Raw genomic sequence first — 45460 nt, 5'->3', positions numbered from 1 at the left:
TGACTATTTCATGCTTGTCAGCGGCACCAACCAGAAGCAGACGCAGGCCATTGCCGATGAAATCGAGGAGAAGCTTGCAAAGCATGAGGTGTTTCCGCGCCAGAAGGAGGGATATTCCGGCGGCACCTGGATTCTTCTCGATTACCAGGACGTTGTGATTCACATCTTCAACGGTGAAGATCGTCGCTTCTATAATCTGGAGCGCATCTGGGCAGACGGCATCACCGTGGATCCGAAGACATTCCGCATTTCTGAGGAGTAACGAGGGAAAGATTACATAATTTAATTCTGTAAATGAATAGGGGGAGCTTGCATATGGAACAGTTTTTTCACCTGAAAGAAAACCGCACGACTGTGCGGACAGAAGTGATCGCAGGTATCACAACCTTCATGACCATGGCCTATATCCTCGCCGTAAACCCGAATCTGCTGGGAAAAACCGGCATGGACAGCGGTTCTGTTTTCACGGCGACCGCACTCGCTTCGGCCATTGCATCCTTCGCAATGGCTTTGCTCGCGAATCTGCCCTTTGCACTGTCAGCCGGTATGGGATTGAACGCCTACTTTACCTATACAGTCTGCATGGGCATGGGGTACAGCTGGGAAGTTGCGCTTGCCGCCGTCTGCGTGGAAGGCCTCATCTTTATTGTCCTCTCGCTGACCAATGTGCGTGAAGCCATCTTCAATGCAATCCCAGGCGAGCTGAAACTTGCGGTCTCGGTCGGCATCGGTCTTTTCATCACATTCATCGGTCTTCAGAATGCCCACATTGTGGTCGACGGCGCGACGCTGGTCACTCTGTTTTCCTTCAAGGGTTCGGTCACAAGCGGCACATTTTCCTCGGAGGGTATCACCGTGCTGCTCGCACTGATCGGCATGCTGATTACTGCGCTTCTCGTCATCAAAAATGTGAAGGGCAACATTCTCCTCGGAATTCTGATTACCTGGGGCCTCGGGATTCTCTGCCAGCTGTTCGGTCTCTATGTGCCGAATCCCGACGCCGGCTTTTACAGTCTGATTCCGTCTTCTCTCATTGCAATGCCCGCATCGGTGACGCCGACTCTGTTTAAGATGGATTTCAGTGACCTTTTGTCGCTGAACTTTGTGGTCGTTGTGTTTTCCTTCCTCTTTGTCGATATCTTTGATACGCTCGGCACCCTGATCGGTTGTGCTTCGAAGGCAGATATGCTCGACAAAAACGGCAAGCTGCCGCGCATCAAGGGCGCGCTGCTCGCAGATGCAATCGGAACTACGGTCGGCGCTGTACTCGGTACTTCGACCATTACCACCTTCGTGGAATCCTCCTCCGGCATCGCAGAGGGCGGGCGCACGGGACTCACCTCGATTGTCGTAGGTTTCCTGTTCCTGCTGAGCCTCTTTTTCTCACCGATATTCCTCGCGATTCCTTCCTTTGCAACGGCTCCCGCGCTGATTATCGTCGGCTTCTTCATGATGCAGCAGGTCAGCAAAATTGATTGGAGCAATATGCTGACTGCCATTCCTTCGTTTATCTGCATCTTTGCAATGCCGTTCGCATACTCGATTTCCGAAGGCATCGCATTCGGCATCATCAGCTACACCGTACTGCACCTCGCAGCCGGTAAGGGTAAAAAGGTCACGGTGCTCATGTATGTGCTGAGTTTCATTTTCATCCTGAAATATATTTTCCTGTAAGACAGGAGATACCTGTCTGCTGCCTAACCTGTTTTCCGGGCCGCAAAATTTTCGCTCCAAAAAAACGGATGCCATCCTGCATCATGCAGGATGGCATCCGTTTTTGACTTTATAGCAGACAGCCGACACTTGTTGTCAGAGATTCCGGTAGAGCGCCACAACCTTGCCGAGTACTGTGACATCTTTGACGATAATCGGTTCCATCGCGTCATTCTCCGGCTGCAGGCGATAATGGCCGTTCTCCTTGTAGAAGCGCTTGACAGTCGCCCCGTCTTCGACAAGCGCCACAACGATTTCACCGTTTCGCGCTGTGGACTGGCGCGCGACAATGACCAGATCCCCGTTCAGAATTCCGACCTTGACCATAGAATTTCCCTGTACCTTCAGTATGAAGGTCTCCTGGTTCGGAAGATTCTCTGCGGGAATGGGGAAGTAGTCGCTGATATTCTGTTCCGCAAAAATGGGGAGTCCCGCCGCAACACTTCCGAGGATTGGCACATTGACGACCTCACGACGCGACAAATTAAAGGCCTCATCCACAATTTCAATGGTGCGAGGCTTTGCCGGATCGCGGCGAATGTAGCCTGCCTCCTCCAGAGCCCCGAGGTGCGCATGTACCGACGAGGTGGAGCGAAGCTTCACGGCACTGCAAATTTCGCGCACGGATGGCGGATAGCCCTTCTGCAAAATACAATCCTTGATGAATTCAAGAATTTCTCTCTGTTTCTCTGATATGGTATCACGGCTCATAACTTTTCCTCCGAGACTTCCAGCTTTCTCGTTAAAAGTGTAGCACGAAGCGCCCCAAAAAGCAAACGATTGTTCGCGAAATTTTGTTCGCTTTTTTGCTTGCCGAACTTCCGTTCGCGTGGTAAGATGCAAACAGATGTTCAAGAACAAAGTTTCGAAGGAGGATAACCCATGCGACAGGCAAACAATAATAGGAATCACCGGGTATCAGAACTGCAGAGGAGCTATGGTCACCGTGTGCGTCCGCGCAGACAGAACAAACGCGGCCTGCTCGGCTTCCTGCTTCCTTTTATCCTTCTGCTCGCCTTTTTTGCAGGTCGCGCCTCCGTGGCACGCGCCGGAGAACTCCCCGATCACAGCGAAGCATATCGCTACCGCGCGGTTAAAATTCAGGTAGGAGATAAGCTGGACGATTTCGCGACACGCTATAACCGAGGACTGTATCGCTCCGATGATTCCTATCTGGAGGAGTTGTGCCGCGTCAATCACATTGACCGGAATACCCGTCTGTATCCGGGCTGCTTTCTGACCGTCCTCGAAGCAGTGGAAGAGTAAGTTTACTCTTCCTCGCGCAGCCGCACCTTATTGCGTGCGCTGCGCCGGTGATCTTCCTGAATCGCCGCATAGTGCTTTTTGGTGGTATTGACATCGCTGTGCCCCAGAACATCGGCAACCAGATAAATGTCTCCGGTTTCGCGGTACAGCGTTGTGCCGTAGGTACTGCGCAATTTATGCGGCGTGATATGCTTGAGAGGTGCTGCGGCAAGCGCATATTTTTTGACCAGTTTTTCGACGCTTCGCACAGAGAGCCGCTTTTGCTGCAATGACAGGAAGAGCGCCTGCTCCTGAAACCCCTCTGTGAGCAAGGCTTCCCGTTCCTCCATGAAGTTTAGCAGTGCCTCCTCAACTTCATCTCCGAAATAGACAATCTGTTCCTTGCCGCCTTTCCGGTGTACCCGGATTCCGTCATTTTTAAAATCCACATCATTGAGATTCAAGCCGACACACTCGGAGACACGAATGCCTGTGCCAAGCAAGAGTGTGATCAGCGCCAAATCCCGAAGCTTGGTTTTTTCATGGTAGCGACGCTGGCGTTCGCTCAGCTTTTCTCCGGATTCGATCTGATCCAGCAGCTCCGCAATTTCGTCGACATCGAGACGGATAATTTCTTTTTCGTGCAGCTTTGGCAGGAGCACACGGTCTGCCGGATTGCTCTCAATCATTTCTTTTTGATAGAGATATTTATAGAAACTGCGCAGGGAGGAGAGTTTCCGCTTGATACCCGTTTCCTGGTTCAATTTGCCTTCCCCTTGCTCTGTGGGTCTATACTTCAAATACTCCATATATTCCTCGAGATCGGTCGCACGGAGCTTTTCCAGAAGAGAAAGCGGAATTTCCTTGGCTGTGCCACAGCGGGCAGCCACAGGATTTTCGCGCATCAGATATTGAAAGAATACGCGCAAATCATAGGCATACGCAATTCGTGTGCGGGATTGTGTTCTCGGTTCAATGCCGCGGAGATACGTTCTGCAGTAGTCCGGAAGCTCTGCGAGCAATTCCCGAAGATGTAAAATATTCGCGCGGTCAAGTTCCGCAAAATAGTTGTTATTTTTTTGTGTTGTGTCAGCCATACGAAAACCTCCGAAATGCCTCAATTTTCCCGTTCAGCAATAGTATACGACATAACTATTCGTTAAACAAGCATTTCGCGAACAGTTATAGTGCGGAGTTTTACTGCTCTCAAGACCCGTTTTTGTTCCCGCCTCACGATTTCATGTGCCGATTGAACAGTCATCTCAAGTTGCAACGATTTCTCTTCTGAATTCATTCATATCACCGGACTGCCTGCCGCATTTTAATTTTTAATGCTGAATTGCTCATCTGGCCTAAGAACCCATGGCTGGATTCTCGTTATGTCAGCTCTTGTGCATTGACTCATTTATCCTTTCATTTTCGGATGTATCTGCGCCGCACAGCCATCCCATGGCCTAAGGACCTATGGCTGGATTCTCGTTATGTCAGTTCATGTGCATCAACTTATTCTTTCTTTTCTGTATGTATATCTGCGTCGCAAGGCTATCCCTATGACTCAAGGCTGCGTCAGCTGCTTATCCTTTCATTCTCCGTATGTATTGTTGCCACGAAGCGATTCCATGATCCAAGGACCTGTCAGGCTGAATTTCCGTCATTTCCTTATTTTAATATTGTACAGCTGGAAAGCTTGGTCAATCGGTTCATCTGTCATCCGGATGTAACTCCCATTTATTTTATGTAAGTGTTACGATTACAAAAAATCTTCCATCACATTTTCATTCAAATCCGCTTGCCCGTAACAGGCAGCTTATCAATGGATTGCTTTGCAACCGCCCATAAGGTTACATAATATTATTTCGTAAACTTGTGATATCCCTACGAATTTGCGTGTCTCACGACAGATAAAAACAAAGTCCGGATTTTCTCCGGACTCCGCAGCTAGTATCTCTGATTTTATAAATGTACGGGGTTCTTCAATACCCAAGTTCTTTAATCAGAGCGGGCACTGTGGTCATTTTCTTCATTCTGCCGACATTCTCGCCGGTAAAGAAAAGTCCTGTCTCCAGATTGCCTTTGACCGCCTCAATCAATGCATGCGTAATACAAAACGGCACCTGTGCGGGATTGCATTTCTTGATGCAACGAGAGCAGTGGACCGGAGGAATGCGGCCCGCGAGGCTTAGCTTCTTTAACAGCGGGGTCTGCACAGCGCGTCCCGGCATACCGACCGGACTGTGGATGATAGAGACATCTTCCCGATTTGCGCCGAGCAGCACATCCTTATAGGCCTGAGAGGCATCACATTCCTCGGTCGCAATAAAGCGGGTTGCCATCTGCACGCCGGCAGCCCCCTGTTCCGTGAGTGTCTGTATGTCCTCCCGATTCCAGACACCGCCTGCACAGAAGACCGGGATATTGCGTTTTGCCGCATCGACAAAGGGACGAATATTCTCCAGCACATCTTTCAGAATGGCCGCGAGAGAGGGGGCTTCACCGGCCAGCAATTCATCCTCCTTGAATCCGAGATGGCCGCCGGCCTTGGCGCCCTCAACGACGATGAAATCCGGAAAGCGATTGTACTTCTTCATCCAAGACTGCAGAATCAGCTTTGCCGCACGCCCGCCCGACACAATGGGCGCAATCAGTGCGCTGCCTTCCGGCACCAACTCCGGCAACTGCAAGGGTAAACCGGCACCCGAGATTACCGCATCGATGCCCGAAGCGACTGCCGTCCGGATGGCCTCGGCAAATTGCTGCGTGGCGACCATCGCATTGATGGCGAGCAGACCGCGTCCGCCTGAGATGTCCCGTGCATCCGAGATTTCCTGCCGCAGCGCGCGGAGATTTGCCTCTTCCGGGTTCTTATAAAAATCAGGCTCGCGATAGCCGCAGTCAGCTGTGCTGATACAGCCCATGGCACCGCAGGCCGCCACACTTCCCGCGAGACGCTCCAGCGATACACCGACCCCCATGCCGCCTTGAAGCAGCGGAATTTCCAGTTCTCTATGGTTGACAGACAAGTGAAGTTCTTCCGACATGGCTGACCTCCTCAATAGCAGTAGCGTGCTTAGACAATATCAAAATTCCAATTCCGGCGATTCACCGAAACCGACTCTATCCTAAGTCATTTTTAGAGTTAGGTCAACCAGTATTTAAAACTAGATGCGATTGACGCAGGCTGTTACAACGGCAAGCCGCCGGTCGGCTGATTATATTAGCGCATATTGATGCATTGAATTCATTTTTAGTGCATACTCATTAATTCTGTATATATTTATATTCTATGCATTGCTTTTCTCTTCCGCTCACTTCCACACTCTCCCGCCGTCCGATGACTTTTTCCTGTGAGCTTCCCCTCTCATGCTCTCCCTTTTACCGGGCGTTCATGAACTCTGCCGGACTCTCCCGCGAAACCGTACCCGCCATATCGAAATCTCTTCTGCCTTTCAGCGGGAAAACGGAGTTGGTATTGAAAAATCCCCCTCTGCCGGAATTACCGGAAAAGGGGGATTGATACCGTCAAAACGGTCTTGCAATTTAGTTGGCCGGCAAACCTGCGCCGGGCCCGACAAGCTCGGTATCGGCAGCGGTTGTCGCACTGTGCTTGTTTTCCTGGACACCGGATCCCGGACCGCGCTCGGCCTCACTGTTCTCACTGTCATTGGAATTGTTTTTGCCGCCGTTCGGTTGCACGCGGCCGCTGCGGCTCTCCGCTGTCTCAACAGCCGTAGCGGTCGTGCTCTCCGTGCGACGCTTTTTGCGGCTCTCGGTCTCGGCAGCTGTTGTCGTCTCCGCAGCGGTCGTTTCCGTCAAGGCAGTCTCTGTTGCGGCACTTTCTGCCGCGCTGCTGCTCTGCTTGTTGCTTTTCTTCTCTTCGCGCGCAGTCTCGACTTCCGTGTTTTTCTTTGTCTTCTCTTTGACCGGCCCGGTGTTGCCGACGGCACCCGGTTTGTCTGTCTGAATATCGACCTTTTCGCCTTTGCCTTTCATACCGGTCCGCTTAACGATGTAAGCGCTCACCTCTTTCACAGAGGCGCTCGGCTGATAGTCTTCCTGCTGATACAGGAACTGGTGCAGGCTCACAACATTGCTCTCAAGCGTAATCGGCACCACACAGTCCTTTTTCTCAACCCAGGCTGTGTCGCGCTCAAACGGAAAGCCGGAGCTCTCCGCGATATGGTACTTCTTGATATCCTTCGCGTAAGCCAGAACATCATCGATTCCCATGCTGGTCTTGGTCTCCGGCAACACGGAAGTCACAAGCTCCATGCGCTTTGCCGTATCGGCCGCGTGAATTTTATCCATCAGAAGTGACACGACCTTGCGCTGGCGCTCGGTGCGGTTGTAGTCGCTGTCCATAAGGCGGAGTCTCGCATAAGCAACAGCCTGTACACCATCCAGATGATTCATCCCTGCGTGCGTGAGCTGCACCGATCCGACTCCCGTGGACTTCACCGTCTCCGTGATGAAGGAATTGATATATTTGAATTCCGCGGGTGTAACCTCAAGATCCACCCCGCCCATAATGTTCACGGCATCGACCACAGCCTTCCAGTTGAAGGTCACATAGTCATCCGGCTGAATGTCGAGATTATAACGCATCATCCAGAGGGACTGCTCGGGCCCGCCCTGAAAATAGGCTTCATTGAATTTATGGTGCTTACCCTTTTTATCAATCTGTACAAAGGTATCTCGGAAAATGCTGCAGATACGGATATCCCCTGTCTCTTTATTGAGGCTCACCAGCATGTTGACATCGGAGAGCGCACCTTTTCCGAGGTTACCGTTCCGGGAGTCCACGCCAAACACCGCGACTGTATAGAAGCCGGTCTCGTGCGTCTTCTGACCGAGCAAGAGTGTCTTGCCTCCCCAAACAACCAGAAAAGCACAGAGGAGGCCGATCAGGACCAGAAGAGGATTTCTTTTTTTTCGCTTGACGGTCGCGGCTTTACTTTCCTTTGCCTGCCGCCGCGGTCGGCGTGCCGTTTTCCCCGCCATCTCTTCCTCCTCGTGGTGCGCTTCACGCACCCCTTCTCTTTCTGCGAATCTTCCCGCCGGAATCTCTTCCGGCGCTTCTTCGACTTCCTCCTCCGCTGCTTCCTGCGCTTCCGCTGACTGCTGTTCCGCCTGTCTGCGGGAAGCCGCCTCCTGTCTTCGCATGTTTTCAAGAACGCGTCTTAATCTGCGTTTCTCCTGCTCCTCCGCAGAAAACTGCGGCTTCTCGAAAGCGCTCTCGGCTTTCTCTGTCACAGGCTCCCCAATTTCTCTTTCCGTTTCTCGGTCCGTTCGCTTTGCGGTCTCCCTGTGAACAGGAAGAGACGCGGCGTCCTCCACCGCGTCTTTCTTCTCCGTTCTATGTTGGTTTCGAAGTGATTTGAGACGAGCGAGCTCCTTCAGATATTGCTCGCGCTCGTTCTTGTCATCTGTTGCCATTCCGGAATTCCTCTTCCCTCTTTAAGCTGTCAAGAATCAGCTGTACCGCACCTTCCAGGCCGAACTTGCTGCTGTTGATGCAGAGATCATAGCTCTTGGAATCGCCCCAGCGCTTGTTGGAGTAATAGTTGTAATAGCTGGAGCGCCGCTTATCGGTCTTTAACATAATCTCACGCGCCTTGTCGCGGCTGATGTTGCCGCCCTGGTAACTCTGTACACGTGTGATTTTATCCTCCTCCGCTGCGGAGATAAATACCGAGAGTACGCCAGGCATGCCGTCCAACGCATAGTCGGCGCAGCGACCTACAATCACACAGCTCTCCTGCTGCGCGAGGTTTCGAATGGTATCGAACTGTGCGAGGAAAATCTTCTGATTAATCGGCATATCCACATAGGGCGAGGAGGAATAGCCGAGAGAATAGGTATCCATGACCAGGGAATAGAGAAAGCTGTTCGTCGGCTTCTCGTCGTTTGACTCCAGCAATTCTCGGCAGAGACCACTCTCTTTTGCGGCGCGATCCAAAAGTTCTTTGTCATAGCACTTAACGCCGAGTTTTGCGGCGAGCATCTCTCCGATTTTATGACCACCACTTCCGGTCTCACGTCCCAAGGTGATGATTCTCTTTGTCTCCATAAGGCACCTCCCACAGAAATGCTAAAAATACGGGTTTCTCTGTTCTTCTATTGTAACATTTTGCAGTGAAAAGGTAAATCTATGCTTTTTGTCGAAACTTGTCGAGCAGTGCTTCAAAATAGGTCGGGAGCGGCGCCGTGAACTCCAGATAGCGGCCGTCCGCCGGATGACGGAAGCCAAGCACCGCCGCATGCAGACATTGCCCCTCCAGATGATAAGGGTTTTTCCCGCTACCGTAGACCGTGTCGCCGAGCAACGGATGGCCGAGCGAGGCCAGATGTGCTCGAATCTGATGTGTCCGTCCGGTCTCCAGACGACACTCGAGATACGTTGCCGATGCAAAGCGCTCCAGCACCCTGTAGTGGGTGACCGCATGCTTGCCGCCGATGATACCGCTTTTCATGCGTTTCCGGTTCTCCGGGTCACGCCCGAGCGGTGCGTCCACAGTTCCTTCCTCTTCCTGCATCCTGCCCTGTGCCAGTGCGAGATAACGGCGCGTAATGCTGTGCGCCTTCAGTTGTTCGGCAATGCACTGATGCGCCCTGTCATTTTTGCAGGCAATCATCACACCTGTCGTGTCCTTATCGATGCGGTGTACAATCCCCGGCCGAAGAATCCCGTTGATGCCCGACAAGCTGTCTTTACAGTGGTACAGGAGGGCATTGACCAGTGTTCCGCCGGTATGCCCGGCTGCCGGGTGAACCACCATACCCTTGGGCTTGTTGATTACGATGACATCCTTGTCTTCATAAAGAATGTCGAGCGGAATATTCTCCGGAAGCACCTCTGTCGCCTCGGGTTCCGGCAAAGTGACCGAGAGGCGTTCTCCCGCTGTCAATGGATAGCTCGCCTTGCGCGGCTTGCCGTCGACCAGAACGCCTCCCTCCTTAATCAACTTCTGAGCATGTGCGCGTGTCAGCTCCGGAAAGAGCAGGGAGACCGCTATGTCCAGTCGCTTATTCGCAAGTTCTTCCTGAATAATGAGCTCCTCCAAACCTGTCTCCTTTTATTTTAAGAATGAAAATTCTTCCTCTTTATAATAAAAACAAAATAACAGAATAAAGACGGCAGCTGCACAGGTCACAAAAATATCCGCGACATTAAACACCGGAAAAGAGATCGGAATAAATGAGAAAAAATCGACAACGGAGCCGCGCATGACACGGTCACATAGATTCCCCAGTGCCCCGCCGATTAAAAACGCCATATTAATGACTAACGGTATATATCGTTTCTTTGCCGGCAAGCGATAAAGCACATAAACGACAAAAAGACAAATTGCCGCCGTAATACCATAAAAGAAAATCATCTGTCCCTGCAACATGCCAAAGGCCGCACCGTGATTTTCGATCCGAATCAGCTCGACCAGTCCCGGCAGAAAAGGTCTTGCGGTTTCAAGCGGCAAGTGTTGCAGCGCAAGGCGCTTGGTCCACTGATCCAGCAGAACACAGAGCCCAACAATCACGGCAAACAGCAGCGACATCCTCGCCTTGGAGCAAGCGGTTTCGGTTTTCTCTGTCATAGTAAAATCCTCTCTCAAACGAAATATGCGATGTCCACATACAGGCGCCCACTCCGCGTGGTGCGCGGCTCTGCGTCGCAGAGCCTGAACTTCCCCTTGCCGCGAAGACTCATAACATCTCCGGCCCGCAGAAGCTCGGCCGGATTACTGAGCTCCGTGCCGTTTCGCAGCACCTTTCCCGTCGAAAACGCTTCTTTGGCCCGCGTGCGGGATAAATTCCAGACTGCGGCGACCAGAACATCGGCGCGGAGCGAAGCCGCATTGACGCTGCGAACTTCGGTGCGACGCACGGCACTGAGCGCCTCCCGCGGTATTTCCCGCACTTCGATGCGGGTATGCCGCACTTCCGTCAATTCGCGCTTTATGAGCGCTTTGACGGCAGGCAGCGCGACCAGTTGCGCCTTGTTTTCCGTTACCGTAATATCCCCGAGCATCTCCCGCCGTATGCCAAGTCCCATCAACGCGCCGAGAAAATCGCGATGGCTGAGCGGCTCCGCAAACTTCGGTGCACGCGGTGCAAGCTCCAGACAAATCAGCTCGTCCTCCGGCGGTTCTTCGAGATAGGACGGCAAAAAAAAGAGCACCTTTCTCTCAGCGTCACAAAAAACGCCGTCGGAAATCACACGGATTCCGGCGACGTTCGGTAAACATTGCGCTGCGAAACGTTGCTCTTCCACAGTCAGAAAATAGCTGTGCGTCGGCACATTCCGATCCTCGCACTGCCGGGACAAATCCAGCAGGCGATTGCGAAACAACTGCAACTCTCTCTCGTTCATCAGACAGACTTAGAGCGCGGCATCTGCGCCACCTGGCTCTCGACATCTTCGAAATCACCGGAGAGCTCCACATTCTTCGGCACCAGGATATAGATGGACTGCGATACATTGTCGATATGGCCGTTGACGCCGCCGGCAAGTCCGATTGCAAATGAAACGAAACTCTGCTCCTCTTCACAGTTCTCGAGGTTGAGAATGATGGTGCGCCCTTCATCGCGAAGCATCTGAATGGCCTTATGCATCTCATCATCCTCAAAACTCTTGGGCGTCATCAGCGAGATGTTGAGATTCGAGCGTCCTGTGACCGGTGTGATGTTGCCGCTCTGCATCTTTCCGCTCTTCAACTTTGTAGTGCCTGTCGCTTTTCTGCTCTTGTTACCCGATGCGGACACATAGTCCTCATCATACGGATACTCATCGTCACCAGTGTAAAACTGTGTCGTGCCACCAAAGAAATTGACTTCCTCGTCCTCGTCCTCGACTATCTCATCCGGATCTTTCTGCCCTTCCGGCCCTTCCGGACCTCCCGGCCCAAATATGACACCTTTTAACCAGTCTATCGCACTCATTGTCCGTCCTCCCCTAAATTCCGCGCGCCAAACAGCCCTGTCCCCACCCGAATCATGGTGGCGCCTTCTTCAATCGCAACGCTGTAATCTCCTGTCATACCCATAGACAAGATATCCATACTGATATTATCCAGTGTATTCCATCTTGTGTCAATCGATATTTCTTTCAATTTCCGAAAGACGGCGCGATTATCTTCTTGATTAATTGTGAAGGGTGCAACTGTCATGAGGCCGCGAATTTTGAGATTTTTATACTGACAAAGCCGATTCAGGAGTCCCCAGAGTTCTTCGGGTAAAAAGCCGAATTTACTTTCCTCTTCCGCGACGTTTACCTCGAGCAGACCTTCCACGGTAATCCGCTGTTTCATGGCCTCAAAATCCACCGCATCGAGAAGTTTCAGAGAATCCAGCGAGTGAATTAATACCGTCTTGGAGAGCACTTGCCGAACCTTGTTAGTCTGCAGATGTCCGATCAGATGCCAGCGGATATCTTCCGGCAGCTGCGGCTCTTTGCCGAGCATTTCTTTCACCTTGTTCTCGCCGAAATCGCGCAGTCCGAGCGCATAGGCCTCTTCGATTGCGGAGACCGGCTGGGTCTTGCTCACGGCAATCAGTCTGACGCTCTCGCGCGAGCGCCCCGCCCGCGCACAGGCGCTCTGAATATTGCTCTCGATTTCTTCTAAATGCTGACGCAGCATAGGTACCTCCTCAATAAACCATCTCGCCCTCTCGCCCTTCGCTTCCGTTCAGCAGAATGCGGTCATAGGGGTTGATGCTGCCGCTGATACCGCGGTGTACAATGGCATATTCATCATTCTCTTCGATAATCTCGACCTTGCGGAATACCGCAACGCCGCCGGTTACGCTGTAGACGCCCGGCAATTCTCCGGTGTCTCCGACCTGAACCTTCTGGTCTCTGGCGTCGTTGATGAGCCAGTCGCCTTCCTTCAGCGACGCGTTCTCATCCATACTGACATAGAAATATGTATCATCGCGGTGGACAACCGTGACCGGCACATCGACCGCCTGCTCTTCTCCGTTCTCCATCTGCAGGCGATGCACCACATTGCCGTTGTTTGCGCCCCCGCGTGTCAGGTAGAGCAGCGGAATCGCATAATACTTCTTCTTGGTGAGCGCGGTCTTTTGGATTTTCAGGCCGTCTTTTCTTCCCTCGACAATGCGAAATTTTACAAAGCGATCTTCCAGAAACTGAATCATGTAGCGTTGAAACGTCAAGACACCGTAGCGCTGATTGGCATCTTCATCCTTCCCGGTAATTTCACGGTAGTCTCCGCTCATGCTGATATTGCTGCCCATGAAACTGACCCGGAGGCTCTTCGTATTTTCGCGGCTCTCCTTTTTATCGAGCGGAAAGACGACTTTCCACTCCTCGGAAGGTACAATCCGATAGACAGGATCACCCGCGTTCACAAAGGTCTTTTTGCTGTCGGCCGCCGCGGAAGTCGTATCCTGATCGAAGAGCGCCGCGGTGATATTGTCCTCCGTCACGGTACTGTAATTGTCCAGACGAAAGGAGACAACACCCGAGAGCGGCGAAGTGACATCCGTCAGTTCGATTCCCTGCTTCTTCATCTCCTCGTCCAGATTGCCGAGAAGACTCAGCGATGCATAGGATGAGAGCAGAGACTGAATGCTGTTCTCCGCCGTATAGTTCTGCGCGTACTGGTCGCGGTCATAGCTTTTCCGGTAGGCAGAGAGCCGATTCTTAATCTCATGGATATTGTCGGCGCCGAGCGGTGCATTGCCGCCTAAATTGCCTGCGAGCTGCGGCGTCACATCGGTTGCGGAGAGCGCATAAATGCGATTGCCGACGGCGGCGCGCTTCCCCTCCTGCAGATAGTAAATCGGATAGCCGCCGCGCGGCGCTGTCTCAATCTGCTCATCACGCAGTATGATGCCGGTATAGTAGTGATTGCTCACAATCTCGCCCGGCTCAACGGTTGTGACGCGCGGACGTTTTCGCATGACAGGGGTACAGATGGTATATAGAAGATAAACGACTGCGGCAATCAACAGAATATATTCCGGGCGAAGTACGGAATTCGTCTTCTGCTCATTGTCCGCTTTTTTTTGATTCGCCAAAACGACCTCCGCTTGCGCTGAAAATGCCTGTACACAAGGACGGACAGCCCGGAAAGGGCTGTCCGTAAATTCTCTTTGCGCCTATCGGTCAGAGCGCGACGACAACGTCTTTCTTCGCATTCTCCGGAAGATCGGCCGCATCCATCGAAACACTGAGCACGAAGTTCACATTGTACTTCTCACCGATCTTTTCCAGTGTGTCAACGACCGGGGTGATATCGCCGCCCTCTAAGTTCGCAAGCTTCAAGAAGCTGTCGAGGAACATGGTCTCCAAATCGTGATCCTGCGAAATGATGCCGGAGACAAAACCGGTGAAGCCGTCGCTGCTCATAATCTCGTAGTCATTCACATTGATCAAACGAATTTTATTGCTGAGCTCATACATGTGCTTTGCACTCTTGTCAAGGTAGACGACCGTACCCTTCGCATTCTTGACAGCCTCATTTGCCATCTCAAGAAGTCGCTTGGTCTTTCCTTTTCCCTTGACGCCCACAATAATCTGAACCATGTGTCTACCTCCTTGGTTTCTGTCTGTTATCGTAATTATACGTTAGCACCGAAAAAAGTTCAATGCACTTGTGCGCTTTTTTGCAATAAGAGGCTGGTGTCCTGATAAAGCACATCGTGATTCGGCGATTTTAAAACGACCGAATAATACTGCTTTCCGGACTCCGACGCCGTGAGTTGCGCGAGGCAGGCTCCCGCCGCCAGTGTGGTTCCGGTCTTGGCCGCGACCACGGAAAAGCCCTCGGGGAGCTTCGCCTTGCCCACCAGGTAGTAATTGGTGTTAAACCACTTTTTCTGCACCGGCTGCCCGGCCGCGTCCACATAATCGGCTGTGTAGAGCTTCTGACTCGCCAGTTTCTGAAACTCCGGGTACTTCATCGCCTCGTGGAGTATCAGATACAGGTCATAGGGCGTCGTATAGTGATCGGGATCGGTTAAACCGTGCGAATTGGTGAAATGCGTCCCGGTTGCACCGAGTTCTTTTGCGCGCGCATTCATCTTCTCGACAAAGGCCTCTTCACTGCCGGCCACCTGTTTTGCAATCATATTGGCCGCGTCGGCGCCGGAGCGAACCATGAGACAATAGAGTACCTGCTCTGCCGTGAGCTTGTCTCCCTGCTGGAAGCCGCCCATGCTGGCGCCCGGTTCCGAGACGACAATCTCCGGACCGGCCGTCCACACATCGTCCATGTGGATGTCGCTGTCTTCGAGTGCGAGGAGACAGGTCATAATCTTTGTGGTCGAGGCCGGATTCATGCGTGTATAGGCATTGCGCGAGAGCAGTGCTTTTTCATTGGTCCCGTCAATCAGAAGCACACCTTCGGCGCGGACATCGCCGAGCAAGTCGGTGCCGCTGTCGGCCTCCGGAACCGCGAGATCCGCCGCAAACGGTTTCAGCGCCGAGGCCTGCGCCGTACTCTGTAAGAGTGCGCTGCCGCGCGTATTCGGCGCATAGCGATTCGAGAGCAGGGAGCCGAACTCCCGATAGGCGAGCGCCGCACACAGCAGAGCGAGCAAAAGGAAGAGGCGGATGAGCGGCAGGCCGCGCCTTTTGCGTCGCCTGCTACTCCGCCGCCGTCTCGACGCGTAGTCAGCGCCGGTAGTAATTTCGGAATTCAAAATCGCCACGCTCCATGGATTTAATCAACAGCTCTGCTGTCGCAAGATTGGTTGCGACCGGAATATTATGAACATCGCAGAGCCTAAGGACATTGCTGACATTGGGCTCGTGCGGTTTCGGCTGCAGCGGGTCGCGAAGAAAAATCACGAGATCCAGGTCATTGTCCTCAATCTGTGCGCCGAGCTGTTGCTCACCACCCAGGTGTCCGGCGAGATACTTGTGAACCGTGAGGTTGGTGACCTCTTCAACGAGGCGTCCCGTTGTCCCGGTTGCAAACAGCGTGTGCTTCGCAAGTATTCCTCGGTAAGCGACACAAAAGTTCTGCATCAACTTCTTTTTTGCATCATGTGCAATCAATCCGATATTCATACTGCTCATTCCTCATTCTTTCTTTGAAAGGTGCTCAGCGGTATTGCCCTCCGAACCCAACTCTGCCACGCGGCATATCATCCTCCCGGTAGATATCCCGCCGTTGTAGCCCGACATTCAGTACCAGTCCGATCTGCACATAAAAGGCGAGCAGTGAACTGACACCATAGCTGATAAAAGGAAGCGTAAGCCCCGTATTGGGGAAGATACCCGTTGCCACAGCAATATTGCTGAACCCCTGAAAGGCAATGAGTGTGCCGACACCGGTGCAGAGAATACGTCCTTCCATGTCGCGCGCTTTACCGGCGAGATAATAGCACTCATAGACCAGAATCGCATAGAGCAATAACACGAGCAGACAACCCACAAAACCCATTTCTTCTCCGATCACGGCAAAAATGAAATCGGTCTGTTCCTCGGAGAGGAAATTACCGCTCTTCACGGAAGCGAGCGTGTTGTTGTTCAAGCCCTTGCCGAAGAGCTGCCCGGATCCGATTGCCATGATGGAGTTGTCCTGCTGCCAGTTCGCATCCGCATACTGTGCCGGGTACAGAAAGGCCAGAATGCGGCGCACCTGATACTCCTTCAGGAAAGGCACCATGCCTCGCTTCAGCAAAAAGACGGTGCTGACGGCAAAGGGCACGGCGACCAGCAGCGCAAGGCCGATCCAGCGGTAACTGATACCCGCCGCAAACAGCATGGCGGCAATACTGACTGCCACGACGATGGTTGTCGAGAGATCCGGCTCCGAGCTGATGAGTCCGATCGGAATCATCGCAAAGGCCGCAAACAACAGCAAAAATCGTGGCTGATTGATACTCTCGTAGTTTTTGCCGAGTAGCCAGGAAAAGAACATCGCAACACCGATTTTTGCAAACTCCGACGGTTGCACCTGTCCCAGTGCCGGCAGGACAATCCACCGCTTTGCACCGTTGACACTCTTACCGAAGAAGCGAACCATGAGGAGCAGGATTGCGCAGAGCACAAAAACCGGCACCGCATAGCGCAGCAACTTCTGATACGGAACAAAGCAGAGCAACGCGATGACCGCGATGCCCAGGACCATTCCGGCCGCCTGTCGCCCGACATAGCTCATGTTCTGGTTTGTCGCACTGTTAATCGCCAAAATGCCAATGACATTCAGCGCACAAACTGCAAAAAGCAAGCGGAAGGAAAATACCCGCAAAAAACGTTTTACATCCATTCCGCGCGAGCCTCCTCAAATTCTAACGGAAAAGCCGGAATATTTCCAGTATTTTTATCTAAAATGTCGAAATTTTTCAATCTTTAATCCTCGATATTGGCATCACTGACACGTTGCGCACCCGCATTCAGGATTTCGTCTACATTGGTATAGCCAAAGCAGAGGCGGTATACATCCTTTGCGACGGAAGCGGCATTCGCCGAGGTGTAACCGTAGGGAATATTGACCGTGACCGCGAGCTTCGGACTCTCATAGGGGCCGAACGAGATGAAGAACGCGTGGTTGGCTCTCGTTTTCGACTCCTGTGCCGTACCTGTCTTACCGGCGATATTCACCTCGAAGCCCTTGAAAATACGGCTTGCGGAACCCGACTCGACCACGCCGCGAATACCCTGCTGTACGGCATCCCAGTTCTCCGGTTTGACTTCCATGGTGCGGATGACATTCGGATCATAGCTCCGGATTGCCTCGCCCTGCCAGTCGGTCACACGGTCGAGCACCGAGAGATCAAAGACTGTGCCGCGGTTTGCGAGCGCCGTGACATAACGCGAGAGTTGCACATTGGCGAACGAGTTGGTACCCTGACCGATGGCCGACCGCTCCGGGCTCTGGTCGGAAATCATGGGGTCGTTCTCGATAATTTCGACGCCGGACTTCTGGTCCAGACCGAACATGGTCGCGTATTTATTGAGACGCGCAATGCCGAGCGCGGGGTCGTACTCACCCTGCGGGTTCGTCGCGAGGCGATGTCCGAGGTCCGCAAAGAAGACGTTACAGGAATTCCGGATACCGGCAACGATGTTCTGGACGCCGTGGCGACCCGGATAAATCCAGCAGCGCAGCGGCGGCGTAATCGCATCGTAAATACCCGTACAGTTGACGGTGTCATTCAGTCCGACGACATTTTCCTCGAGTGCGGCAATCGCGGTAATCGGCTTAAAGGTAGAACCCGGCGCCTTTCTGGCCTGTGTCGCATTGTTATAGAGCGGCAGAGATTCATCCTTGACCAGCCGGTTATAGTATTTCGCATCCATCGTATTCGTGAGGCGATTGTTATCATAGCCGGGATACGACACCAGCGCTTTTACCTTGCCCGTCGTCACATCGGTCACGACACAGCCGGCCGTACAGGGATCGAGCGCGAGTTGCGCCGGTGTGATTTTGAGCTCCGAGACCAGACGGACAAAAAAGCTGTAGGCATAGGCCGGACCGCCGGCAGCGAGCTCCGCCTGGGCCGCGGGATCCGGTTCCAGCACACCCTGGTCATAGAGCGCGAGGCAGAGTTCCCTGCCGCCGACCAGATTATTCCGTATCATGTACTGGCAGAGCAGCTTTTCAAAGTCCGGATCGGTCTTCAGCGACTCGAGCGAAGAATTGACGAGCGCCTCATACACCTCTTCCGCTCCCGCGTACTTTTTAATGCCTTTGATTGCGGTGGTATTGACCCAGCCGTCCTTGATGCCATCCTGCAGGAACTCGCGCAGCGAGATGGAATCCGCCTTCCAGCGCGCATAGTAGTCCTTGTTGCTGTCTATCTTCTCCTTGGAGATGACACCGCTGTCCGCGGCAGTCAGACTCGTGTACATGAAATAGAGAAAGGCGCGCTGATCGTTCGGAAGCTCCGCCATGTTGAGCGGCGATGCGTTCATGAGTTGCTCCCGCATCGCGGCGAGCGAACTCTCGCTGTACGCACTGAGACGCTCCGCAATGTAGCGCTCTGTCTCGCTCGCGGAATCCCCCTTCATGTGATCCAGCGAAAGTACATTGTTCCCGATTAGCTGATAATAGGCGTCTTTGACCGGAATGAGGCGCGCGGTCGAGTCCGTCGTCTCCGTGTTCGGATTGTCCTCATTGACCAGTTTTGCCGCGACAATACCTGCGAGGTGCTGCTCCAGCTGGTGGTAGATGCCGACCTGCAGATCGCGGTCAATCGAGAGGTAGACATCGTTGCCGGCGACGGGCTCCGTCTCGCTCTCGACTTCCATCACATGGCCCACATTGTCGACATACATGGTGCGGGATCCCTTTTTGCCGTGCAAATCCTGCTCCATGTACTCTTCGATGCCCGTGCGGCCTATGGTATCGCTGAGCGTATAGTCCGGATTCTTTTCGCGCAGTTCCTTTAGCTGCTCGTCCGGCATCTTGCCGACATAGCCGATCAGCGAAGAAAACGGCACCGCGTCGTTATAGACGCGCTCGGTCGTCTGCTCACAGTTGACGCCGAGCAGTTTCGCCTGGTTCTCGAGGATATCGACTCTCGTCTCATCCTTGACGTGCGTCACCACCGTTGTGCTCTCATAGCTTCGATAGGCCGTGAGACCTATGGTGTAGCGGATATTCACGAGTTCCAGTTTCTCCAGATTGCTGAGCGTGACCGGTTTGCCCTCCTCATCGGTCAGAAGGTTCAGTTTGTAGCTCAGGAAGCGCTTGTTCAAAAGTTCTTCGGCTGAAATTTCGGACGGATACTTGCCCCCGTCCCCCGTCAGTTCGCTCACACGCTTTAAACCGTAAAAGTCACGGAGAAAGCGTTTCCGCGCCTCCTCATTGACACTCGTGTAGTAGAACTCATTGTTCTCATTCAGCCCGATTTCGAGACGGCCCGTCACGGTCTCACCGTGCGCATTCAGAATCTGAATCAGACGATAATACATCTGATTCCGCTGCAGGGCCTTCCGGTACTCGCCGCTGTCTTTGATGGTCACATTGTACGAAAGGCGGTTATAGGCGAGCAGCTTGCCGTTCGCATCGAAGATATTGCCGCGCGTCGCGGGAATCGCGACAGTCTTCTCCGTCTTTTGCAGATAGTTTTTCTGATAGGACTCTCCATTGATAATCTGCAAATGATAGAGCCGGAAGATCATGATGCAGAGCAGGCCCATGTAGCCGAAGCCGAGCAGAACAAGGCGCGAGGCCTTGAAGTTCTGCTGCAGCCGCTCAAAACGATCCCGCAAAAATTCCAGAAAATCTCTCAGCACTGATTTCTCCTCAGGTCGTTGCTCTTCTCTGATCCAGGAACTCCAACTTCCGGTTGTACCAGAGGAAGAAGCGGTAGATGATCAGCGTAAACAACAGTGAAATGATAATCTCGGGGAAGATGATGGTCCGAAAGTAAAACGGAAAATCAAGCTTGCCGCGAATTACAAAACGGAAGACATAAATATAAAGATTATACAGAAACTCATTGACGGTACAGAGCAGGAGCGGCAGGGTGATATAGCTCTCATAGTAATACTTCGAGAGCGAGCCGTTTAAAAACCCGATCCAGACAAAGAAAAGCGTGAAAAAGCCGAACGCACCGGAATGGAACAGATCCACCAACAGTCCCGCCGCGAGCCCGTAGAACATGCCTGCCCGCTGCCCGTAGATAAAGGCATAGGCAAAGGTAAAGATCAAAATCAGATTGGGCGTCGCCGAGAGAAAGGGAATGAACGGAAAAATACAACTCTGCAGCGCAAAAGCCGCAATCAGCACAAGGAGGTTTAAAAGTGTGCGTTTCATCCTACCCTCCTCACGGATTTTTCGGCAGACTCTCTACGGTCTGCGCCGGCTCGGTTTGCGCGGCCTGAGTTTCGGGCGGCTGTGTGGCCTGGGTCTCCCGGCGCGGCGCTTCGGTCTCCTGCCGCCTTCTCTCCGTCGAAGCCTCGGTCTCTCGCCGACGGGTCTCGCGCGCTTCGGTCTGCCGCTCGGTCTGCCGTCTGGCAGCCGTCGTCTCGCGCTGCATAGCTGCGGTGGTCCTGGCGGCTGCCGTCGTGCTGCGCGCCGTAGTCTCTGCGGCGGCTGTGCTCGTCTCGGGTGCCGCGGTACTGCTCTCTGCCGCGCTGCTCTCTATGGCACTGCTCTCCGCGGCAGCGCTCTCTGCCGTACTCTCCCCGGCAGTCGTATCCGCTTCCGAGGCGCCGCTCTCCTCCGAAGCTATCGTCTCCGGCGCAGTCAGACTGTCCGCATCCGGCAAGGTGGTGCGCGGCGTCTCAAAGGAGCCGTCCTCCCGCATCTCCGACTTCAAATCGAGTACGACCAGCACATCCTGAATGGTCTCGAAATCGGCGACCGGTACCAGGGTGCCGCTCCGGGTCAGACGATCCGGGTCTGTCTTCAGGTCGCCGACATAGCCGATCAGAATGCCCGGCAGGAATTTGGAACTCACGGTGCTCGTCACAATCGCATCGCCGTCCTTGATATCCGCCGTATCGGTGATATCGCTGAGTTTCAACTTGCCCGAGGCATAAAGCTGCAGGCTGCCCGAGACAATGCAGGTGTCGTTTGACTGTATCGCCATGGCGCTGACGCGGCTCACATCGTCAATGATGGAGCGCACCGTCGCGTAGTTGTCGCCGACATCCGTCACAATGCCGATGAGTCCGCCGTCTCCGACCACGTTCATGTCAGGCTTGATGCCGTCGCGCGCGCCCTTGTCAATGCGGAACACATGGAACCAGTTGCCGGTGTCCTTTGCTATGACGCGGGCCCCCGTCATGCGGTACTGCCCGTAGGTCTGATTCAGCTCATAGAGCGCGCGCAGACGGCGCAGCTCATAGCTGTCGCTCTGCAGGCGCGTATTCTCCATCGTGAGAGAAGCGACCTGCTTGCGGAGGGCCTCGTTGTCCGAGAGTGCCGTCCGCATCCGTTCCTGGTTCTTGAAATTCGTATAGACCGCGCTGCCCACGCGGTTCACACCGGTCTGCACCGGCATGAGCAGGTAGCCGACCGCTGTCCGGAGCGGACGCAACTGCTCGTTTTTGATTGTCGTAAGTCCTATCATGCCGACGCAGGATACGCTGAGCACAATGAGAACCAGGCGGTTATTCGATATTTTCACAATAGACCCCACTCCTTAAAACTGTAGTAGGCATTATCTCCGATGACAATATGGTCTTCCAGCGGAATGCCGATGAGACGCGCCGCTTCCTGTATTTCGGCAGTGACTTTCTGATCGTCCTTGCTCGGGCGCGGATCACCGCTCGGATGGTTGTGAATCAGAATCATACGAACGGCGCGTGCGCGGAGCGCCGCAATCATGAGCTCCCGCACGGATACCACCGAGGAATCGACCGAGCCGCGACTTAACAGACGGTCACAGATCAGCCGCAATTTGGTGTCGAGAAAGGCGGCATGGAGCTCCTCCTGTTCGAGATGGCGGAGGGCCTCCATGTAGTAACGCGCGCAAATCGAAGGGTCGGCGAACGCGGCAGTCAGATTCTTCGCCGCTTCCCGCCGCCAGATGCGCTTCGAGAGTTCACCGATTGCGACGAGCTGCAAAGCCTTTGCCTCGCCGACGCCGCGAATCCGCATATAGTCCTGCATGCTGTTGTGCAGGAGTCCCAGCAAGCCCTCGCGGCGTGGCTCTAAATCAAGCACCAGAGCCGAGAGTTCCGTGACATCCTGTCCGCTGCAGCCGCTGCGGAGCAGCAGTGCCAAAAGCTCCTGGTCATCCAGGCTCGCAATGCCGAGACGCCGCGCCTTCTCCGCAGGTCTTTCCTCCGGCAGAATATCTCTCAACTTTCTCATTTGTTTTCCTCCCGAGCTCTCCAGGCACAGCGAGGAAATACAAGTCTATTATAGCACAGTTTATACGAGTCCGGCGTCCGCGAGCTTCTGGAGCGACATCAGGACGCCGATTTTCGCATGCGCATAGGTGAGACCGCCCTGGAAATACGCGGTATACGGCGGACGCATGGGGCCGTCTGCCGAGAGTTCGATCGACGCGCCCGAGACAAAAGTTCCGGCCGCCATAATGACCGGTTCCTCATAGCCAGGCATGTCCCAGGCCTCCGGTTTCACGAAACTGTCGACCGGAGACGCTGCCTGAATGCCGATACAGAAGGCAGAGAGCGCTTCGGGGGACTTTAAGTCGACCGACTGGATGATGTCATGCCGAAGTTCCTCTGCGCGCGGATTGACCGGGAAGCCGAGATTCTGATAAAGCTGCGCCGCAAAAATGGCTCCCTTTTCGGCAGAAGCCGTCACGGTCGGAGCGAGAAAAAGCCCCTGGAAAAACTGTCTGGTGACGCCGAGCGAGGCCCCGAGTTCCTTGCCGAGCCCCGGCGCCGTCAAGCGGTAGGCCGCATTTTCAATCAGCTCCCGCTTGCCTGCGATATAGCCGCCGATCGGCGCGAGACCGCCGCCCGGATTCTTGATGAGGGAGCCCACCAGCAAATCCGCACCGAATTCGCTGGGCTCTCGCCGCTCCACGAACTCGCCGTAGCAGTTGTCGACCATGCAGATCACATCCGGTTTCACCGACTTGACAAAACGGATTAACTCCGCAATCTCCGCGACCGAAAGTGTTTTTCTGGCCGCGTAGCCCTTGGATCGCTGAATCTCGACCAGTCTGGTTTTCTCGTTGATGCTGTCCCGAATCGCATCAAAGTCAAAACTTCCGTCCTCTTTTAAGTCCGCCTGACGATAGCTCACGCCGTACTCTCGGAGACTTCCGCGCTGCGGGCGTATGCCGATGACCTCATCAAGCGTATCGTAGGGCTTACCGACCGGCGAAAGGATTTCATCACCCGGGCGGAGATTGCCGAAGAGTGCGACCGTCAGCGCATGCGTGCCGCTGACAAGCTGCGCTCTGACCAGGGCGTCCTCCGTCCCGAAGACCGAGGCGTAGACCGCCTCAAGCGCATCCCGCCCGATGTCGTTGTAGCCGTAGCCCGTGCTCGGCGAGAGGTGTGCTTCGCCGATGCGGTGCTCGCGGAGTGCGTTCAGCACTTTCATCTGGTTGTATTCCGCAATTGCATCAATTTCCGCAAACCGCGCCTTGCACTGCGCCTCCGCTGCCTCTCCGAGCGCTAACACGCGTTCGGACAGCCCCGCCGCGCGGTACATATCCAGTAAACTCTCGTCCAATCCTGCACTCATCTCGTCTCTTCCCTTCTCTTTTCCACGCGGCGAAGCATCTCCGCTGCGATGGCCTGCTCCGAGGCATAGTCTTCCCGGAGAAACCACTCCGCATCCCGCTCCCTGCGAAACCAGGTGAGCTGACGCTTGGCAAAATGCCTGGTATCCAGCTTGACGCGCTCTTTGCAACGCAAAAGATCCGCTTTGCCGTCCAGATAGTCAAATAACTCATGGTAGCCTATGCCCTGCATCGATGTCGCCGTCCGCGGCACCCCGCGCGCCGCGAGCGAACGCACTTCCTCGACCAGTCCCGCCCGAAACATGGCCTCTACCCGCGCATCGATGCGCCGGTAGAGACTCTGTCTCTCCATATTCAGCACAAAGTAAGAGAGTTCATAGGGGGACTGCCGCTCTCTCGCCTCTGCATTGTGGCGGGAAATCCGCTCGCCGCTGCTGAGGAAATATTCGAGGGCGCGAAGCACTCTCTTCTCATTGTTCGGATGAATTTGCGCCGCGGCGTCCGGATCGACTGCCGAAAGTTCCGCGTAGAGCGACGCAATCCCCTCGCGCGCCCTTCGCTCCGTCAGCGCCGCATGTACGGCCTCATCCCGACTCTCCTCGGAAAAAGGAACCTCATAGAGCACGGTCTGCAGATAAAAGCCGGTGCCGCCGACCAGAATCGGCACCTTGCCGCGCGCCTGTATCTCTTCGATGGCCTGCTTTGCGAGTTTCTGAAAGCGCATTGCGTCGAAATTCTCCTCCGGCTCCAGAATATCGATCAGGTGATGCGGCACGCCCTGCATCTCCGCCGCCGTGATTTTTGCGGTTCCGATGTCCATGTGCCGATACACCTGCATGGAGTCGGCGGAGATAATTTCTCCGTCGAGCGCTTTTGCGAGTGCCAGCGAGAGCGCGGTTTTGCCGACCGCCGTGGGCCCCGTGAGCGCAATCAGCGTCTGTTTTTCACACAATGCGCTTAAACCTCCGTTCCAGCTCTGTCTTCGTGAGTTCTATGATGGTAGGTCTGCCGTGCGGGCAGTTGTAGGGATTCTCGAGCGCAAAGAGCTCGTCGAGTAAGGCCTCCGCCTCCTGCTGCGAGATGTGCTGATTGCCCTTAATCGCCGCCTTGCAGGACATGGACGCGGTCTTTTCGATGATGAGGAGCGGCACATCGTCGGCGCGCTGCCCCGCAAGCAGGCTCGCAAACATCGTTTTCAGGAGCTCTTCTTTTAAGACCGAGGGCAAAATGTCGGGCACGGCGCGGACCGCATAGCTGGAGCCGCCGAAGTGCTCGATCGAAAAGCCTATTTTTTCAAAGCTCTCGTGCTGCTCCGTAAGAAGCGCTGCCTCTTCCGCACTGAGGGTGAGGAGGAGCGGCGGTTCCAGGCGCTGCGCGCTCACAGCCTGCTGCCGGTAGTCCCGCAATAACCTCTCATAGTTCACCTTCTCATGCGCCGCATGCTGGTCTATGAGATACATCGAATTGCCGCGCTCGGCAATCCAGTAAGTATCAAAGACCGCACCGACCAGACGAAGATGCTGCCGCTCCTCGGGGCGAAACAGCGCATACTGTCCGCCGCGCTCCACGGTCTCAAAGGCCGGCTTTTCTTCGGCGACAGCCCGCTCTGTCCCGCCGCCTGTCTCCTGCTCTTTGCGCTCTGCCCGCTCTTCTTCTGCCGCACCCCGCTGCAAGGGCTGCTCTGTCTGTTCCGGCCGATTTGTACTGCGCTCTGTTTCCGCGCTCTGATTCAACTGCCGCTGCCCGTAGGCCGAGAGAAAAGAGGAAAGAGAGAGTTCTTTCTCCGCTTCTTCCTGCTGTCTCTCTGCCTGTAAGCGCTTCGTCTCAAACGGCTCCGGCGGCTTTTCCGCCTTTTTCCGGGATACGTCCGGTACGGTACGCCGCTCTTCCGAGAGCGCGGAGAGGCGAATCAACTCCGCGCGTTGCAGTGCCTCCTCGACTGCGGCCCGGAGAAAGAGATACAGCGCCTGACCGTCCGAGAAGCGCACCTCCCGCTTGGTCGGATGCACATTGACATCGACAACCTCGGGCTTTGTTGTAAGAAACAGGACAGCAAAGGGGAAGTTATGCTGCATCATGCGGTCACCGTAGCCGTCCTCGATGGCCTTCGAGAGCAGCGGGCTCTTGATATAGCGCCCGTTGATGCAGTAGTGTTCGAGCGCGCGACTGCCCCTTGAAATCTCGGGCCTTCCGATAAAGCCGTGCACCGAGAGCCCCTTTTCCTCCCGCTCGACGGGAAGGAGTTTGGTCGCAATCTCTCTCCCGTAAAGCTGGTAAATAATGTCCTTCACTTCCCGGTTGCCGCTCGTGTGGAAACGGCTCTGGCCGTTCGCGAGAAAGCGAATCGAGACCTCCGGGTGTGAAAGCGCAAGCTCCTCGGCGAGCGCCGCGACATGGGCGGTCTCCGTGACCGCTGCCTTTAAGAAGCCGCGACGAACTGGCGTATTGAAAAAGAGATCGCGGGCAATCACCGTCGTCCCGGCCGGTGCGCCGATTTCCTCGAGTGCCGTCTGCTGCCCGCCCTCCGCCGTATAGCGGACACCGGTCAATGCTTCCCGCTGCTTCGTGATGAGCTCGATTCGCGCGACCGCCGCGATGCTTGCGAGCGCCTCGCCGCGAAAGCCGAGACTCTGCACATGGTGAATGTCCTCCGCCGTACGGATTTTGGAAGTCGCATGGCGAAGAAAGGCGGTCGGCACCTCATCGGCCGCAATACCGCTCCCGTTGTCCGTCACCCGTATCATCGCGATGCCGCCGTCGCGAATTTCAATCGTGATGACACTCGCATCGGCATCGATTGCATTTTCCGCAAGCTCTTTCACAATCGAGGCCGGGCGCTCAATAACTTCGCCCGCCGCGATTTTGTTGATGGTTGACTCGTCGAGAAGCTGAATGCTCATAGCGCCTCCTGCAACTGATAGAGAAAATCAATCGCCGCACGCGGCGTGAGTTCCGAGAGATCGGCCTTCTTAAGTCTCTCGAGTATGTCGCGCTCCGCGGGCTGTAAGGGCGCCTCACAGGGCGCAGGTTCAGCCGGAGAAGCTACAGTCTCCTGCCCCCGCGCCGCAAGTTCCTTGGCGCGCGCCGCAATGTCCGCCCCGGAAAGCTCCGCCGCAATCTCCCGCGCTCTCGCTGTCACCGTCTCCGGCACACCCGCGAGCTTTGCGACCTGAATGCCGTAGCTCTGATCCGCACCGCCTTTTACGATTTTCCGGAGAAAGGCAATCGTGTCGCCCTGCTCTTTTACGGCGATGCAGTAGTTGTGAACACCCGGAATGCTCCCCTCGAGCTCGGTCAGCTCGTGGTAGTGGGTCGCAAACAGCGTCTTTGCGCCGGCAAGTCGCCCGGTCGCGAGATATTCGACCACCGCCCAGGCAATCGAGAGTCCGTCGAAGGTCGAAGTGCCGCGGCCGATTTCATCGAGAATAATTAAACTCCGCTTTGTCGCATTGCGGAGAATGTTGGCGACCTCGGTCATCTCCACCATGAAGGTCGACTGCCCGGACGCAAGATCATCCGAGGCGCCGACGCGCGTGAAGATGCGGTCGGAGATACCGATCTCCGCCTCGGTTGCCGGGACAAAGGAACCTGTCTGCGCGAGCAGGGCAATCAGGGCCGTCTGGCGCATATAGGTGGACTTTCCGGCCATATTCGGTCCCGTGATCACGGCAATGCGATTTTCCTCGCTGTCGAGCAAGGTATCGTTTTCGACAAAGCGGCCGCTCTCCATCATGCGCTCCACCACCGGATGCCGCCCGCCCAAGATGCGGAGCGGACCGTCCGCCGTCAGTTTCGGGCGCACATATTGATAGCGCTCCGCGACATCGGCGAGAGAAAGCAGGGCGTCGAGATAGGCAATGATGCCGGCACTCGTCTGAATGCGCGCGACCTCCGCGGAAAGCTTCTGTCTTACCTCCTGGAATAAATCAAACTCGAGCGTCAGGAGCTTCTCCTCTGCGCCGAGTATGCTCTCCTCGAGTTTTCCGAGCTCCTCGGTCGTATAGCGCTCGGCGTTCGCCAGTGTCTGCCGCCGCTGAAAATAGTCCGGCACCTGGGAGAGCGCCGACTTTGTGACCTCGAAATAATAGCCGAAGACCTTGTTGTATTTGATGCGGAGATTCTTAATGCCGGTCTTATTCCGCTCCCGCTCCTCGAGTTCGGCGAGCCACTGCTTGCCCTCGGTGCTCGCGCGGCGGTAGCGGTCCACATCCTCGTGATAGCCGTCTTTGATGATATGCCCTTCGCGGAGTGTGAGCGGCGGATCGTCCGCAATGGCGCGATTAAGGAGCGCAGAGAGATCCCTTAAGTCGTCGAGCGACTGCGAAAAGCTCCGGAGAAGCGGTGCCGAAAAACTCTGTAACAAGTCCTTAATCGGCGGCAGCGCCGCAATGGAACTGCCGAACGCCAGCATATCCCGCGCATTTGCGCTGCCGAGCGTGATGCGCCCCATGAGCCGCTCCATATCGTAAATCGGCGCGAGATACTCTCTCAGCTCCTCGCGGTCAATGTAGCGGGACAGAAATTCCTGAATCGCATCCTGTCTCGCTTCAATTTCCGGTATGCCGAGCAGCGGTTTTTCCAGAAGATTTCTTAAAAAGCGCGCCCCCATCGCCGTCTTCGTGCGGTCCAGCACCCAAAGCAGAGACCCATGCTTATTCTTGTCGCGAAGGGTCTCTGTGAGTTCCAGATTCCGTCTGGAGGCGGCATCGATGAAGAGATAGGCGTTGCCCCGGTAAGCTTTCAGCTCGGTAATCAGTTCGCAGCGGTTTTTCTGCGTGTCGTAGAGATAGCGAAGCGCCGCGCCCGCCGCGAGCGTGCCGAGCGGATAATCGGAGAGACCGAGCGCCTCCGTGGTCGCCGCGCGGAAGTGTTCGGTGAGCAGCGAGACCGCATTGTCCCGGAGAAAGGCGCTGTCCGGCAACTCGCTGACTGCAAGCTCCTCCTCATGCCGGAGGCAGCCATCGAGCGAGAGAGTCTTTCTTTTCAGCAGTTCCGCCGGATGAAACTCCGCCAGAATGTCCCCGAGTTCCTTCCGGCCGTCCGCCTCCGTCACGAAAAAGCTTCCCGTCGAAATGTCCGCAAAGGCAAGGCCGTAGCGGCCGTTTTCCTCCGAAACCGCGGCGAGATAGTTATTCTTCTCCTCCTCGAGAGCGCCTGCCGCCGTCACGGTGCCGGGCGTCACGACGCGAATCACTTCGCGCTTTACAAGACCCTTTGCGAGCTTCGGGTCTTCCATCTGCTCGGCGACCGCGACCTTATAGCCCCGCTTCACCAGGCGGTTGATGTAGGCGTCGGCGGCGTGAAACGGGACGCCGCACATCGGCGCTCTCTCCTCGAGGCCGCACTCTTTTCCTGTCAGCGTGAGTTCGAGCTCCTTTGACGCAAGGCGCGCGTCTTCAAAAAACATCTCGTAGAAATCGCCGAGGCGATAGAACAAAAGGCAGTCCGGATAGGCCTTCTTGGTCTCCAGATAGTGCGTCATCATCGGCGAAAGCGCCACTTTAGTCTCTCCTCTCTCCCATGTAGTAAAAGCCCTTGGACTCCTTAAGCAGAACCGGAACCATCTGCCCGATTAAGCTCTCATCGCCCGGAAAATGGACCATCAGGTTATTTGAGAGCCGCCCGGTCACATAGCCCGCGCGCTGCGGATTCACTTCTTCGACCAGAACCGGTTCCACCTTGCCCTCGTCGCGGTCGGCCGCCTTCGAGGCGAACTGCTGCACCAGCGCAATGAGTCGCTGCATGCGGTCCGCGACAACATCTTCCGGCACCTGATCTTCAAACTCCGCAGCCGGTGTTCCGCTCCGCTTGGAATAGATGAAGGTGAACGCCGCCTGGTACCCCGCGCGGGACACGACTTCGAGCGTATCCTGAAAATCTTCCTCGGTCTCGCCGGGAAAGCCGACAATGATGTCCGTCGTGAGGCCGACTTCCGGTAGTTCCCGGTGAATTTTGTCGACCAGGGCGAGATAAGACTCCTTGGTATACCGGCGATTCATGCGCTGCAAAATCTTGCTGCTGCCCGACTGGAGCGGCAGGTGAATGTGGCGGCAGATTTTCGGATTTCGCTTGATGACCTGAATCAGCTCATCCGACAAATCCTTCGGGTGCGGCGTCATAAAGCGGACGCGCTCCAGGCCCTCGACCGCGCAGACCCGCTCGAGGAGAGAGGCAAAGGTCTCGCCGTTTGAAAGCCCCTTACCGTAGGAATTGACATTCTGGCCGAGCAGCATGATTTCTTTTACGCCGTCCTCGACGAGCGCCTTTACCTCGCGCACAATGTCCTCTGCCTCGCGGGACTGCTCTCTGCCGCGCACATAGGGGACAATGCAGTAGGTGCAGAAGTTATTGCAGCCGTACATGATGTTTACGCCGGACTTAAACCAGATTTTGCGGCGCGCCGGCATGTGATCCCGGAATCCGTTCCGCTCCTCCGCCGTATCAATGACGCGCTGATTTTCGGCCTCGACCGCGTAGAGCAGCTCCGGAAACTTCCAGATGTTATGCGTGCCGAAGACAAGATCCACAAAGCGATATTTCTTCTGAATCCGGAGCACCTCGTCCTTTTCCTGCATCATGCAGCCGCAAATCCCGATCAGCATATCCGGATTCAGTTTTTTGAAATGCTTCACGATACCGAGATGCCCGTAGAGCTTCTCGTTGGCATTTTCCCGCACCGTGCAGGTATTAAAGAGGAGAATGTCGGCGTCTTCGGTCGGAATCTCCTCGCAGCCGATTTCCGCGAGAATGCCGGAGAGCTTCTCCGAGTCGCGCGCATTCATCTGGCACCCCATCGTCGTGATGTGGTAGCGCACGGGACGGCCGAGCCGCTTCTTCTTTTCTTCTATCGTATCCTTTAACTGCGCCACAAAGAGCGACTGCTTTTTGCTTTCCTCCATAGACCTGAGACCTTTCTGCTACATTTGAAACATAATATATTTATGTAAACCATTTTACACAAAGCCAGCACCTTACCACGCCGGACAATACTGCGCGATCACCGCTTCGGCGACTTTGAGCCCGTCCATCGCCGCGCTCGTAATGCCGCCGGCATACCCCGCACCCTCGCCACAGGGATAAAAGCCGCGCACATTCGCCTGAAACGCCGCATCCCGGAAAATCCGAACCGGCGAGGAGGTGCGGCTCTCGACACCGGCAAGTATCACCTCCGGCGCATCAAACCCCTTGATTTGCCGCCCGAAGCGCGTCATTCCCTCGACAAAGGCCGTCTCGAGCGGCGCATCGAGGATGCCGTTTAAGCGCGAAAACCGGTACTGCCCCGCAAAACAGGGCTGAATGCCGCCAAAGCTCTGACTCTCTCTCCCGGAGAGAAAATCGCCGTAGAGCTGCACCGGAATTTTTCCCTGCCCTGCGAGAAACGCGCGTTTTTCCAGTTCTTCCTGGAAGGCAAGACCTGCGAGTGCGCCCGTGCCGTAGCGCCGAAAGTCCTCGGGCGTGACCGAAACGATGATGGCGGCGTTGGCATTCTCCGACCCGCGGTCGGCATAGCTCATGCCGTTTACGACCGTGCCGCCTACTTCGCTCGAGGCATTGACCACAAACCCGCCCGGGCACATGCAAAAGCTGTAGACGCCGCGCCCGACGGAAGTTTTCGCCGCGAGTTTATACGGTGCCGGCGGCAAAAAGTCCGCCTCGCGTTCTCCGTACTGCGAAAGCGAGATATCTCTTTGGCGGTGTTGTACGCGAAAGCCGACCGCAAAAGCCTTGGCTTCCATCGAAAATCCGCGCGACGCGAGCACGCGAAAGGTATCCCGCGCTGAGTGGCCGGTCGCGGCAATCAGCACCTCCGTTTTGAGTTCGTAGCGCGTGCCGTCCGCCCTCTCGACCAGCACCGCCGAGAGCTTGTCCGCTTCGACACAAAAATCCGCGGCGCGCGAAGAAAAGCGGACCTCGCCGCCGAGGCGCAGAATCTCCTCCCGCATCGCTGTCACAATCGAAATCAGGCGGTCGGTGCCGACATGCGGCTTCTGCTCATAGAGAATCGAGCTGTCCGCGCCGAAGCGGCAAAAGAGCTCCAGCACTTTCCGGTTCCGCCCGGCATTGTCCTTGACGAGCGTATTCAATTTTCCGTCGGAAAAGGTGCCGGCCCCGCCCTCGCCGAAGGAGACATTGCAGTCCGGATTTAACGGTTCTCCCGCCCAGAACGCATCGACTGCCGCCTTTCGCGCGGCGGCGGGCAGACCGCGCTCCAGGAGGATGGGCTGATACCCCGCCTCGGCGAGCATGAGTCCCGCAAAGAGGCCGGCCGGTCCCGTGCCGATGATCACAGGGCGCGACATAAGACGGGCCTCGCCCTGCGGCGGCAGCACATAGGGCTGCCGCGTGTCGAGCGTGACATTCGGAAACTTCCGGAAACGCTCCTCTTTCGGGAGGCAAAGCCGCAGCAAATAGACATAAAAAAGCTCCGGCTTTTTCCGCGCATCTATGGAGCGCCGCACAATTTCAATCTCGCCGAGCTCCCGCAAAGAAAGGTGTAAGAGTTTCGCGACCTTTTTCCGGAGCATTTCCTCCGTATGCCGCACGGGGAGCGTCACATTGTTGAGCAGAACGGCCATCAGAGCACTTCCCCCGTCATGGTTTCATGCTCGGCGCGGATTGCGTCGTAGAGTTCGCGGAGCGTCCAGCCCGCATTGGTCTCGGTGAGCGCTGCCTTTAGCGGCAGGCGAAGCTTCTGCTTTCTGGTCTGCGCGAGAAACGCGTCGAGCGTTGCGCCGCTGAATCCGCAAAAGAGCACAAAGGGCTCGGCGTGCGCTCTCGCGCGCACTTCATCCGGGACCGCCTCCGCCGCGCGGTGTGCTTCGGCGCTCTGCGGCTTTCCGCTCACCAGCGCGCCGATTCGCTCATCCAGCGCCTCGCTCCCGACCTCCCGGTATTTAATCTTTAAAAGCGCACAAATGGCACCGATCCCCGGTGCCGCTTTGTCGTCCGGGACATAGCAGAGCAGAGTCCCGCCTTTTTGGTTTGAAAAAATGCGATTCATATCCTTACCTCGTCACTGGCGGCGCTCTGCCCGGCCGAGAGGCCGCTCGCAAAGCACCAATGGAGATTATAGCCGCCGCAGGGGCCGGTCACATTCAGAATTTCGCCCGCCGCATACAGTCCCGGAACGCGCCGGAACGAGAAGCTCTGTCCCGAAAGTTCCGAGAGGGCAATGCCGCCGGCCGAAACCTGGGCTTTCTCAAGCGAACCGAGCCCCTGCACGATAAAACGGGATGCCGTGAGCGCTGCGGAGAGCCGTTTGGCAAGCTCCCGGTCTCTCTGCTTCACCGCCTGCTGCGGCGATAGCGCTGCGCGCCGAAGCAAGGCGCCCCACAAATTTTTCGGCACCAGGCCGTTGCCGACCGCCTCTAAATCGATCGCAAACGGCGCTGAAAGCCGCTTTTCGAAATAGTCCGTGTCCGCTGTCAAATCCGGCAGGAAGTTAATGCAGAGCTCTGTCTTTCGCTTTTTCGCGAGGGCGCGCCCCGCTATCAGAGAGAGCTGAAAGACAGCGATACCCGAAAACCCCTCTTTGGTGAGCTGCAATTCACCGCTCTCCCGCCCCCGCTCGGCGTTGTCGACCAGAAGGGTCAGTTCCGCCGGTACCCGCACGCCCTGGGCCGCGCGGAAAAAGGGGTTTTCGCGCTCGGCAGAGCGAAGCGGGCAGAGGGCCGGTCGCGGCGCTTCGAGTTTCAGCCCGAGTTCTTCGGCATAGCGAAAGCCGCTCCCGTCTGATCCCGTCTTTGCGAGCGCACTGCCGCCGAGCGCCAGAATCACGCGGTCTGCGTACAGAGGCTTTTCTTCCGTCTGAATCCAAAACCCGCCCTTCTTTTCACGCTGTATGCCGAGAACGCGTGTACCTGTCCGTACCGCCACCTTCTCCCGCTCGAGCGCTGCGCGAAGTGCGTTCAGCACAGCCGCCGCCTGCTCGGCGTGCGGATAAATCCAGCCGCCGTGCCGCGCGATGGGCGGGACACCGAGTTCTTCGAGAAAACGGATGACGGTCTTTGGCGGATAACATTTGATTAGCTCCCGCAGAAAGTCGGGACCGTCGGTGTCATAGCGCGCGGCGTCGAGCTCCAGATTCGTGTAATTGCATTTGCCGTTACCGGTCAGCAATAACTTTTTTCCGATGCGCTCGTTTTGCTCGAGCAGCGAAACCTCAGCGCCCGCTCTCGCCGCGGCGAGGGCGGCAGTCATTCCCGCGGGACCGCCGCCGAGTACCAGAACCTTCATGGCGTTCTCCTATCAAATCCTATCAAACTCAGATGAGATGCAGCTTGCGCGCGAGGCGGCAGAGACTCTCGCCCTTCGGAAAGCGCAACAGTTCTTTCTCGCGGATGGCACCTGTCAGCAGCAGCAACGCGCCGTAGACCGCGACCGCGAGAAAAACGGGCACCAGCGTATAGAGCACGACGCGCCCCGTGAAACGCTTTAAGAAAATCTTAGCGCCGGCCGTCACGAGCCCCATCAGCGCCGCACAGAGTGCGGGCAGGAAGAAACTTCTGCGGATTTCCTGCCGGTAGTGAAGGAGCGAGCGGAGGCTCGCCGCATTCAGAATGCACATGCTGAGCGCAAAGACCATGTCCGCGATCACGACGCCGACAATGCCGAGCTCAAAGATGCGAAGCAGCACCTCAAGGGTCAGCACATGAATCCCGAGCGACAAGGCCGCGTGCATAACAGGCACCTGCATGTGATTGGTGCCCTGCAAAATGGCGTTGCTGACCGTCGAGAGCGAATAGAGTACCACGCTCAGGCAACCGAGATGCATGATATACACGGCGAGCTCACTCTTTCCGAAGAGCAGCGGAATCAGCGGGTCTGCCATCACGCCGAGGCCGACCGCCGCCGGAATCGCAACCACCATCGAGAAGCGAATCGCAAGTGTGATGTTCCGCTTGACTTCCTCTCCCTGCCTTGCGCCGACCGCGCGACTTAAAGCCGGAACGAGCGCCGAGCCGAGGGAATTGGCAATCATAATCGGGACATTGAGTAAGAGCTTGTACTTACCGGTGTAGACACCGTACTGCTTGGCAATCTCACCCTGCCGCCCGAGATCGTACATGGCCTGTCCGAAGAGCGCATTGTCAAGGATGCCGCTCACATTGTAAATGGCGGTCGAGAGTATCACCGGAATGACCGTGAGCACGAGAAGGCGCGTAATCTCCTCGTAACTCTCCTCCCGGTGCCGCACATCGAGGCGCGCTCGCCGCGCTCTGTGTCTAGCGCTCAGCAGGAACAGAACAACAAAGAGTAACAGCGCGGAGGCTGCGCCGACACCGGTGCCGATGGTGCCGCCGGTCGCGCCGAACGCGCGCGCCATTGACTCCTCTTTGCCTTTCGCGATTGCCCACTTCATCAAAAAGTAGGCTGCGCCGACACTGACCAGAGCGTTCAAAATCTGCTCGATAATCTGAGAGAGCGCGGTCGGCACCATGGTCGACTGTCCCTGCCAGTAACCGCGGCACACACCGAGATAAGACACAATCCAGACGGTCGGCGCGAGCACGCGGAGCGGGTAGGCCGCCTCCGGAATCCGGAGAAGCGCGCCTGCCAGCCAGTCCGCGCCGAAGAAAATCGCCGCACAGCCTATGCCGCCGACCACCGTCGCATAGAGCAGCGAGGCGCGCAGGATGCGCTCGGCGTTCCGGTAGTTCTTTGCACCGACCCGCGCCGAAATCAGTTTGGAGACCGCGAGCGGCAGGCTGTAGGACGAGAGCAGCAGAATAATCGCATAGATATTAAACGCCGCCGCGTAGTAGCCGTTGCCCTCATCGCCGATGATTCTGGTCAGCGGCATGCGGTACACAAGTCCGATCAGGCTCGAAATCACACCCGATGCCGCGTAGATGGACCCCTGTGCCAGAAATCCGCCGGATTTTTTCGGTTTTCCCGCTGCTACGCTGCCCGTTCTTCTCTCTTCCATACTGTCCCTCAGCGCCGGTAGCCGAGTCCATCGAGAATGTCTCTCTGCCTGGACTCCATGCAAAGGCGCTCCTCTTCCTCCATATGATCGTAACCCATCAGGTGCAACATGCTGTGCGCCAGTAAAAAGGCGAGTTCCCGCGTCTCACTGTGGCCGTACTCCGCCGCCTGCGACTTCACGCGCCCCACATTGATCACGATATCGCCGAGCGGCACTTCGCCGGTGTCCGGATTTTTGTCCTCTTCGCCGATCTCCGGAAACGCGCCGGGCGCTTCGAATTCGAGCATCGGGAACGAGAGTACATCGGTCTCGCGGTCAATGTTCCGAAACTCCCGATTCAAGCTGCGGATGGCCGCATCGTCCACAAAACTGAGCGATACCTCCGCTGCAAACGGGCAGTGCTCGGCCGAAAGGCAAGCGGCAATCACCTTCTCCGCAATCTCTTCGTAGGGAAGATCCAAGGTCTCTTCCGTCTCATAGCAAAGCTCGAGGCTCATCTCTTTTCCCTCCGCGCGCGGACATCCCGCTTTTCTCTCTGATAGGCCGCGCGGCGTTTCTTTTCGGCGCTCTCCTTTTCCTCATACTTCTCATAGGCATCGACAATCTGCTGCACGAGCGGATGCCGCACGACGTCGCGGCTTGTGAGGCGGCAAAAGCCGATTTCCTCGATGTTCGAGAGAACGCGCGACGCCGTATCGAGACCCGAGATGGCATCCGCCGGCAAATCTTTCTGGGTGAGGTCACCCGTGATAATCGCCTTTGAGCCGAAGCCGATGCGGGTCAGAAACATCTTCATCTGTGCGGGCGTCGTGTTTTGCGCTTCATCGAGGATGATGTAGGCGTTATCGAGGGTGCGTCCGCGCATGTAGGCGAGCGGTGCAACCTCGATCAGACCTTTTTCCGCGTTGTGGAGGTAACTCTCGGCACCCATAATCTGGTAGAGCGCATCGTAGAGCGGCCGGAGATAGGGATCAATCTTACTCTGCAGGTCGCCCGGGAGAAAGCCGAGCTTTTCGCCCGCCTCCATCGCGGGGCGCGTCAAAATGATGCGCTCGCAGTCGCCGTCGCGGAACGCGCGGATTGCCATGGCCATGGCGAGATAGGTTTTGCCGGTGCCCGCAGGGCCTATACCGAAGGTAATCATGCGCCGCGCGATACTGTCCACATACGCCTTCTGTCCGAGTGTCTTCGGTTTGACCGGGCGTCCGGAAGCGGTGCGGCATATCATCTCGCGATCAATCTCGAGTATCTTCTCCTCGCCTTCGGCAAAGGACAGGGAGAGTGCATAATTCACTGTCTGCTCCGAGATGGTCTCACCGCGCCGCGCGAGTGCGACCAGGTTCGTAAACACGGAGATGGCTTTCTGAACCTTGCTCTCTTCGCCCATCACCTTGACGCTGCCGTCGCGCTCAATCATCGTGACCTGCAAGGTGCGCTCAATTTTATGGAGGTTCACATCCATGTGCCCGCAGACATTCTTCTCAAGCTCTGCGGGAATATCAATCGTCTGCTCTGTGCTTCCCATCTTCTCTCCCTCATAAGTGCAAGACGCCCGGTCTCGTTGAGACCGGGCGTCAAATATGCATTAGTTGAATTTACGCTTTCTTGCAGCCTCGGACTTCTTCTTGCGTCTGACGCTGGGCTTCTCGTAATGCTCTCTCTTGCGAATTTCCTGCTGAATGCCTGCCTTCGCACAGTTTCTCTTGAAACGTCTCAGTGCGCTGTCCAGACTTTCATTTTCTTTCACAATCACGTTTGACATGAAACGGCCTAACCTCCCTCCCGGTTGTGAAATTGAAATCCTGTTTAGTATAGCACAATTCCGGAAAGCGTCAAGGGGTATTTCAGGCTTCTCGCCTGCCCTCTTCGCCGCCCGCAACAAAGCCCCGGTTTTGCCGGATAAAACCGGAAAAACCGGGGCTTTTATCATCAAGTCAGTCTCAGACCGATCAGGACTTATCTCTTCTCGGACTTATTCTGCTTCACCAGGTAGTTCGGGTTGCCTGCATCCTTGCCGACATTGAACTGATCCCAGAGGAAGTCAATGCTGACTTCGACTGCCTTCTTCTGGCTTGCCTTGTCGTCATTCTTCGCGAGAACCGTCGTGGAACCGGTCGTGTAGACACCCTCAGCATCCGGATCCATTGCGACCGCGAGGAACAGATCCATTCTGTTGTCCGTTGCCGGGCTGCAGAGAATCGTCGCGTTCGTGATGACCTTGCGGATTTCTTCGTCGGAGAGCTTCTTCAGTGCGGACAGTCTGATGAAGTCCACGCCGCCGACCGTGAAGTAGTCGCCCTCGCCTGCGAGCGAGTTTACGAGCTTGAAGACCGGCTTGCCCTCGTCAATCGTCGGATGATACTGCTCGCCGTCCATGTAGAGCGCGATGCCGAGCATATCCGCTGCCTTGCCGCTGTCCTCGAGACCCTTCACATTGAACTTTAGGCTGCTGAGCTTCGTCGCAATGCTGCCGACATTCAGGACATCCGTGCGGAATGCCTGTGCGTAGCCCGGATACATCTGGTTGATCGTGATGTTAATCTGGTGGCTGCCCTTCGTGTTGATTGTGTTGTACGGTCCGACATTCTTTGCGATTGCTTCCGGCTTCTCGAACTCTGCGCTGAACTCAACGCTGTTGTAGCCCTTCTGGTGCTCCTTATATGCGTCAACGCTGTAGTCGCGCGCGATCTTGTTGTAGTCCGAGGTCGCTCTCGTGAAGAAGCTGTCATTGACATAGGCCTTATCGCCGATGCCGTCGACAATGCTCCAGCCGTTCGGCGTCATCTCGTTGCCGTACTGCGCATAGAGGCCGAGGTCTGCAAATGTCATGCCAAAGTCGCCCGTCGTCGCCTTGGTGGTGACATTCAGCGTATCCGTCCAATACGCATAGCCGGTTCCCGCGAGAACCATGGACAATGCAAGGAGACCGCCGATGATCGATTTCTTACCTGCTCTTCTCATACCCACTACCATCCTTTCTTTCCGTTGCCTGTAGCCCTTCCGGCTTCCGATTACAAGCTTAGTTTAGCGGAAAGCGGCTGCCCGGGCATCCGGCGAAGGTTCCGCCTTTCGGGAACTTTGGTGGGGCTTTTTCTACGCCGAAAGTGGTATGGATGCAGCTGTCCGATAGAAGAAACACTGACTTCCGTCCTGTACCGTGAAGAGGCCGTCCGCCGGAAGTCCCGTTTTGTCCGGACAGCACATGACGGGCTGCCGTCTCTCTTCCCCGAGTAAGAGAAGGCTCTCGAGACTTGTCACAGAGACGGCGTCGTCCGGCAGCGGAAGGGCCGCGTCCGTAAAGACCAGACGGCTCCCGTACTTCCGAAGAAGGCGACGCAGGAAGAGTGCCTGTACCTCCTCCGCCGTCGGCTTTCGTGCGATCAAAAAGGCCGTGAGCAGAAGGGCGAGACCGGAGAGCACAAATATCACGCCGACAAGCATACGCAGGAACGGCAGCGCCGCTGTCTTCCGCTCTTTGGTCGTAATACTGCCCTGTTCGGAACCATCCGCGTCCGGATTCAGCTGGTAAAACGTGTTCTTGCGGTCGACCGGCAGCGAGAACGCGAGTGAAAACGGTTGCTCTGCGGTCTTATCCGCGCACTGCAGCGAAAAGGTCCCCGAAAAGACCAGTTTACAGCTCCGCTCAAAGCTGCCGCCGAGTTCTTTTTCGATTTCCGTGAGATTCTCGCTGTAGTCCGCCGGGCGGATCTGCACGGTCTTTTGAAGTTCCGCTACGCCGTTCTCTCCCGCCGGGATTTCCCCCGCTTCGAGCGGGAACTGCCTCGTAAAGATTGTCTTTTTCCCGCCCTCGGTGCTGTAATAGCCGGACAGCTCCACGCCTATCGTATAAGTTCCGCTACTCACCGCGCGCGCATCACCGCTGCCCGCGAGCTTTGCGCTCAGTTGAAACTCGATATAGTCGGTGAGGCTCGCCGGATAGACCTCGCCGTTTTCAAGCCACTCACCCGGATACACCGAATTTTCGAGGAGATGTACCCTCGGTGTTCCGGTCGCGTCGACCGTATAGCTGTAGAGCGTTTTTTCTTCCAGGCTGCTCTGACGCCGCAATGCGCTCACAAAGAGCAGTGCGCCCGCAAGCAAAAGTAACACGCTAAGCAGCGCCGCCGTGCATTTCCGCCGCCCGTCAAATACAGGTCTCTGCCATCCCGCTTTTCTCTCCATGTAGCCCCCCACGATTCCTGCTTCTTGTCTCAAGTTCCTGTCTTTTTCTCCCGCAGTCCTCTCTGAATCTCTTCCGGCACTTCCCGGCTGCTGTTTAAGAGCAGCACCGGTATACCGATCCGCGGCACCACGCGAATCACTCTTCCCGCAATCTGATTCGGCGAGACGGGTGCTGCATCGGCCGAAGCATTGTTGTCGCCCTTGGTGATAAACTGCCGGTTTCCGGCCTCATCTTCCCGGATTTCCTGAATCCGGTGGGTGATGCTGATTTTGTCCCGATGATAGCTGATCACCGTGCCTGCCGAGAGCGCATCCAGCTCTTCCTCCGAGCTTAGCTTTCGCACCAGAATTACATCGCCCGGATGAATGCCGGGCTCCATGCTTCCCGTCAGGATGACGGTCGGATAGACCGGAAACACGCCGATGCAAAACCAGTAGAAGGCGACCGTACACAAAAGTTCCGCATACCAGGCAAACGATACACCCTGCCGCTCCGTTCGCGCGCCGTATTCCTCTCCACGGAACTGTTCCCGCAGATAGAGAAGAAAAAAGATTGGAAAACAAAGGCCAATCGCACTGCTCGCAAGCCAAGGCAAATCCGGTAAAAACGGAAAGACATGCTGAAACACGCCGATTGCACCCGCGTATACCACCGAAGCGCCCATGCCGCCAAAGAGCACGAGACCGGTGCGCACCGCGCTGTCCGCCAGTGTCGGCAGCACGGTACTCGCCACAAAAATAAAGAGGTCCTCCGCACTCCCGAGACGAAGCATCCTTGAAACATTCAGCTCCGTCAGCGCCAAAAAGAGGCTCAGCAGTACCGCTGCCAAAGCGCGGCCGCGGATATGCCGCATACTGAGCCCAAGTCCGTAGCTCCGCACCCACTCCTTTGCGAGGAGCGGCGCAAAGAGCCACAGCATATTCTTACCAATGCCCGGCAGCGAAGTGTCATACGGCGTCGCCGACAGACACTTCAAACAGACCCCTGTCAGAAAGCGGAGTGCCAGAAACACAGCCGCGCCGGACAGCGCATAAAGCCGCATACTCCGCCGCAGCGCGACGCGCCGCTGTACCGAAACCCGCGGTACACTTGCATACAGCACGCCCCCCGACACGCCGTAATACAAGAGACAGACAGCTGCACTGCTCTCCGTCAAGGTTCTGACTGCCGGTATCAGGCTCCCCGCGAGCATTGCGAGGAGCAGCAGAAAGGCGACATTCATGGCGTGCCTTCTGCCGTGTCCTGTGCTTTCCGGGCATTTGCCGCTGTCGCGCGGTCATCGAACAATGCGCCGTCCGGTATCGTCTCGCCTGCCGCATCATACAACACGAGATTCACCGGAACCTGTATGGCTGCCTTGCCCGTGAGTTTCAGCCTGTCCGTCCAGTACGCGTAGGCCGTGAGCGCGCCGAACCCTACTGTATCCCCCGTCTGTCCGCCCTGCGCCTGTTCGAGCAGCAAACCGGTCTCAAACGCATAGGAGACCCAGATGCCGTTCTCCGGAAAATCGCAGTCCGCAAGCGGCAGGGCTGTGAGCTGTTCCTCTGTCACGGCGAGCTGCTCTGGCAGCTCGACCGGCGCAATCTCTTTCGCCGCGCGGAGATACAGGCAGGCATAGAGCGTGCCGTCTATCTCTTCCGCGCTCTGATAGAGTTCCGCCGTCCGCGCCGTCATAAAGCGGGCATCCGGCGTCTCAAACGTGTAAATGCCCTCCGGCAACGCGAGGTAGACAGCCTCCGGTGTCAGCGTGACTTTCTCACCTTCCTTCGTAAAATCCGGCTCCCCGGTCTTAACCTTCACGCCTTTTTCCGCAATCGGGCAGCGGATGCAGAGTTCTTTCTCGCCGTTTAAAAAAGCCTCCGGCACACCTTCCGGAAATGTGAGCGCCGCGCTCTTGCCAACGGCATCTGTCGTTACCTGTACCGGCACTTCCTCTGTCTCTGTCCTGTCCGCCGTGCGAATTTCCGCCGTAACACTTCCGGTCTCCGAAAATGTGCAGTCAAACTCGCCGGTCGAGAGCTTCTCTTCGACCCGCAAATTACCGTTCCAATAGGCATAGCCCGTCCCGACGACCGCAAGACAAAGCGTGAGCACTGCGCCGGGCAGTAATTTTTCCGGTCTTCCCCGTCTTCTCATCTCTCCGGTCCTCCTCTCTGCGCCCTCAGTCCTGCAAGGCGAGCAGGCCGCCACATTTTCCGGCGAAGACCGCCGCCTCGACCCGGCTCTTTAAGTCGAGCTTTCCGAGTATGCTGCTCACATGCTTTTTGACGGTGCCGAGTGTGATGAAGAGCCTCTTCCCGATTTCTGCGTTGGAACAGCCCTGGCTCATGAGGCAGAGCACCTCAATTTCGCGCTCGGTCAGACTCTCGAGCTTTTTCTCCTCTTCGGCCGCCAGATTCAGCTTCTCCATCAGCGCACTCGAGTAGAACTTACTGCCGCGCTGCACGGCGCGGAGGCCGAACATAATCTCTTCAATGAACGCATCTTTCAGGATATAGGCATCCACGCCTATCTCCCGCGCGCGGAAAAAGTCACTCTCCCGGGAGGAAGAGGTGATGCAGATGGTTCTCACCTCGCGGCGGCTCTCCTTGAGCCACTTCAACAAATCAAACCCGCTCTCTTCGCCGAGGCGGAGATCGACAAAGGCGATGCTCACGGCGGATTTGTCCAGACAGGACATTGCCTCATGCACCGTGCCCGCCTCCAGAATCTCCTCCTCCGGATAATACATGTGTATAATTTGCTCCAACCCCTTGCGCGAAACCGGATGGTCATCCACGACCAGATACATATGCTCTCCCCCTCTTTCCCGTGCTCACCGGCAAGGTGAGCCTGATTTCCGTCCCCTCACCCGGCGCGCTCTTTAACGCGAGCATACCGCCGAGCAGTGCCGCAACCTTCTTCATACTCCGGATGCCCTTCCCCCCTGTTCTTGCCGGGCGTCCTTCCCGAAAACCGCTGCCGTTATCCCGGACTGTCAGCACATAGCCGTCATCTTCGGCGTGTACTTCGACCGAAATTTCAGTCGCGCCGCCGTGGCGCGCCGCATTGTTGACCGCCTCGCAGGCCACGCGGTACAGAACCGTCTTCTGGGCTGCCGACAGAGTCTCTGCACCGGCATCTACCTCAATCGGAATTTCGACCTCATATTGCCGTTCTGCCTCCGCCATGTAGCTGTTCAGGCGCCCGGTAAAACTCTGTTCGCCGCTCTCGGCAAAGTGCCGCCCGTAGACCGTCTCCCGCAGTTCCCGCATGGTGAGCGCCGCCGTTGTCTCGAGCGTCAGGATGCGCTCTAAAGCGTCCTGCTTCTTTGCCTCATCGTCTTTCACAAAGAGCTCCAACTCCTTCAGGCCGCAATTTAAGCCGAACAGCTTCTGAATAACCGTGTCATGAATTTCGTCGGCAATCCGATTCTTCTCTTCCGCCGAGATATAGGCCTCCATCTGGCTCTGCATGTCAAGGCCGCGGAAAATGATGCCGCAGAGCCGCACATAGAATTCTCGTTCCCGACGCGTAAGCTCCGCCATAATCGGCCCTTCCGCTTCGAGATCGTTCGGATTTGCGACTTCCATCATCAGAATGCCGCCGCCCCCACCGCTCTCGAGCGGAAACACCTCATAGGTCTGTCCGCTGGCCCTAAGCGTCGTTGGGCAGACCTCCTGCGAGACAGCGCGCGACACGAGCTCTTCCCCCTGCTTTTGGGGCATGCCGCGGATGATGACTTCCTGTATGGTCTGTTCCTCGCTCCAGCGGAGTAGCACGGCGCCGTGCGGTGAGACACTCCCCGCGACCAGCGTTGCGAGCTCGCTGAGTACCCGCTCGGCATCGTTCATCGCCATGAGCGAAAACCCCTCGTACATGTCGGCAACTCGAGCCAGTGCGCGCTCGGTACGCCGGTTTTCCTCGACCAGGCAGAGGTTTAATGCCTTCAGTTCTTCGCGCCGCGCGCGGACCGAATTTTCGGAGCTTCGCAACACATAGAAGGCGCCGAACATGACGAGCACGCCGACCAGAATATTGCTCTCGAGGCGCACCGGATTGCCGTCGCTCTTTCCCGCAAGTGCGCAACCGAAACACCAGAGCACGGCAACGAGGGAAATGCGGCTGCCCAGATTGCCGCTCAGACTGATCAGAATACAGCAAAAACCGTACCAGAGATAGGAGCTCGAGAGCCCGCCGCTCATATAAATAAAGATACCGTAGGCCCCGAGCTCAATCCCCAGAATCGCGCCGATTGCGCGGCGGCTGCGCTCTTCTTTTAAGGTCTCCGCCCGTAGATAGAGGGTATTTCCCAGTAGACAGGACACCAACATGCCGATGACGATACCCCAAGCAGACGGGTTTAGAATGCCGCGCGTCTGCATACCGCGGAGATAAACCGCCGTTGAAAGTAAGAGTGAGGCCAGTCGAAGGCGTATGCAGAGCTCCAGATATTCATCCTTTTTTTCTGTCATATCCCCCATACAAGTCCCTCGGTTTCTCCTCGGCTTCCATTTTGTCGATTTTCTTAAGTTTGGTTTTTCGCCGCGTTTTGCATTTATGTATACAAATAAGAGACAAAAATGCTTTCTTTCGGCAAGACATTCCGTTTACTCTATTTTCCTCAGTATATCGTAAATCTTAAATTATTACAAATAAATGAAGGTTGTCTCGCGTATCTTACTGTACACTATTACATTGTTATGTCGTTTTATTCAGGGAAATACAGGCGTTTCCCACAAATTTACATCTTTGGAACCATTTATCCGGTGTACAAAAGCAGGGGCTAACACCCTGCCTTGCGCACGCAAAAAGGCGCTGTGCTTTCGCACAGCGCCTTTCTTCTTGCCTGTTTTTTCCTGCAAGTGCCGGTTCTTTTAGCTCTTCGGCTCTTTACCGCTCTTCTTTCTTCTTCGCGAGTGCGAAGCCTGCGAGCAGCATGCCGAGCGCAAGGCCTGCGTAGTTCAGCGCGAGCGGCGCCTCACCTGTCTTCGGGAGACGGCGCTTTCTGCCCTGCAGCGCGGTGCCCTGCGCTACGGTCGGCTTCTTACCGCCGTTCTTTTCCGCGAGCTTCCCGTCGCCCTGCCGGTCCGCATTCTTCTGCGGAGTCGGCTCAGTCGTGGCAGGCTTGTTGTCGACTGTCGGCTCGGACGGCTTTGCGTTGTTCTTCGGAAGCGGCGCGACATTGTTCGGGCTGATGGTCGCGCGGTGTCCGCCGTTTCTGGTTCCGCCGCCGCCACTGCCACCGGCACCGCCGCCTCCGCCGCCGCCGCCGACGTTATCGGTATCCTGATCTTTCTGGTAGACCGCAACGAGGG

40 protein-coding genes and 1 pseudogene are annotated in these 45460 nt (G+C 56.0%); 3 read left to right on the top strand and 38 right to left on the bottom strand.

Annotated elements, in window-relative coordinates; all coding sequences use genetic code 11:
* Together rsfS and ACO4XG_RS04490 are read left to right on the top strand one after the other, a co-directional pair.
* Positions 1-262, top strand: a 262-nt coding sequence (gene rsfS / locus ACO4XG_RS04495; RefSeq protein ID WP_485129660.1) for a ribosome silencing factor, incomplete at its 5' end; no start/stop codon positions are given.
* A gap of 53 nt (positions 263-315) precedes the next feature.
* Positions 316-1674, top strand: coding sequence for an NCS2 family permease (locus tag ACO4XG_RS04490; protein WP_308508285.1), 1359 nt, complete (start codon positions 316-318; stop codon positions 1672-1674).
* 135 nt (positions 1675-1809) lie between these two features.
* Here the strand turns inward: ACO4XG_RS04490 and lexA are convergent, their stop codons facing one another.
* Positions 1810-2424 carry a transcriptional repressor LexA gene (gene lexA, locus ACO4XG_RS04485; protein ID WP_308508286.1) on the bottom strand — a complete coding sequence of 205 codons (615 nt, stop codon included), beginning with the start codon at positions 2422-2424 and terminating at the stop codon, positions 1810-1812.
* Between the two features lie 171 nt (positions 2425-2595).
* Here lexA and ACO4XG_RS04480 point away from each other — a divergent pair, with 171 nt between their 5' ends.
* Positions 2596-2979: a hypothetical protein gene (locus ACO4XG_RS04480; RefSeq protein WP_308508287.1), complete on the top strand. Its 384-nt coding sequence runs from the start codon at positions 2596-2598 to the stop codon at positions 2977-2979.
* 2 nt (positions 2980-2981) lie between these two features.
* Here ACO4XG_RS04480 and ACO4XG_RS04475 read toward each other — a convergent pair whose 3' ends face one another.
* The 37 genes and pseudogenes from ACO4XG_RS04475 to ACO4XG_RS04295 all read right to left on the bottom strand — a co-directional run.
* Positions 2982-4055, bottom strand: a complete 1074-nt coding sequence (locus tag ACO4XG_RS04475; RefSeq protein ID WP_308508288.1) for a tyrosine-type recombinase/integrase — start codon at positions 4053-4055, stop codon at positions 2982-2984.
* An 876-nt stretch (positions 4056-4931) separates the two neighbouring features.
* Positions 4932-5996, bottom strand: coding sequence for an NAD(P)H-dependent flavin oxidoreductase (locus ACO4XG_RS04470; RefSeq protein WP_308508289.1), 1065 nt, complete (start codon positions 5994-5996; stop codon positions 4932-4934).
* A gap of 499 nt (positions 5997-6495) precedes the next feature.
* Positions 6496-8391, bottom strand: a complete 1896-nt coding sequence (locus ACO4XG_RS04465) for an LCP family protein (RefSeq protein WP_308508290.1) — start codon at positions 8389-8391, stop codon at positions 6496-6498.
* Positions 8378-9025 (bottom strand): cytidylate kinase-like family protein, encoded by a 648-nt coding sequence (locus ACO4XG_RS04460; protein WP_009532142.1) that lies wholly within the window; start codon positions 9023-9025, stop codon positions 8378-8380. Before ACO4XG_RS04460 ends, ACO4XG_RS04465 begins: the two co-directional genes overlap by 14 nt.
* Before the next feature lie 79 nt (positions 9026-9104).
* On the bottom strand, positions 9105-10019 hold the full coding sequence (locus ACO4XG_RS04455; protein WP_308508291.1) for an RluA family pseudouridine synthase: 915 nt from the start codon (positions 10017-10019) through the stop codon (positions 9105-9107).
* Positions 10020-10031: 12 nt separating this feature from the next.
* A complete protein-coding gene (lspA, locus tag ACO4XG_RS04450; protein WP_485129659.1) occupies positions 10032-10565 on the bottom strand; it encodes a signal peptidase II in 534 nt (177 codons plus the stop codon).
* On the bottom strand, positions 10562-11323 hold the full coding sequence (locus tag ACO4XG_RS04445) for a YlmH/Sll1252 family protein (RefSeq protein ID WP_308508293.1): 762 nt from the start codon (positions 11321-11323) through the stop codon (positions 10562-10564). The genes lspA and ACO4XG_RS04445 overlap by 4 nt, the downstream gene beginning before the upstream one ends.
* Positions 11323-11892, bottom strand: a complete 570-nt coding sequence (sepF, locus tag ACO4XG_RS04440) for a cell division protein SepF (protein ID WP_308508294.1) — start codon at positions 11890-11892, stop codon at positions 11323-11325. The genes ACO4XG_RS04445 and sepF overlap by 1 nt, the downstream gene beginning before the upstream one ends.
* Positions 11889-12590 carry a YggS family pyridoxal phosphate-dependent enzyme gene (locus ACO4XG_RS04435; RefSeq protein WP_308508295.1) on the bottom strand — a complete coding sequence of 234 codons (702 nt, stop codon included), beginning with the start codon at positions 12588-12590 and terminating at the stop codon, positions 11889-11891. Before ACO4XG_RS04435 ends, sepF begins: the two co-directional genes overlap by 4 nt.
* A gap of 10 nt (positions 12591-12600) precedes the next feature.
* The gene (locus ACO4XG_RS04430; RefSeq protein WP_308508296.1) at positions 12601-13995 is read right to left on the bottom strand and encodes a biotin/lipoyl attachment domain-containing protein; all 1395 of its coding nucleotides are present in this window, start codon (positions 13993-13995) and stop codon (positions 12601-12603) included.
* An 88-nt stretch (positions 13996-14083) separates the two neighbouring features.
* On the bottom strand, positions 14084-14503 hold the full coding sequence (locus ACO4XG_RS04425; RefSeq protein WP_308508297.1) for a twitching motility protein PilT: 420 nt from the start codon (positions 14501-14503) through the stop codon (positions 14084-14086).
* 59 nt (positions 14504-14562) lie between these two features.
* Positions 14563-15621: a D-alanyl-D-alanine carboxypeptidase family protein gene (locus tag ACO4XG_RS04420; protein WP_308508298.1), complete on the bottom strand. Its 1059-nt coding sequence runs from the start codon at positions 15619-15621 to the stop codon at positions 14563-14565.
* A complete protein-coding gene (mgsA, locus tag ACO4XG_RS04415) occupies positions 15593-15991 on the bottom strand; it encodes a methylglyoxal synthase (RefSeq protein WP_009532151.1) in 399 nt (132 codons plus the stop codon). Before mgsA ends, ACO4XG_RS04420 begins: the two co-directional genes overlap by 29 nt.
* A gap of 34 nt (positions 15992-16025) precedes the next feature.
* The gene (locus ACO4XG_RS04410) at positions 16026-17195 is read right to left on the bottom strand and encodes an FtsW/RodA/SpoVE family cell cycle protein (protein WP_009532152.1); all 1170 of its coding nucleotides are present in this window, start codon (positions 17193-17195) and stop codon (positions 16026-16028) included.
* Positions 17196-17278: 83 nt separating this feature from the next.
* Positions 17279-20170 (bottom strand): penicillin-binding transpeptidase domain-containing protein, encoded by a 2892-nt coding sequence (locus tag ACO4XG_RS04405; protein ID WP_308508299.1) that lies wholly within the window; start codon positions 20168-20170, stop codon positions 17279-17281.
* Between the two features lie 10 nt (positions 20171-20180).
* Entirely contained in the window at positions 20181-20693 is a 513-nt protein-coding gene (mreD, locus tag ACO4XG_RS04400; protein ID WP_009532154.1) for a rod shape-determining protein MreD, read from the bottom strand.
* 499 nt (positions 20694-21192) lie between these two features.
* Positions 21193-22011 (bottom strand): annotated as a pseudogene (gene mreC, locus ACO4XG_RS04395) (rod shape-determining protein MreC); the annotation flags it as partial.
* Complete coding sequence (radC, locus tag ACO4XG_RS04390; protein WP_009532156.1) at positions 22008-22700, bottom strand: RadC family protein; 693 nt, start codon at positions 22698-22700, stop codon at positions 22008-22010. The pseudogene mreC and the gene radC, both read right to left, overlap by 4 nt.
* 60 nt (positions 22701-22760) lie before the next feature.
* Positions 22761-24053 (bottom strand): methionine gamma-lyase family protein, encoded by a 1293-nt coding sequence (locus ACO4XG_RS04385; RefSeq protein WP_308508300.1) that lies wholly within the window; start codon positions 24051-24053, stop codon positions 22761-22763.
* Positions 24050-25003 (bottom strand): tRNA (adenosine(37)-N6)-dimethylallyltransferase MiaA, encoded by a 954-nt coding sequence (gene miaA / locus ACO4XG_RS04380; RefSeq protein WP_308508301.1) that lies wholly within the window; start codon positions 25001-25003, stop codon positions 24050-24052. Before miaA ends, ACO4XG_RS04385 begins: the two co-directional genes overlap by 4 nt.
* The gene (gene mutL / locus ACO4XG_RS04375; protein WP_308508302.1) at positions 24996-26951 is read right to left on the bottom strand and encodes a DNA mismatch repair endonuclease MutL; all 1956 of its coding nucleotides are present in this window, start codon (positions 26949-26951) and stop codon (positions 24996-24998) included. Before mutL ends, miaA begins: the two co-directional genes overlap by 8 nt.
* A complete protein-coding gene (gene mutS, locus ACO4XG_RS04370; protein WP_308508318.1) occupies positions 26948-29536 on the bottom strand; it encodes a DNA mismatch repair protein MutS in 2589 nt (862 codons plus the stop codon). The genes mutL and mutS overlap by 4 nt, the downstream gene beginning before the upstream one ends.
* 16 nt (positions 29537-29552) lie before the next feature.
* On the bottom strand, positions 29553-30950 hold the full coding sequence (gene miaB / locus ACO4XG_RS04365; RefSeq protein WP_308508303.1) for a tRNA (N6-isopentenyl adenosine(37)-C2)-methylthiotransferase MiaB: 1398 nt from the start codon (positions 30948-30950) through the stop codon (positions 29553-29555).
* Positions 30951-31022: 72 nt separating this feature from the next.
* Entirely contained in the window at positions 31023-32627 is a 1605-nt protein-coding gene (locus ACO4XG_RS04360; protein ID WP_308508304.1) for an NAD(P)/FAD-dependent oxidoreductase, read from the bottom strand.
* Positions 32627-33052: a DUF3783 domain-containing protein gene (locus ACO4XG_RS04355; RefSeq protein ID WP_308508305.1), complete on the bottom strand. Its 426-nt coding sequence runs from the start codon at positions 33050-33052 to the stop codon at positions 32627-32629. The genes ACO4XG_RS04360 and ACO4XG_RS04355 overlap by 1 nt, the downstream gene beginning before the upstream one ends.
* A complete protein-coding gene (locus ACO4XG_RS04350; protein WP_308508306.1) occupies positions 33049-34287 on the bottom strand; it encodes a BaiN/RdsA family NAD(P)/FAD-dependent oxidoreductase in 1239 nt (412 codons plus the stop codon). Before ACO4XG_RS04350 ends, ACO4XG_RS04355 begins: the two co-directional genes overlap by 4 nt.
* Positions 34288-34315: 28 nt before the next feature.
* A complete protein-coding gene (locus tag ACO4XG_RS04345; protein WP_308508307.1) occupies positions 34316-35980 on the bottom strand; it encodes a putative polysaccharide biosynthesis protein in 1665 nt (554 codons plus the stop codon).
* An 8-nt stretch (positions 35981-35988) separates the two neighbouring features.
* Positions 35989-36477: an rRNA maturation RNase YbeY gene (gene ybeY, locus ACO4XG_RS04340; RefSeq protein WP_308508308.1), complete on the bottom strand. Its 489-nt coding sequence runs from the start codon at positions 36475-36477 to the stop codon at positions 35989-35991.
* Complete coding sequence (locus tag ACO4XG_RS04335) at positions 36474-37505, bottom strand: PhoH family protein (RefSeq protein ID WP_308508309.1); 1032 nt, start codon at positions 37503-37505, stop codon at positions 36474-36476. The genes ybeY and ACO4XG_RS04335 overlap by 4 nt, the downstream gene beginning before the upstream one ends.
* Positions 37506-37565: 60 nt before the next feature.
* Positions 37566-37742: a 30S ribosomal protein S21 gene (gene rpsU, locus ACO4XG_RS04330; protein ID WP_005539624.1), complete on the bottom strand. Its 177-nt coding sequence runs from the start codon at positions 37740-37742 to the stop codon at positions 37566-37568.
* Between the two features lie 194 nt (positions 37743-37936).
* Entirely contained in the window at positions 37937-38941 is a 1005-nt protein-coding gene (locus ACO4XG_RS04325; protein WP_308508310.1) for a protein kinase family protein, read from the bottom strand.
* A 132-nt stretch (positions 38942-39073) separates the two neighbouring features.
* On the bottom strand, positions 39074-40162 hold the full coding sequence (locus ACO4XG_RS04320; protein WP_308508311.1) for a DUF5305 family protein: 1089 nt from the start codon (positions 40160-40162) through the stop codon (positions 39074-39076).
* Positions 40163-40191: 29 nt separating this feature from the next.
* On the bottom strand, positions 40192-41385 hold the full coding sequence (locus ACO4XG_RS04315; RefSeq protein WP_308508312.1) for a signal peptidase I: 1194 nt from the start codon (positions 41383-41385) through the stop codon (positions 40192-40194).
* Entirely contained in the window at positions 41382-42299 is a 918-nt protein-coding gene (locus tag ACO4XG_RS04310; protein ID WP_308508313.1) for a hypothetical protein, read from the bottom strand. Before ACO4XG_RS04310 ends, ACO4XG_RS04315 begins: the two co-directional genes overlap by 4 nt.
* 25 nt (positions 42300-42324) lie before the next feature.
* Complete coding sequence (locus ACO4XG_RS04305) at positions 42325-42954, bottom strand: LuxR C-terminal-related transcriptional regulator (protein ID WP_308508314.1); 630 nt, start codon at positions 42952-42954, stop codon at positions 42325-42327.
* Positions 42935-44626 (bottom strand): sensor histidine kinase, encoded by a 1692-nt coding sequence (locus tag ACO4XG_RS04300; protein WP_485129658.1) that lies wholly within the window; start codon positions 44624-44626, stop codon positions 42935-42937. Before ACO4XG_RS04300 ends, ACO4XG_RS04305 begins: the two co-directional genes overlap by 20 nt.
* A gap of 409 nt (positions 44627-45035) precedes the next feature.
* Positions 45036-45460, bottom strand: a 425-nt coding sequence (locus ACO4XG_RS04295; RefSeq protein WP_485129657.1) for an LPXTG cell wall anchor domain-containing protein, incomplete at its 5' end; no start/stop codon positions are given.

The sequence above is a fragment of the Stomatobaculum sp. genome (assembly GCF_057248925.1).
Note: the sequence above shows the minus strand (reverse complement) of the source record. Positions and strands in the feature narration are given on the sequence as shown.

Excerpts from the sequence above, each read along its gene's own strand:
- ybeY (WP_308508308.1), bottom strand. The coding sequence starts at position 36,477 with ATGAGCCTCGAGCTTTGCTATGAGACGGAAGAGACCTTGGATCTTCCC.
- miaB (WP_308508303.1), bottom strand. The coding sequence starts at position 30,950 with ATGGAGGAAAGCAAAAAGCAGTCGCTCTTTGTGGCGCAGTTAAAGGAT.
- ACO4XG_RS04460 (WP_009532142.1), bottom strand. The coding sequence starts at position 9,025 with ATGGAGACAAAGAGAATCATCACCTTGGGACGTGAGACCGGAAGTGGT.
- ACO4XG_RS04335 (WP_308508309.1), bottom strand. The coding sequence starts at position 37,505 with ATGGGAAGCACAGAGCAGACGATTGATATTCCCGCAGAGCTTGAGAAG.
- ACO4XG_RS04465 (WP_308508290.1), bottom strand. The coding sequence starts at position 8,391 with ATGGCAACAGATGACAAGAACGAGCGCGAGCAATATCTGAAGGAGCTC.
- ACO4XG_RS04435 (WP_308508295.1), bottom strand. The coding sequence starts at position 12,590 with ATGCTGCGTCAGCATTTAGAAGAAATCGAGAGCAATATTCAGAGCGCC.
- ACO4XG_RS04325 (WP_308508310.1), bottom strand. The coding sequence starts at position 38,941 with ATGAGAAGAGCAGGTAAGAAATCGATCATCGGCGGTCTCCTTGCATTG.
- radC (WP_009532156.1), bottom strand. The coding sequence starts at position 22,700 with ATGAGAAAGTTGAGAGATATTCTGCCGGAGGAAAGACCTGCGGAGAAG.
- ACO4XG_RS04475 (WP_308508288.1), bottom strand. The coding sequence starts at position 4,055 with ATGGCTGACACAACACAAAAAAATAACAACTATTTTGCGGAACTTGAC.
- ACO4XG_RS04425 (WP_308508297.1), bottom strand. The coding sequence starts at position 14,503 with ATGGTTCAGATTATTGTGGGCGTCAAGGGAAAAGGAAAGACCAAGCGA.
- mgsA (WP_009532151.1), bottom strand. The coding sequence starts at position 15,991 with ATGAATATCGGATTGATTGCACATGATGCAAAAAAGAAGTTGATGCAG.
- lexA (WP_308508286.1), bottom strand. The coding sequence starts at position 2,424 with ATGAGCCGTGATACCATATCAGAGAAACAGAGAGAAATTCTTGAATTC.
- ACO4XG_RS04355 (WP_308508305.1), bottom strand. The coding sequence starts at position 33,052 with ATGAATCGCATTTTTTCAAACCAAAAAGGCGGGACTCTGCTCTGCTAT.
- mutS (WP_308508318.1), bottom strand. The coding sequence starts at position 29,536 with ATGATGACGCACTATCTGGAGACCAAGAAGGCCTATCCGGACTGCCTT.
- mutL (WP_308508302.1), bottom strand. The coding sequence starts at position 26,951 with ATGAGCATTCAGCTTCTCGACGAGTCAACCATCAACAAAATCGCGGCG.
- mreD (WP_009532154.1), bottom strand. The coding sequence starts at position 20,693 with ATGAAACGCACACTTTTAAACCTCCTTGTGCTGATTGCGGCTTTTGCG.
- ACO4XG_RS04310 (WP_308508313.1), bottom strand. The coding sequence starts at position 42,299 with ATGAGAAGACGGGGAAGACCGGAAAAATTACTGCCCGGCGCAGTGCTC.
- ACO4XG_RS04445 (WP_308508293.1), bottom strand. The coding sequence starts at position 11,323 with ATGAACGAGAGAGAGTTGCAGTTGTTTCGCAATCGCCTGCTGGATTTG.
- ACO4XG_RS04470 (WP_308508289.1), bottom strand. The coding sequence starts at position 5,996 with ATGTCGGAAGAACTTCACTTGTCTGTCAACCATAGAGAACTGGAAATT.
- sepF (WP_308508294.1), bottom strand. The coding sequence starts at position 11,892 with ATGAGTGCGATAGACTGGTTAAAAGGTGTCATATTTGGGCCGGGAGGT.
- ACO4XG_RS04360 (WP_308508304.1), bottom strand. The coding sequence starts at position 32,627 with ATGGCCGTTCTGCTCAACAATGTGACGCTCCCCGTGCGGCATACGGAG.
- ACO4XG_RS04305 (WP_308508314.1), bottom strand. The coding sequence starts at position 42,954 with ATGTATCTGGTCGTGGATGACCATCCGGTTTCGCGCAAGGGGTTGGAG.
- ACO4XG_RS04480 (WP_308508287.1), top strand. The coding sequence starts at position 2,596 with ATGCGACAGGCAAACAATAATAGGAATCACCGGGTATCAGAACTGCAG.
- ACO4XG_RS04315 (WP_308508312.1), bottom strand. The coding sequence starts at position 41,385 with ATGAATGTCGCCTTTCTGCTGCTCCTCGCAATGCTCGCGGGGAGCCTG.
- ACO4XG_RS04320 (WP_308508311.1), bottom strand. The coding sequence starts at position 40,162 with ATGGAGAGAAAAGCGGGATGGCAGAGACCTGTATTTGACGGGCGGCGG.
- ACO4XG_RS04300 (WP_485129658.1), bottom strand. The coding sequence starts at position 44,626 with ATGGGGGATATGACAGAAAAAAAGGATGAATATCTGGAGCTCTGCATA.
- rpsU (WP_005539624.1), bottom strand. The coding sequence starts at position 37,742 with ATGTCAAACGTGATTGTGAAAGAAAATGAAAGTCTGGACAGCGCACTG.
- ACO4XG_RS04345 (WP_308508307.1), bottom strand. The coding sequence starts at position 35,980 with ATGGAAGAGAGAAGAACGGGCAGCGTAGCAGCGGGAAAACCGAAAAAA.
- ACO4XG_RS04490 (WP_308508285.1), top strand. The coding sequence starts at position 316 with ATGGAACAGTTTTTTCACCTGAAAGAAAACCGCACGACTGTGCGGACA.
- ACO4XG_RS04410 (WP_009532152.1), bottom strand. The coding sequence starts at position 17,195 with ATGGATGTAAAACGTTTTTTGCGGGTATTTTCCTTCCGCTTGCTTTTT.
- ACO4XG_RS04385 (WP_308508300.1), bottom strand. The coding sequence starts at position 24,053 with ATGAGTGCAGGATTGGACGAGAGTTTACTGGATATGTACCGCGCGGCG.
- ACO4XG_RS04350 (WP_308508306.1), bottom strand. The coding sequence starts at position 34,287 with ATGAAGGTTCTGGTACTCGGCGGCGGTCCCGCGGGAATGACTGCCGCC.